At 72.1% G+C, this 57,671-nt stretch carries 47 protein-coding genes, 1 pseudogene and 1 riboswitch (1 of these 49 running past the window's edge); of the genes and pseudogenes, 28 read left to right on the forward strand and 20 right to left on the reverse strand.

Annotated elements, in window-relative coordinates; genetic code table 11:
• Positions 1-29: 29 nt before the first annotated feature.
• The 3 genes from IE274_RS34855 (at position 30) to IE274_RS34865 (ending at position 7,831) form a co-directional block, all read left to right on the forward strand.
• Positions 30-5,588, forward strand: coding sequence for a non-ribosomal peptide synthetase (locus tag IE274_RS34855; protein WP_229910005.1), 5,559 nt, complete (start codon positions 30-32; stop codon positions 5,586-5,588).
• Between the two features lie 274 nt (positions 5,589-5,862).
• Entirely contained in the window at positions 5,863-7,350 is a 1,488-nt protein-coding gene (locus IE274_RS34860; RefSeq protein WP_190119950.1) for an amino acid permease, read from the forward strand.
• A 25-nt stretch (positions 7,351-7,375) separates the two neighbouring features.
• Positions 7,376-7,831 (forward strand): Lrp/AsnC family transcriptional regulator, encoded by a 456-nt coding sequence (locus IE274_RS34865; protein WP_030360443.1) that lies wholly within the window; start codon positions 7,376-7,378, stop codon positions 7,829-7,831.
• Positions 7,832-7,961: 130 nt separating this feature from the next.
• Here the strand turns inward: IE274_RS34865 and IE274_RS34870 are convergent, their stop codons facing one another.
• The gene (locus tag IE274_RS34870; RefSeq protein WP_190119951.1) at positions 7,962-8,612 is read right to left on the reverse strand and encodes a Repetin; all 651 of its coding nucleotides are present in this window, start codon (positions 8,610-8,612) and stop codon (positions 7,962-7,964) included.
• Positions 8,613-8,945: 333 nt separating this feature from the next.
• Here IE274_RS34870 and IE274_RS34875 point away from each other — a divergent pair, with 333 nt between their 5' ends.
• The gene (locus IE274_RS34875; protein ID WP_190120018.1) at positions 8,946-9,740 is read left to right on the forward strand and encodes a carbon-nitrogen hydrolase family protein; all 795 of its coding nucleotides are present in this window, start codon (positions 8,946-8,948) and stop codon (positions 9,738-9,740) included.
• Positions 9,741-9,820: 80 nt separating this feature from the next.
• Positions 9,821-11,515: a flavin monoamine oxidase family protein gene (locus tag IE274_RS34880; protein ID WP_190119952.1), complete on the forward strand. Its 1,695-nt coding sequence runs from the start codon at positions 9,821-9,823 to the stop codon at positions 11,513-11,515.
• Positions 11,516-11,521: 6 nt separating this feature from the next.
• Here IE274_RS34880 and IE274_RS34885 read toward each other — a convergent pair whose 3' ends face one another.
• From IE274_RS34885 to IE274_RS34895, 3 genes are all read right to left on the reverse strand, one after another.
• On the reverse strand, positions 11,522-12,418 hold the full coding sequence (locus IE274_RS34885) for an LLM class F420-dependent oxidoreductase (protein WP_190119953.1): 897 nt from the start codon (positions 12,416-12,418) through the stop codon (positions 11,522-11,524).
• Positions 12,419-12,529: 111 nt separating this feature from the next.
• On the reverse strand, positions 12,530-13,267 hold the full coding sequence (locus IE274_RS34890; RefSeq protein ID WP_268255603.1) for a DUF5995 family protein: 738 nt from the start codon (positions 13,265-13,267) through the stop codon (positions 12,530-12,532).
• 51 nt (positions 13,268-13,318) lie between these two features.
• The gene (locus IE274_RS34895; RefSeq protein WP_190119954.1) at positions 13,319-14,734 is read right to left on the reverse strand and encodes a uracil-xanthine permease family protein; all 1,416 of its coding nucleotides are present in this window, start codon (positions 14,732-14,734) and stop codon (positions 13,319-13,321) included.
• Between the two features lie 183 nt (positions 14,735-14,917).
• Here IE274_RS34895 and IE274_RS34900 point away from each other — a divergent pair, with 183 nt between their 5' ends.
• A complete protein-coding gene (locus IE274_RS34900; protein ID WP_190119955.1) occupies positions 14,918-16,225 on the forward strand; it encodes an alginate lyase family protein in 1,308 nt (435 codons plus the stop codon).
• A 142-nt stretch (positions 16,226-16,367) separates the two neighbouring features.
• On the opposite strand, the gene IE274_RS34905 is transcribed toward IE274_RS34900, so the two are convergent.
• Positions 16,368-17,591, reverse strand: a complete 1,224-nt coding sequence (locus tag IE274_RS34905; RefSeq protein WP_190119956.1) for an MFS transporter — start codon at positions 17,589-17,591, stop codon at positions 16,368-16,370.
• Positions 17,592-17,848: 257 nt separating this feature from the next.
• On the opposite strand from IE274_RS34905, the gene IE274_RS34910 reads away from it, so the two are divergent.
• A complete protein-coding gene (locus tag IE274_RS34910; protein ID WP_190119957.1) occupies positions 17,849-19,021 on the forward strand; it encodes an ROK family transcriptional regulator in 1,173 nt (390 codons plus the stop codon).
• A 169-nt stretch (positions 19,022-19,190) separates the two neighbouring features.
• Here IE274_RS34910 and IE274_RS34915 read toward each other — a convergent pair whose 3' ends face one another.
• Both IE274_RS34915 and IE274_RS34920 read right to left on the reverse strand, forming a co-directional pair.
• Entirely contained in the window at positions 19,191-20,078 is an 888-nt protein-coding gene (locus IE274_RS34915; protein WP_190119958.1) for an RNA polymerase sigma-70 factor, read from the reverse strand.
• A gap of 172 nt (positions 20,079-20,250) precedes the next feature.
• Positions 20,251-22,575 (reverse strand): chitinase C-terminal domain-containing protein, encoded by a 2,325-nt coding sequence (locus IE274_RS34920; protein WP_190119959.1) that lies wholly within the window; start codon positions 22,573-22,575, stop codon positions 20,251-20,253.
• A gap of 332 nt (positions 22,576-22,907) precedes the next feature.
• A riboswitch (FMN riboswitch) is annotated at positions 22,908-23,038 on the forward strand.
• Positions 23,039-23,217: 179 nt separating this feature from the next.
• Here IE274_RS34920 and ribD point away from each other — a divergent pair.
• From ribD to IE274_RS34975, 10 genes are all read left to right on the forward strand, one after another.
• On the forward strand, positions 23,218-24,513 hold the full coding sequence (ribD, locus tag IE274_RS39815; protein ID WP_229910006.1) for a bifunctional diaminohydroxyphosphoribosylaminopyrimidine deaminase/5-amino-6-(5-phosphoribosylamino)uracil reductase RibD: 1,296 nt from the start codon (positions 23,218-23,220) through the stop codon (positions 24,511-24,513).
• Positions 24,514-25,167: a riboflavin synthase gene (locus IE274_RS34935; protein ID WP_190119960.1), complete on the forward strand. Its 654-nt coding sequence runs from the start codon at positions 24,514-24,516 to the stop codon at positions 25,165-25,167.
• Positions 25,164-25,826 carry a nicotinamide mononucleotide transporter family protein gene (locus IE274_RS34940; protein WP_190119961.1) on the forward strand — a complete coding sequence of 221 codons (663 nt, stop codon included), beginning with the start codon at positions 25,164-25,166 and terminating at the stop codon, positions 25,824-25,826. The genes IE274_RS34935 and IE274_RS34940 overlap by 4 nt, the downstream gene beginning before the upstream one ends.
• Positions 25,823-27,148, forward strand: a complete 1,326-nt coding sequence (locus IE274_RS34945) for a bifunctional 3,4-dihydroxy-2-butanone-4-phosphate synthase/GTP cyclohydrolase II (RefSeq protein WP_268255604.1) — start codon at positions 25,823-25,825, stop codon at positions 27,146-27,148. The genes IE274_RS34940 and IE274_RS34945 overlap by 4 nt, the downstream gene beginning before the upstream one ends.
• A gap of 93 nt (positions 27,149-27,241) precedes the next feature.
• Positions 27,242-27,748, forward strand: a complete 507-nt coding sequence (gene ribH / locus IE274_RS34950) for a 6,7-dimethyl-8-ribityllumazine synthase (protein WP_190119962.1) — start codon at positions 27,242-27,244, stop codon at positions 27,746-27,748.
• Between the two features lie 13 nt (positions 27,749-27,761).
• A complete protein-coding gene (locus tag IE274_RS34955) occupies positions 27,762-28,034 on the forward strand; it encodes a phosphoribosyl-ATP diphosphatase (protein WP_030360427.1) in 273 nt (90 codons plus the stop codon).
• A gap of 101 nt (positions 28,035-28,135) precedes the next feature.
• A complete protein-coding gene (gene hisG / locus IE274_RS34960; RefSeq protein WP_190119963.1) occupies positions 28,136-28,984 on the forward strand; it encodes an ATP phosphoribosyltransferase in 849 nt (282 codons plus the stop codon).
• A gap of 38 nt (positions 28,985-29,022) precedes the next feature.
• Positions 29,023-29,484, forward strand: coding sequence for a PH domain-containing protein (locus IE274_RS34965; protein ID WP_190120021.1), 462 nt, complete (start codon positions 29,023-29,025; stop codon positions 29,482-29,484).
• A gap of 283 nt (positions 29,485-29,767) precedes the next feature.
• Positions 29,768-31,153, forward strand: coding sequence for a hemolysin family protein (locus tag IE274_RS34970; RefSeq protein ID WP_190119964.1), 1,386 nt, complete (start codon positions 29,768-29,770; stop codon positions 31,151-31,153).
• Positions 31,150-32,244 (forward strand): hemolysin family protein, encoded by a 1,095-nt coding sequence (locus IE274_RS34975; protein ID WP_190119965.1) that lies wholly within the window; start codon positions 31,150-31,152, stop codon positions 32,242-32,244. Before IE274_RS34970 ends, IE274_RS34975 begins: the two co-directional genes overlap by 4 nt.
• 162 nt (positions 32,245-32,406) lie before the next feature.
• On the opposite strand, the gene IE274_RS34980 is transcribed toward IE274_RS34975, so the two are convergent.
• Both IE274_RS34980 and IE274_RS34985 read right to left on the reverse strand, forming a co-directional pair.
• On the reverse strand, positions 32,407-34,278 hold the full coding sequence (locus tag IE274_RS34980) for an AAA family ATPase (RefSeq protein ID WP_190119966.1): 1,872 nt from the start codon (positions 34,276-34,278) through the stop codon (positions 32,407-32,409).
• Between the two features lie 452 nt (positions 34,279-34,730).
• Positions 34,731-35,399 (reverse strand): uridine kinase family protein, encoded by a 669-nt coding sequence (locus tag IE274_RS34985; protein WP_190119967.1) that lies wholly within the window; start codon positions 35,397-35,399, stop codon positions 34,731-34,733.
• Positions 35,400-35,629: 230 nt separating this feature from the next.
• Here IE274_RS34985 and IE274_RS34990 point away from each other — a divergent pair, with 230 nt between their 5' ends.
• The gene (locus tag IE274_RS34990) at positions 35,630-37,018 is read left to right on the forward strand and encodes a C39 family peptidase (RefSeq protein ID WP_190119968.1); all 1,389 of its coding nucleotides are present in this window, start codon (positions 35,630-35,632) and stop codon (positions 37,016-37,018) included.
• Positions 37,019-37,072: 54 nt separating this feature from the next.
• On the opposite strand, the gene IE274_RS34995 is transcribed toward IE274_RS34990, so the two are convergent.
• Positions 37,073-38,551 carry a M1 family metallopeptidase gene (locus IE274_RS34995; protein WP_190119969.1) on the reverse strand — a complete coding sequence of 493 codons (1,479 nt, stop codon included), beginning with the start codon at positions 38,549-38,551 and terminating at the stop codon, positions 37,073-37,075.
• 205 nt (positions 38,552-38,756) lie between these two features.
• On the opposite strand from IE274_RS34995, the gene IE274_RS35000 reads away from it, so the two are divergent.
• Positions 38,757-38,900 carry an SCO1431 family membrane protein gene (locus tag IE274_RS35000; protein WP_190119970.1) on the forward strand — a complete coding sequence of 48 codons (144 nt, stop codon included), beginning with the start codon at positions 38,757-38,759 and terminating at the stop codon, positions 38,898-38,900.
• Here the strand turns inward: IE274_RS35000 and IE274_RS35005 are convergent.
• Genes IE274_RS35005 through IE274_RS35015 form a run of 3 tightly spaced genes read right to left on the reverse strand, consistent with a single transcriptional unit; the run spans position 38,878 to position 41,472 of the window.
• Positions 38,878-39,861, reverse strand: coding sequence for a hypothetical protein (locus tag IE274_RS35005; protein WP_190119971.1), 984 nt, complete (start codon positions 39,859-39,861; stop codon positions 38,878-38,880). The genes IE274_RS35000 and IE274_RS35005 overlap by 23 nt on opposite strands.
• Positions 39,862-39,904: 43 nt before the next feature.
• Positions 39,905-40,867 (reverse strand): DUF6114 domain-containing protein, encoded by a 963-nt coding sequence (locus IE274_RS35010; protein WP_190119972.1) that lies wholly within the window; start codon positions 40,865-40,867, stop codon positions 39,905-39,907.
• Positions 40,858-41,472 carry a DUF6230 family protein gene (locus IE274_RS35015; RefSeq protein ID WP_190119973.1) on the reverse strand — a complete coding sequence of 205 codons (615 nt, stop codon included), beginning with the start codon at positions 41,470-41,472 and terminating at the stop codon, positions 40,858-40,860. Before IE274_RS35015 ends, IE274_RS35010 begins: the two co-directional genes overlap by 10 nt.
• 138 nt (positions 41,473-41,610) lie before the next feature.
• Between IE274_RS35015 and IE274_RS35020 the strand changes: the two genes are divergently transcribed.
• Positions 41,611-42,279, forward strand: coding sequence for a TetR/AcrR family transcriptional regulator (locus tag IE274_RS35020; protein WP_190119974.1), 669 nt, complete (start codon positions 41,611-41,613; stop codon positions 42,277-42,279).
• A 94-nt stretch (positions 42,280-42,373) separates the two neighbouring features.
• Here IE274_RS35020 and IE274_RS35025 read toward each other — a convergent pair whose 3' ends face one another.
• Complete coding sequence (locus IE274_RS35025) at positions 42,374-43,624, reverse strand: glycoside hydrolase family 18 protein (protein WP_190119975.1); 1,251 nt, start codon at positions 43,622-43,624, stop codon at positions 42,374-42,376.
• Positions 43,625-44,083: 459 nt separating this feature from the next.
• On the opposite strand from IE274_RS35025, the gene IE274_RS35030 reads away from it, so the two are divergent.
• Complete coding sequence (locus IE274_RS35030; protein ID WP_190119976.1) at positions 44,084-45,256, forward strand: acyl-CoA dehydrogenase family protein; 1,173 nt, start codon at positions 44,084-44,086, stop codon at positions 45,254-45,256.
• Here the strand turns inward: IE274_RS35030 and IE274_RS35035 are convergent.
• A complete protein-coding gene (locus IE274_RS35035) occupies positions 45,219-45,875 on the reverse strand; it encodes a hypothetical protein (protein WP_190120030.1) in 657 nt (218 codons plus the stop codon). The two genes, IE274_RS35030 and IE274_RS35035, sit on opposite strands and share 38 nt — an antisense overlap.
• 229 nt (positions 45,876-46,104) lie before the next feature.
• On the opposite strand from IE274_RS35035, the gene IE274_RS35040 reads away from it, so the two are divergent.
• Positions 46,105-47,232 (forward strand): Rv3169 family protein, encoded by a 1,128-nt coding sequence (locus tag IE274_RS35040; protein WP_190119977.1) that lies wholly within the window; start codon positions 46,105-46,107, stop codon positions 47,230-47,232.
• Between the two features lie 31 nt (positions 47,233-47,263).
• On the forward strand, positions 47,264-48,364 hold the full coding sequence (locus IE274_RS35045; RefSeq protein ID WP_190119978.1) for a phosphotransferase family protein: 1,101 nt from the start codon (positions 47,264-47,266) through the stop codon (positions 48,362-48,364).
• 76 nt (positions 48,365-48,440) lie between these two features.
• Here the strand turns inward: IE274_RS35045 and IE274_RS35050 are convergent, their stop codons facing one another.
• Positions 48,441-48,896: a hypothetical protein gene (locus IE274_RS35050; protein ID WP_190119979.1), complete on the reverse strand. Its 456-nt coding sequence runs from the start codon at positions 48,894-48,896 to the stop codon at positions 48,441-48,443.
• Positions 48,897-49,157: 261 nt separating this feature from the next.
• Between IE274_RS35050 and IE274_RS35055 the strand changes: the two genes are divergently transcribed.
• From IE274_RS35055 to fxsA, 4 genes are all read left to right on the forward strand, one after another.
• Positions 49,158-49,598: an Lrp/AsnC family transcriptional regulator gene (locus IE274_RS35055; protein ID WP_190119980.1), complete on the forward strand. Its 441-nt coding sequence runs from the start codon at positions 49,158-49,160 to the stop codon at positions 49,596-49,598.
• Between the two features lie 132 nt (positions 49,599-49,730).
• A complete protein-coding gene (locus IE274_RS35060; protein ID WP_190119981.1) occupies positions 49,731-51,368 on the forward strand; it encodes an amidohydrolase in 1,638 nt (545 codons plus the stop codon).
• Between the two features lie 667 nt (positions 51,369-52,035).
• Positions 52,036-52,830, forward strand: coding sequence for a polyprenol monophosphomannose synthase (locus IE274_RS35065; RefSeq protein WP_190119982.1), 795 nt, complete (start codon positions 52,036-52,038; stop codon positions 52,828-52,830).
• Between the two features lie 130 nt (positions 52,831-52,960).
• Entirely contained in the window at positions 52,961-53,563 is a 603-nt protein-coding gene (gene fxsA, locus IE274_RS35070; RefSeq protein WP_190119983.1) for an FxsA family membrane protein, read from the forward strand.
• 341 nt (positions 53,564-53,904) lie between these two features.
• Here the strand turns inward: fxsA and IE274_RS35075 are convergent, their stop codons facing one another.
• From IE274_RS35075 to yczE, 4 genes and pseudogenes are all read right to left on the reverse strand, one after another.
• Entirely contained in the window at positions 53,905-54,279 is a 375-nt protein-coding gene (locus tag IE274_RS35075; RefSeq protein ID WP_190119984.1) for an RNA polymerase-binding protein RbpA, read from the reverse strand.
• Positions 54,280-54,429: 150 nt separating this feature from the next.
• Positions 54,430-54,732 (reverse strand): annotated as a pseudogene (locus IE274_RS35080) (MFS transporter); the annotation flags it as partial.
• A 76-nt stretch (positions 54,733-54,808) separates the two neighbouring features.
• The gene (locus tag IE274_RS35085) at positions 54,809-55,576 is read right to left on the reverse strand and encodes a glycerophosphodiester phosphodiesterase family protein (RefSeq protein WP_190119985.1); all 768 of its coding nucleotides are present in this window, start codon (positions 55,574-55,576) and stop codon (positions 54,809-54,811) included.
• Positions 55,573-56,313, reverse strand: coding sequence for a membrane protein YczE (gene yczE / locus IE274_RS35090; protein ID WP_443732149.1), 741 nt, complete (start codon positions 56,311-56,313; stop codon positions 55,573-55,575). The genes IE274_RS35085 and yczE overlap by 4 nt, the downstream gene beginning before the upstream one ends.
• Before the next feature lie 97 nt (positions 56,314-56,410).
• Between yczE and IE274_RS35095 the strand changes: the two genes are divergently transcribed.
• Positions 56,411-57,671 carry the 5' portion of an SCO1417 family PLP biosynthesis transcription factor gene (locus tag IE274_RS35095; protein ID WP_190119986.1) on the forward strand. The gene runs 254 nt beyond the window's last position, so the window shows 1,261 of its 1,515 coding nt (coding positions 1-1,261); the start codon lies at positions 56,411-56,413; the stop codon falls past the right edge of the window.

The following is a 57,671-nucleotide window of genomic DNA, read 5'->3' on the forward strand; positions in this document are numbered from 1 at the left end:
AGGTGGTGTCGCGGGCGCGGGTGCTGGGTGTGGAGGTGACGCCGCGGCAGATCTTCGAGTGCCGGACGGTGGCCGAGCTGGCGCAGGTGGCGGTGGCGGACGGCTCGGATGCGGGTGTGGTGTTGGAGGAGTTCGAGGGGGGTGGTGTGGGTCGGCTGCCGGTGTTGCCGGTGAGCCGGTATCTGCGGGAGTTGGGTGGCGGGTTCGGTCGGTTCTCGATGTCGGCGGTGCTGGATTTGCCGGTGGGGATCGATGCGGTGGGCCTGGCGGTGACGTTGGGTGCGGTGTTCGACCGGCATGACATTCTTCGCTCGCGGCTGGTGGCTGGTGATGAGTGGAGTCTGGAGGTTGCAGAGCGGGGTTCGGTGGACGTGGCGGGCCTGGTCCATCGGGTGGCATGTGATGGTGAGTGGGGTGCGCCGGGCTGGCGGGAGCTGGCGGAGGCGGAGCTGGATGAGGCCACCGGGCGGTTGGATCCCGAGGGTGGGGTGATGGGCCGGTTCGTGTGGTTCGATCCGGGTGCGGACGTTCCTGGTCGGCTGCTGGTGGTGTTGCATCACCTGGTGGTGGACGGGGTGTCGTGGCGGATCCTGCTGCCCGATTTCGCCGCAGCCTGGGAGCAGGTGCGCTCCGGCGAGGACCCGGTGCTGACTGACGTGGGTACGTCGGTGCGGCGCTGGACGCACGCCCTTCAGGATGAGGCCGTCAGCGAGGACCGGATCGCCGAACTCCCCCTGTGGCGAGGCATCCTGGAGACAGCGGATCCCGTCATCGGCTCGCGCCCCCTCGACCCCGCCGTGGACGTGGCATCCACAGCGGAGTACCTGTCCGTGCGCCTTCCGGCGCGGGTGACGGAGGCGTTGCTGACGTCGGTGCCGACGGCGTTCCGTGGCCAGGTGAACGACGGTCTGCTGGCCGGGCTCGCCCTCGCGGTGGCCAAGTGGCGGCAGAAGCGCGGCATCTCGGAGTCCTCGGCGCTGATCCGGCTCGAAGGGCACGGGCGTGAGGAAGGTGTCGTGCCGGGTGCGGATCTGTCCCGCACGGTGGGCTGGTTCACCAGCATGTTCCCCGTCCGCCTCGACACCAACGGTGCCGCTCTCGATGAGGCGTTCGCCGGTGGACCCGCGGCAGGGAAGGTGGTGAAGGCGGTCAAGGAGCAGCTCCTCGCCATCCCCGACAAGGGCGTCGGCTACGGCCTGCTGCGCTACCTCAATCCGGAAACGGCCGCTGTTCTACAGGGGCACTCGGCCGGGCAGATCGCCTTCAACTACCTGGGTCGGTTCTCCGCCGCCGACATGCCGGAGAACCTGCGCGGCCTCGGCTGGAGCGAGGCCCCCGGCGTCGACGACCTGGTCGCCGCGCCGGACGCGGACATGCCGCTGATGTCAACGCTGGAGATCAATGCCCACGTCAGTGACACCGAGCAGGGCCCGTGCCTGAACGCCCGCCTGGGCTTCCCCACCGGCGTGCTCTCCCGCGAGGACGTGCAGGAGCTGGCCGATCTCTGGTGCGCGGCGCTGGAAGGCCTCACCCGGCACGTGGCGCGGCCCGGCGCCGGTGGTCTGACGCCGTCGGATGTGCCGCTGGTGTCGGTGGACCAGCGCAAGCTGGAGGTCTGGGAGAAGAAGTACCCCGGCCTGGCCGACGTGTGGCCGCTGACCGCACTGCAGTCCGGGCTGCTCTTCCACGCCCTGTTCGCGGACGCTGCGTACGACGCGTACCACATGCAGTTGGTGTTCCACCTCTCCGGACCGGTGGAACCCGAGCGGATGCGCGTGGCGGGGCAATCCGTCCTGGACCGCTACGCCAATCTGCGGACCGCGTTCGTCAGCGACACCGCCGGTGAACACGTGCAGCTCGTCGTAGACGACGTCCAACTGCCCTGGCACCACACCGACCTGAGCGACCTGTCGGAGGAGGAGCGGGAGGCGGCGTACGAGCGGATCCTCGCCGAGGACGACCGCCTCCACTTCGACCTGGAAAAGCCGCCGTTGGTGCGGATGACGCTGGTGACCATGGGCCCGGACCGGGCCGAACTGGTCTTCACCGCCCACCACGTCCTCCTGGACGGCTGGTCGCTGCCGCTGCTGATGCAGGATCTGCTGCGGCTGTACGGCTCCGACGGTGACGCTTCGGTGCTGCCGCGTACGCGCGGCTACCGGGACTTCCTGACCTGGCTGGCCCAGCAGGACCACGACGCGGCCGCCCGCGCCTGGGCCGAGGAACTCGACGGGCTCGACGAACCCACCCTGCTGTGCCCGGACACCACGGCCGAGCAGGCGGACGGAGAGGAGAGCGAGGGCGCCGAGGGGCTCGGACAGCTCGAAGTGCCGCTGTCCGTGGAGACGTCCCGCGAACTGGAGCGGCAGGCCGCCGAGTTGGGCGTCACCCTGAGCACCGTCGTGCAGGCGGCCTGGGCCGTGCTGCTCGGTCGGCTCACCGGGCGCCGGGACGTGGTGTTCGGCACCACGGTGTCCGGCCGCCCGCCCGCCGTCCCGGACATCGACACCATGGTCGGCCTGTTCATCAACACCCTTCCCGTCCGCGTGACCTGCTCCCCCCAGGACACCTTCGCCCAGATCCTGACGCGGCTCCGGGACCGCCAGGCCGTCCTGCTCGACCACCACCACCACGGCCTCGCGCGGATCCAGCAGGACACCGGCCTGAGCACCCTCTTCGACACCATGGTCGGATTCCAGTCCTATCCGATCGACCGGGTGGGCCTCACCGAGGCGAACACGACCGCCGGGATCGCGTTCACCGGCATCACCTCGCTCAGCGGCACCCACTACCCGCTCGGCGTGATCGGCAGCTCCGAACCCCGGCTGCGCGTGGCCATGCAGTACCAGCGCCACACCTTCGACCACGCCGCCGTGGAGACCATCGCCGACCGGCTCGCGCACATCCTGCGCAGCCTCGCGGCCGACCCGGACGTGGTCGTCGGGACGATCGAGGTGCTCACACCGGGCGAACGCGAGCGGCTCATCGGCGAGTTCAACGACACGGCGGCACCGCTGGCCGAAGCCACCATTCCGGAGCTCTTCGCACAACGGGTGTCGACGGGTCCGGATGCCGTCGCGGTCGTCGACGACGACGAGACGCTGACCTACCGGGAGCTCGACGTCCGGTCGAACCGGCTGGCGCGCGAGCTGTTGCGGCGCGGAGTGGGACCGGAGTCCGTGGTGGCGGCGGCGCTGCCGCGCTCGGCGGCGATGGTGGTGGCATGGCTGGCCGTGCTCAAGGCGGGCGGCGCGCATCTGCCCGTCGACCCGGGCTACCCGGACGAGCGGATCACGTACATGCTCACGGACTCCGGGGCCTGCCTGGTCCTCGCGGACGCGACGACGGCCGAGGGCCTTCCCGAGCCGAACGTCCCCGTGTTCCGCCTGGACGATCCCCAGGTCGCCGAGGCCCTGACCGGCTCCGACGGTACGGCGCTCAAGGACGCGGAGCGAGGCCGGCCGCTGTCGGTCGCGGGAACCGCGTACGTCATCTACACCTCGGGTTCGACGGGACGGCCCAAGGGAGTCGCGGTCACCCACTCCGGGGTGGCCAGCATGGTCGACGCGCACGTCGACGGCCTCGCGATCACCCCGGACAGCCGGGTGCTGCAGCTCGCCTCGCCGAGCTTCGACGTGTCGGTCTGCGAACTGTGCATGTCCCTGCTCTCGGGCGCCGCCGTGGTCCTCACCGACGTCGAACGCCTGGCCCCCGGGATCCCCCTGGCCAAGACGATCGACGAGCGGCGGGTGACCCACGCGATGATCCCGCCGCACGTGCTCGCGGCACTCCCGCCCGGCTCGCTGTCCACCGTGACGTCCCTGGCCACCGGCGGCGAGACGATCCCGCCCGAAACCGTGGCCGAATGGTCGAGCGGGCGGCGGATGGTGACCCTCTACGGGCTGACGGAAACCACCGTGTGCGTCACCATGAGCACGCCGTTGACAGCCGACGGCAAGGTCGCCCCGATCGGGCGGCCGACCACGAACTCCCGGGCGTACGTCCTGGACACGGCGCTGCGGCCGGTGCAGGTGGGGGTGCCCGGAGAGCTGTATGTGGCCGGTCCCGGCCTCGCGCGCGGCTACGTCGGCCGTCCGGACGTGACGGCCGACCGATTCGTGGCCTGCCCCTTCGGCGGCCCCGGCGAACGGATGTACCGGACCGGGGACGTGGTGGTGTGGACGCCGGACGGCGACCTGGTGTTCCAGGGGCGTGCGGACCACCAAGTCAAGATCCGCGGATTCCGGATCGAACTCGGTGAGGTCGAGGCGGCGCTCCTGACGCACCCCGGCGTCGCGCAGGCCGTGGTGGTCACCGACGGTCCGCCGAGCGCCCGGCGCCTGGTGGCGTACGTGGTGCCGACCGAGGACGGAGCCGAGGAATCCGTCGGCGCGCACCCGGGGAACCCCAGTGACGTTCCGGACGGCCGGACGCCCCGGACCCTCGCCGCCGGGCTGCGCGAGCATCTGCGCGAACGGCTGCCGGAACACATGGTGCCGTCCGCGGTGGTGACCATCGACGAGGTGCCCCTGACACCCAACAGCAAACTGGACCGGCGCGCCCTCCCGGCGCCGGACCACACCGGGCAGCTGACCGGACGGGCCCCGCGGAACTCGCGCGAGGAGCTCCTGTGCGGCCTGTTCGCCGAGGTGCTCGGCCTGGACCGGGTCGGAGCCGACGACGACTTCTTCGGCCTCGGCGGACACTCGCTCCTCGCCACCCAACTGGTCAGCCGCATCCGCACGGTGCTCGGCGTCGAGACCTCGATCCGGCGGGTGTTCCAGTCGCCGACCGTCGCCGAACTGGCCGTCGAGCTGGCGGCGGACAGCGGTGCCGCCGAGTCCGGTGACCCGTTCGCGGCCGTACTGCCGATCAAGACGAGCGGGGACAAGGAGCCGCTGTGGTGGATCCACCCCGGCAGCGGGCTCTGCTGGATCTACCTCGGATTCGCCGGACGGCTGCCCGCGGACCGACCCGTCTACGGCATCCAGGCGAAGGGCTTCGACGGGGTGACACAGCCGCCCGAGTCGATCGACGCCATGGTCGCCGACTACGTCGAGGAGATCCTCGCGGTACAGCCCGAGGGCCCCTTCCATCTCCTCGGGCTCTCCATCGGCGGCACCCTCGCGCACGCCATGGCCGCCGAGTTCCAGCGGCGAGGGCACGAGGTGGGGCTCCTCGGCCTCCTCGACAGCGTTCCCAGCACCTTCTTCGAACGCTACGAGCCGCCCCACGCCACCGACATCCGCGCCTACTTCGGCGAGCACCTGATCAGCGCCGGCAACGCCGGTGACCACGAGGCGTTCGTGGACAACGCGGTCTCCGTCATCGTCGGCCACACCAGCATGATGGACGGCTTCACGTCACCGACGTACCGCGGCGACGCGCTGTTCTTCAACGCGACGGCCGAAGGAGACGGCTCGTACGCGGACCTGTGGCGCAGTCACATCACCGGTGCCCTACGGGAGTACGACATCGACAGCACGCACCAGGACATGTACCTGCCCGCACCCGCCGACGAGATCTGCCGAGCGGTCGTCCGCGCGCTCGACAGCGACGCGGAAGGGGGCTTCGGCAGGGAGAGCTGACCCGGCGTAGGCGGCGTGGTGCGGGTCACTCCGCACCACGCCGCACGCAACGGACGAAACGGACGGCGCAACAAACACACGCTCATCCCCGTCGCACGCAACGATCTTGTGCCGATGCGCAACGTTGCTGCATTACGGTTGGGAACCAGCGCCTCGTAGAGTCGGGCGCTGTACGTGGCGTGGCGGGGACTGCCTGCTCGGTGGTTCCCGTTTTTGCGTGTGGACTGCCGCGGCTCCCTGCCACCTCTACCGGCAGCGATGAAGGAGCCAGCGCGTGCTCGACCAGGGCGCACCCCCGCAGACCCGAAGCCCCCAGGGCCCGGTGGGTCTCGGCACTCGACTGATGCGGCGCAAGCCGGTGGAACGCCTGGTCGCGGAGGGCGGCCAGGGCGAGGGTGGCTCGCTGCGGCGCACCCTCGGCATGTGGCAGCTGACGATGATCAGCATCGGTGCGACCCTCGGCACCGGCATCTTCGTGGTGCTGGGCGAGAGCGTCCCCAAGGCCGGTCCCGCCGTGACCGTGTCCTTCGTGATCGCCGGCCTCACCGCCCTCTTCTCGGCGCTCTCCTACGCCGAGCTGGCCGGCACCATCCCGGTCGCCGGATCCTCGTACTCCTACGCATACGCAACCATGGGCGAACTCGTCGCCTGGGTGTGCGGCTGGTGCCTGGTCCTGGAGTACGGCGTGTCGGTCGCGGCCGTCGCCGTCGGCTGGGGCGAGTACCTGAACGAGCTGCTCGACGGCACCATCGGCGTCACCATCCCGGACGCGCTGTCCGCGGCTCCCGGTGAGGTCGACGGGGCCATCATCAACCTGCCCGGCCTGATCGTGGTGCTGCTCGCCATGGTCTTCCTGCTGGGCGGCGCCAAGGAGTCCGCGCGCGCCAACACGATCATGGTCATCGTGAAGATCGCGGCCCTCGTGCTGTTCTGCGCCGTCGGCTTCACCGGCTTCAAGTCCGGCAACTACGCCGACTTCATGCCGCTCGGCGTCGCCGGGGTCAGCGCCGCCGGAGCGAGCCTTTTCTTCTCCTACATCGGCTTCGACGCCGCCTCCACCGCCGGCGAGGAGGCCAAGAACCCGCAGCGCGACCTGCCGCGCGCGATCATGCTCTCGCTGATCATCGTCACCGCGCTGTACGTCCTGGTCGCCGCCGTCGCCGTCGGCGCCTGGAACTGGAAGGACTTCGAGGGCTCCGAGGCGTCGCTCACCGCGATCATGAACGACGTGACCGGCCAGAACGTCTGGGGCACGCTGCTCGCCGCGGGCGCCGTCATCTCCATCGCCAGCGTCGTCCTGACCGTCCTCTACGGCCAGACCCGCGTGCTCTTCGCGATGTCCCGCGACGGCCTCGTGCCCAAGAAGTTCGCCAAGGTCAGCGGCAAGACCGGCACGCCCCGCGTGAACACCGTCATCGTGTCGCTGTTCTGCGGCGCGCTCGCCTCCGTGATCCCGCTCGGCAAGCTCGTCGACGCCACCAGCATCGGCACGCTCTTCGCCTTCGGCCTGGTCAACATCGCCGTGGTCGTGCTTCGCCGCACCCGGCCCGACATGAACCGCACGTTCCGGGTTCCCTTCGGCTGGCTCTTCCCGGTGCTCGGCTTCGGCTTCTGCGCGTACAACATGTTCAACCTCGACTCGGTCACCTGGGTCGTCTTCGGTGTCTGGATGGCCGTCGGCCTCGTGTTCTACTTCCTGTACGGGATGCGCCGCTCCCGTCTGGAGACCGCCGAGACCCCTGAGGTCCCCGCGGTGAAGTGACACGCAGAGAAGTGAACGACCCCCTGTGCGACTGAACGATCTCGACGAACGCATCGTGCACGCCCTCGCCGAGGACGCCCGCCGTTCCTACGCCGACATCGGCCAGCTCGTCGGACTGTCCGCGCCCGCCGTCAAACGGCGCGTGGACCGGCTGCGGGCCACCGGAGCGATCACCGGCTTCACCGTCCGGGTGGACCCGGCCGCGCTCGGCTGGGAGACCGAGGGGTTCATCGAGATCTACTGTCGCCGGAACACCTCGCCGGAGGCGATTCAACGGGGGCTCGAGCGGTACCCGGAGATCGCGTCCGCCTCCACCGTCACCGGGGAGGCGGACGCGATCGTTCAGGTTTTCGCGGCGGACATGCGGCACTTCGAGCGGGTTCTCGAACGGATCGCGGGGGAGCCGTTCGTGGAGCGCACCAAGTCGGTGCTCGTCCTCTCGCCCCTGATGCGCCGCTTCTCCTCGGGCTCGCCCGCCTAGCCAGGGCCCCGCACGGGGCACGGGGCTGAACGAGGCCGACCCCCCGCCCGGTCCGTGGCCGGGCGGGAGGCCGGGGTACACAGCGAGGCACGGACCGCCCGACCCCCGTACGGACGGCCCGCGCCCCTGATCACCGCGGGTCGGGGTACGGAAGCTTCCACGGCTGCACGTGGAAGTCGCCCGTACCCTTCTTGACCTGCTCGAACGGTGCGGCGCTGTTGCACTTCGTCAGCTTCTTCGTGCCGTCGGGGCCGCCCACCGCGGCCCAGCTGTAGCCGAGCCGGTCCTTCTTGCCCTGGTCGTGGACGCTGAAGCCGACGCGGCTGCCGTTCATCTCCTTGATGTTGGTCTTCGTGATGATGCCGGTCGCCGACGCCACCTTCCCGCCGGTCAGCAGGCAGTCGATACGGCCCGTGGCCCAGCCGCCCTTGCCACCTGGCTTCTCCAGGTGCACGAACTTGAACGTGCCGGTCGCCTTGCTCGGGTCGGCGTTGTGCCGGGCGGCCAGATGCGCGTCGAACGTGAAGGTGATGTCCTCCGTGGTCTTGCGGAACAGCTTCGCCGAGCCGGTGAGCGCGGCCGCCTCCCGCGGCTTCGCCTTGGCCGCGGCCGCGTCCTTCGCGGCGGGGGCGGGGTGGGCGGCGTCCTGCGTGCCGATCCGCTTGCCGGGGTGCGTCACGTCCTCGCCGGACGCCACGGCGACGCCCGCCGCGCCCGCGGTGAGCAGGACCGCGGCGCCAAGGACGGCGACACGGGTGGGGGTGAAGGCGATGCGGCTCACGGGGAGCCCTCCGTTCGGTCAGGCCGTTCGCCCGGCGTTTCCGGGTGAGATCACGATCCCGTGGCAGGGGGGTCGGCCGCGTCCGGCCGTGGGCTGCACTGCGCTTCCGCCGCACGGGGGAGGAGCCGCGGCGGGGCATGCGCCCGCAGGCGGACACCTCGCCCGCCCGGCACGCAACGAATCGCCGCCGCCCCCGTCCCACGCGCAACAAATCGCTCAGAGGGGTGCAACGGTCGCACCTTGCCCGGCCACGGCCGCGGAACGTACCGTCTTTGCGAACCCCTGACGCCCGCCCGTCTCCCTACGCACGCCTCGAGGTCAGCCATGTCGCCGCTGCGCACAGCCCTGCTCCAGAGCTCGGGTCGCCCCGGCTCCGTCGCCGCCAACCTCAAGGTGCTCGACGAGGCCGCGGAGCGGGCCGCCGCCGCCGGTGCCCGGCTGCTCGTGACGCCGGAGATGTTCCTGACCGGGTACGCGATCGGCGACGACGTGCCCCGCCTCGCCGAGCCCGCCGACGGCGACGCGGCGGACGCGGTGGCCGACATCGCCGTACGCCACGGCCTCTCCGTCGCCTACGGCTACCCGGAGCGCGCCGACGCCGACGTCTTCAACGCCGTCCAGCTCATCGGCGCGGACGGCACCCGGCTCGCGAACTACCGCAAGACCCACCTCTTCGGCTGCTTCGAGCGCGACCACTTCACGCCCGGCGACCGGGCCGTCGTCCAGGCCGACCTCGACGGCCTCCGCATCGGCCTGATGATCTGCTACGACGTGGAGTTCCCGGAGAACGTCCGCGCGCACGCCCTCGCGGGCACCGACCTCCTGCTCGTCCCGACCGCGCAGATGCACCCGTTCCAGTTCGTCGCCGAGTCCGTCGTGCCGGTGCGCGCCTTCGAGAACCAGATGTACGTCGCGTACGTCAACCGCGTCGGCCCCGAGGGCGAGTTCGAGTTCGTCGGCCTGTCCACGCTCGCCGGTCCCGACGGGATCGCGCGGGCGCGCGCCGGACGCGGCGACGAGCTGGTGTTCGCCGACGCCGACCCCGCCTTCCTCGCCGCGTCCCGCGAGGCCAACCCCTACCTGAGCGACCGCCGCCCCGGCCTGTACGGACCCCTCGTCCAGGCCTGACCGCACCGGCCCCGACCGGCCGCCGAGGGCGACGCCTCGCCCGCACCACCTTTCCGTACCGTGCAAGGAGTCCGTACCCCATGACGTCAACGGTGCCCACCGCTGTCCAGCACACCGACGCGCAGCCGCCCATCACCATGTTCGGGCCGGACTTCCCCTACGCGTACGACGACTTCCTCGCGCACCCCGCGGGCCTCGGCCAGATACCCGCGACCGAGCACGGCACCGAAGTCGCCGTCATCGGCGGCGGCCTGTCCGGCATCGTGGCCGCGTACGAGCTGATGAAGATGGGCCTCAAGCCCGTCGTGTACGAGGCCGACCAGATCGGCGGGCGGCTGCGCACCGTCGGCTTCGAGGGCTGCGACGCCGACCTCACCGCCGAGATGGGCGCGATGCGGTTCCCGCCGTCCTCCACGGCGCTCCAGCACTACATCGACCTGGTGGGCCTGGAGACCAAGGCGTTCCCCAACCCCCTCGCCGAGTCGACCCCCTCCACGGTCGTGGACCTCAAGGGCGAGTCGCACTACGCCACCACCGTCGACGACCTGCCGCAGGTCTACCGCGACGTGATGCACGCCTGGAACGCCTGTCTGGAGGAGGGTGCCGACTTCTCCGACATGAACCGCGCCCTGCGCGAGCGCGACGTGCCGCGCATCCGGGAGATCTGGGCGAAGCTCGTCGAGAAGCTCGACAACCAGACCTTCTACGGCTTCCTCTGCGAGTCCGAGGCCTTCAAGTCCTTCCGGCACCGCGAGATCTTCGGTCAGGTCGGCTTCGGCACCGGCGGCTGGGACACCGACTTCCCGAACTCCATCCTGGAGATCCTGCGCGTCGTCTACACCGAGGCCGACGACCACCACCGCGGCATCGTCGGCGGCAGCCAGCAGCTTCCGCTGCGCCTGTGGGACCGCGAGCCGCAGAAGATCGTGCACTGGGCGCCCGGTACGTCGCTGAGCTCGCTGCACGAGGGCGGCGAGCCGAAGCCCGCCGTGACGCGCCTGCACCGCACCGCCGGAAACCGCGTCACCGTCACGGACGCGTCGGGCGACATCCGCACCTACCAGGCGGCCATCTTCACCGCGCAGTCCTGGCTGCTGCTCTCGAAGATCGAGTGCGACGACTCGCTCTTCCCCATCGACCACTGGACGGCGATGGAGCGCACCCACTACATGGAGTCCTCCAAGCTCTTCGTGCCCGTGGACCGGCCGTTCTGGCTGGACAAGGACGAGACCACCGGTCGTGACGTCATGTCGATGACGCTCACCGACCGCATGACGCGCGGCACGTACCTGCTCGACGACGGGCCGGACAAGCCCGCCGTCATCTGCCTCTCCTACACCTGGTGTGACGACAGCCTGAAGTGGCTGCCGCTCTCGGCGAACGAGCGCATGGAGGTCATGCTCAAGTCGCTCGGCGAGATCTACCCGAAGGTCGACATCAGGAAGCACATCATCGGCAACCCGGTGACCGTGTCCTGGGAGAACGAGCCCTACTTCATGGGCGCCTTCAAGGCCAACCTGCCCGGCCACTACCGCTACCAGCGGCGCCTGTTCACCCACTTCATGCAGGAGCACCTGCCCGCGGACAAGCGCGGCATCTTCCTCGCGGGCGACGACATCTCCTGGACGGCCGGCTGGGCCGAGGGCGCCGTCCAGACCGCGCTCAACGCCGTGTGGGGCGTCATGCACCAGTTCGGCGGTGCCACCGACGCGACCAACCCCGGTCCCGGCGACCTCTACGACGAGATCGCGCCGGTGGAACTGCCGGAGGACTGAGGGCCCTCAGAGACCGGCCGCACGGGCCGCCGCGTGCACCGCGGCGGCCACGTCCGTCAGCTCCCGCGCGTCCCGCACGCCCGACTGGAGGTCGATGAGGATCTCCTCCACGCCGACCTCGGCGTGCGCCACCAGGTCCTCGGCGATCTGCTCGGCGCTGCCCCGGAAGGGGGCGCGGGTGGGGCCGTCGTACGGCTTCGGGGTGTAGCGCGCGTTGGCGCGCAGGACGCTCTGGATCGGAGCCGTGCGGCCGCGCTCGGCCGCCAGGTCCGTGAGCCGCCGCCACTCCTCGGCCAGGCGCGCGGCCCCCGCCGCGCCCGGCATCCAGCCGTCCGCGCGGTCCACGAGCCTGCGGGCGGCGCGCGGGCTGTTGGCGGGCAGCAGGACCGGGATCGGGCGGGCCGGTTTCGGCCCCACCTCGGACGGGGCGATCTTCGTCCACGTCCCCTCGTACGCCACCGGGTCCGGGCCCCACACCGCCCGGCACACGTCGAGCGTCTCGTCGAGGAACCTGCCGCGCTGCTCGTACGGCGCCGACGCCGCCGCCGCGTACTCGTCGAGGGACCAGCCCGTGCCGAGGCCCGCGACCACGCGGCCGCCGCTCGCGGCGTCCAACGAGGCCAGGGCGCGCGCCAGTTGGAACGGTCCGTGCAGCGGGGCGACCAGGACGCTGGTGCCGAGGCGCACCCGCTCGGTGACGGCGGCGGCGAGCGTCAGCGTGATCAGGGGGTCGGCGACCGAGCGGTAGTTCCCCGGCCAGGGCCGACCCGGGATGCCCCACAGGCCCTGGGTCGGAGGATCGGGGAACAGGACGCGTTCGAAGACCCAGAGGCTGTCGAACCCGGTCTCCTCGGCGAAGCGCGCCACGTGCGGGACGTCGCGGCCGACGGTGAAGTGCTTCATCTGCGGGAGGCCTAGGCCGAGTCGGCAAGAGGGCACGACAGCTCCTGTGGGTCCGGCACGGGTCCCGAAGGGCTCCGGGACGGGTCCCGGTCACGCTAGCCCGGTTCGGGATCAGTCCGGCAGAGGCGTGAGCAGCATCCGTCCGACGAGCCCCACCGTGTCGTCCAGGCGGGCCCGCATCTCCTCCGCCACGCCCGGGAAGTCACGCAGCGCCCACAGGGCGCGCGCCGCCGACCACGCGCCGTCGCGGGCGCGGTCCAGGCTCCAGGAGCCCAGGAGGTGGGTGATCGGGTCGGCGACCTGGAAGAGGTCGGGGCCCGGCATCAGGTCCTCGCGGATGCGTTCCTCCAGCGAGACCAGGATGTCGCCGACGCGGTCGAACTCGTCCTCCAGATCGGTCGGCGCGCAGCCGAGGGCGTGGCTGGTGTCCACGACGGCGAGGGCCAGGTCGTGGCCGATGTGGGCGTTGATGCCCGCGAGCGCGAACTGCAGGCCGCGCACGCCGGGATGGCGGCGGAGCTGGAACAGGGGCCGCCAGCACGCGGGCGGGTGCCGGTCGGCCGCCACCGCGTCCACGGCCCGCAGATAGCGCTCGGCGAAGCGGACGTCGAGGGTCACCGCCGCCGTGACGTCCGGGAACCCGCCCGCCGCGACGCTCCGGCTGACCTCCTGAGTGACCGCCAGATACACGCGGTTGAAGACGGCGACGCCGTCGCGGCGCGGCCAGGAGGCGTCGAGGGCGCGCATCCGCGCCACCACGCCGTCGAGGCCGCCACCGGTGCGGCGGCCGTTTCCGCTGTCCTCGCGCACGGGGTGGGCGCGCTCGGCGATCCGCTCGGACTGGGCCATGGGGGCAGGTTCCCAGCCCCGGCGCGGCACGCGGGCACGCCGGGCGCGGGCTTACCCAGAACGAGGGAACGCGTCCGAGTCCTTGTGCGTGTCGTCCCCGTCGTCGTACGTCGACGTGCCCGAATCCAGCAGCGGTTCCTGGGTCTTGAGGTGCGCGGGGGCGAACGCCCGCAGCACGTGGTAGCCGGTGATGACCACGACCGTGCCGAGCGCGATGCCGCTGAGCTGGAAGTTGTCGGTGAACTTCAGCGACACGTTGCCGACGCCGATGATGATGCCCGCGGCGGCCGGGACCAGGTTCAGCGGATTGCGCAGATCCACCTTGGCGTTGATCCAGATCTGCGCGCCGAGCAGCCCGATCATGCCGTACAGGATGACGGTGATGCCGCCGAGCACGCCGCCGGGGATCGCCGCGACGACCGCGCCGAACTTGGGGCACAGGCCGAAGAGCAGGGCGAAGGCGGCCGCCGCCCAGTACGCGGCGGTGGAGTAGACGCGGGTCGCGGCCATCACGCCGATGTTCTCGGAGTACGTCGTGTTGGGCGGGCCGCCGACGGCGGTGGAGAGCATGGACGCGGCGCCGTCCGCGGAGATCGCGGTGCCCAGCTTGTCGTCCAGGTCGTCGCCGGTCATCTCGCCGACGGCCTTGACGTGCCCGGCGTTCTCCGCGACCAGCGCGATCACGACGGGCAGGGCGACGAGGATCGCCGACCACTCGAAGCTCGGCGCGTGGAAGGACGGCAGGCCGATCCAGTCGGCGTGCCCGACCGCCGACAGGTCCAGGCGCCAGTGGTCGGTGATCTGGCCGGAGCCGCTCTGCGAGTGGATCTTGCCGAAGACGGAGTCGAGCACCCACGAGAGCGCGTACCCGAAGATCAGGCCCAGGAAGATCGCCACGCGGGACCAGAACCCGCGCAGGCACACCACGGCGAGCCCGGTGAACAGCATCACGAACAGCGCCGTCCACTGGTCCTGCGGCCAGTAGGTGGAGGCCGTCACCGGCGCCAGGTTGAAGCCGATCAGCATCACCACCGCGCCCGTGACGATCGGCGGCATCGCCGCGTGGATGATCCGCGCGCCGAACTTCTGCACCGCGAGCCCCACCAGGAACAGCGCCGCGCCGACCACGAACACCGCGCCCGTGACCGTCGCGCTCGACCCGCCCTGCGCCCGGATCACCGCGGCCACGCCCACGAACGACAGGGAGCAGCCGAGGTAGCTGGGCACCCGGCCGCGCGTGGCGAGCAGGAAGATGACCGTCGCGACGCCCGACATCATGATCGCGAGGTTCGGGTCCAGGCCCATCAGGACCGGCGCGACGAACGACGCCCCGAACATCGCCACCACGTGCTGGGCGCCGAGCCCGAAGGTCCGGGGCCAGGAGAGCCGTTCATCGGGGCGGACGACGGCTCCGGGCGCGGGGGTGCGCCCGTCGCCGTGCAGTCTCCAGCGCACGCCGAGATCCATGGTGAGTTCGCTTTCTGTGCGCGGGGGACGAGCCGTGTCGTCGCAGGGACGAGCCGTGTCGTCATGTCGACGATCAGCGTCGACATGTTAGTGCGACGTAAGGGTGGCTCCTTTCCGGCGCGCTTCCGCTACGTTGGCATGGCCAAGTCACTGAACAGCGTTCACGTATCTGATGGGAGAGTGATGAGCGCCCGTACCCGCATAGGCGCCCTGTTCACCGCCACGGCCGCCGTCGCCGCCGTACTGGTGACGGCCCTTCCGGCGACCCCGGCCCCGGCTTCGGGACCGCCTCCGGCCGCCGTGCCCGCCGCGAAGCCCGAGATCCCCGACACCGCCGTCCTCGACGGCACGCGCCTGGCCGACGCCAAGCGGCGGCTCGACCGGGGCGACCCCGAACTCCGCCGGGCCCTCGGCCAGTTGACGACCCGCGCGGACAAGTGGCTCGGCAAGGGCCCCTGGACGGTCACCGACAAGCCGAAGCCCGCGCCGAGCGGCGACCCCCACGACTACCTGAGCCAGGCCCCCTACTGGTGGCCGACCAAGCCGAAGACCCCCGACAACCCCTGGGGCTGCCCGTACGAGCAGCGCGACGGCGAACGCAACCCCGAGGTCGACACGGGCACCGACCGCCGCGACGTGGAGAGCGTCTTCGACTCGACCTACGAGCTGTCCCTCGCCTGGTACTACACGGGCGACAGGAAGTACGCCGAGCACGCCGCGAAGATCCTGCGCACCTGGTTCCTCGACCCGGCGACGCGGATGAACCCGCACCTGAACCACGGGCAGTTCATCCCCTGCAAGTACGACGGCCGTGCCATCGGCATCATCGACTTCTCGCAGTCGTACACCTCCGTCGTCGACGCCCTCGCGATACTCGGCACCGGCGCGCCGGGCTGGACGACGGCCGACCGCACGAAGATGCGGTCCTGGACCAAGAGCTTCCAGAAGTGGCTGACGGACAGCGAGTTCGGCAAGCAGGAGGCAGCCGCGAAGAACAACCACGGCACCTTCTACGACATGCAGCTCGCCGCCCTCGCGTACGCCAACGGCGACAAGGCGCTGGCCCGCAAGACCGTCCTGAACGCGCGCGCCCAGCGCATCGACCCCCAGATCGCCGCCGACGGCAGCCAGCCGCAGGAGCTGACCCGCACCCGCAGCTGGCACTACTCGACCTTCGACCTGGTGGCGTACACCCGCCTCGCCGACATCGGCCGGCACGTGGGCGTGGACCTGTGGAAGTACCGCGGGCCCGACGGCCAGAGCCTGTTCAGGGCGGTCGACTACCTCCTGCCCGCCGCGACGGGCGCAGCGAAGTGGCCGCACCCCGAGCTGGAGTTCCTGCGGTACGCGGCGAGCGACGTCGTGCGCGCCGCCGCCGACGCGGGCTCGGCCGCAGCGAAGGCCGCGGTGCCGAAGCTGGAGCGGCCGCCGGGCGGGGATCTGTGGGGGCTGCGTCCGGCGGCCGATCAGCTGGACTCGATCGCGGGCTGAGGTGGGCGGCCCGGACCGCGTTCCCGGGCGGGGGTCGCGACTCCCGCCCGGGGGCTGGCTGTCGAGTGTGCCGGGGGCCGCGGGTCTCGCCGGGTGTGCGGGGCCCGCGGGCCCGCCAGGAGGCGCGGGGCCCGCGCGCCCGTCAGGACTTGCGGTCCGCCGGTGCCGACTCCGCCGAACCGGCCTGCACCGACGCGCGTCCGGCCGTCCGCAGCACCCCCGCGAACGCCACGAGCCCGCACGCCAGTGCCGTGACCAGGCAGAAGGAGGCCACCAGGCTGGTCGCGTCGGCGAGAGCGCCGATCGCCGACGGTGCGACCAGGCTGGAGGTGTACGTGATGGTGGCGACGCCCGCGATGGCCTGGCTCGGGTTGGGGCCGCTGCGCCCGGCCGCGGCGAACGCCAGTGGGACGACGACCGCGATGCCGAGACCCATGAGCGCGAACCCGGTCATGGCCATCGCCGCGTGCTGCGCCGTCACCACGAGCAGTCCGCCGAGCGCGGCGCACACCCCGCCCGCGCGCACCGTGCGGACCGCTCCGAACCGGTCGACCACTTTGTCGCCCGCGAACCGCGCGACGGCCATCGTGAGCGTGAAGCCGGTGGTGCACGCGGCGGCCAGGCCCGCGGAGGAGTCGAGCACGTCCTTGAGGTACACCGCCGACCAGTCCAGGCTCGCGCCCTCCGCGAACACCGCGCAGAAGCCGACCGCGCCGATGAGCAGCGCCGACTTCGGCGGCAGCGCGAAGCGCGGCGGTGCCTCCTCCTCCGGCGCGCTGCGCAGGTCGAGCACGCCCTGACAGGCGATCAGGCCGAGCACGGTGAGCACGGTGGCGGCGAGGAAGTGGTGCACGCGGGCGTCGACGTGCAGATGGGCCGCGATCGTGCCGCCCGCCGAGCCGATCAGGGCGCCCGCGCTCCACATGCCGTGCAGGCCGGACATGATGGACTTGTCCATGCGGTGCTCGATCTCGACGCCGAGCGCGTTCATGGCGACGTCCGCCATGCCCGACGTCGCGCCGTACACGAACAGCGCCGCGCAGAGCGTCACGAGGTTCGGCGCGAGCGACGGCAGCGTGAGCGCGAGCGTCCACAGGGCGAGCAGGCCGCGCAGCGCCGTCCGGGCGCCGAAGCGGTGGCTCACCCAGCCCGCCAGCGGCATCGCCACGGAGGCGCCGATCGCCGGGAAGGCGAGGGCCAGGCCGAGCAGGCCCGCGCTGAGGTCCGCGTGGTCCTGGATCCACGGCACCCGGGTGGCGAACGACCCGGCGACCGCCCCGTGCACGCAGAAGATGACGGCGACGGCCAGCCGTGCCCGGCTCAACTGCCGTTTGTCATAGACCCCGTGGCCCTGCTCCGCACTCATCCGCTCCACCCCTCCACGCTCCCGTTCGGAACCGCCGCAGTAAACTATCAGGAACCCTGCCTGATAGAAGAGGGTCAGGGAACCGAATATCTCGCGCGTCCGGAAAGCGGCCTCTCCTCCGTGGAGGGTGGCTTCTCCGCGGCGGAGGGCGGCCTCAGCGGAGGGCGCCTCTCCTCGGCGGAGGGTGCCCTCGGCGGAGGGGGTGGTCTCTCCTTCGTGGAGGCGGACCGGCGTGAGCGCTGTGGAAGGATCCCGCCATGCCCGCATCACCGAGCACCGCTCGGGCCATCAACGACCGGCTCGCGCTGCGCCTGCTGCAGCACGAGGGGCCCTTGACGGCGGGACAGTTGAAGCAGCTCACCGGCCTGTCCCGGCCCTCCGTCGCCGACCTCGTCGAGCGTCTGCAGGGCTCCGGTCTGATCACGGTCGTGGGCGAGACGGGGGAGCGCCGCCGGGGCCCGAACGCCCGCTTGTACGGCATCGTGGCCGACCGGGCCCACCTGGCCGCCCTGGACGTGCGCACCGAGAGTGTGTCCGTGGTCGTGGCCGACCTGCTCGGCGCGCAGCTCGCCGAGGCCACCGTGCCGATCGGCGGCGGCACCGGGACCGGCGACGCCGTCGAGCGGGCCGTGGCCCTCGTCGAGCGCACGGCCCGTGCGGGCGGCGCGGGCCGGCTGCACACGGTGGGTGTCGGCGCGCCCGGCCTCATCGACCCGGCCACCGGCGACCTGCGCGACTCGGCGGGCCTGCCCACCTGGCACCGCCGCCTGGTCGCGGCCCTCACCGAACGGCTGCCCGCGCGTGTCCTGGTGGAGAACGAGACCAACCTCGCCGCCCGCGCCGAGCAGCGCGACGGCGCCGCCCACGACCGCGACACGTTCGTGCTGCTCTGGCTCGGTGCGGGCACCGGCGCGGCCGTGGTCCTCGACGGCACCCTGCGTCGCGGTGCCTCCGGCGGTACCGGCGAGATCGGCTTCCTGCCCGTCCCCGGCACCGCGGGGCTGCCGTCCGCGACGGCCTGCGACGGCGGCTTCCACTCGCTGGCCGGTTCGGCGGCGGTCGAGGAACTGGCCGCCGACCACGGCCTGAAGGCGACGCCCGAGCCGTCCGAACTCCCCGCCGCCGCACTGGTCCGGCACGCCGTCGAGTCCTGCCATACCCCGTTCCTGGACGCCCTCGCCGACCGCGTGGCCATCGGCGCGGCGTCCGTCACGGCCGTCCTCGACCCCGGGTGCGTGGTGCTCGGGGGCGAGTTGGGGCGCGCGGGCGGCGAGGTGCTCGCGGGGCGGGTGGGGGAGCGGGTGGCCGCCATGTCGCCGCTCCGGACGGAGGTCAGGGCCAGTGTGCTGGGCGGTGCGGCGGTGCTGCGGGGGGCGCTGCTGACGGCGAGGGACGCGGCGCAGGAGGAGTTGTTCGCGCCTGGGGGGTGAGGGGGCGGGGTCGGGTTGGGGGGAGCCGTTCTCGTCGGGTCGGGCCGAGCGTGCCTCGGATGCCGTCGTCCGGCGGGACGTGTCGGGCCGCCGCCCCCACCCGCAGACGGCGCTCCCGCCGGGCCGGACAGTGCCCCCGCCCGCCCGGACGGCGCCCCCGCCCGCCCTGTCAAGCAGCCGACAACTGCCGCTCCACGTACCCCAGCTTGTCCGGATTGACCACGGCTCGTACCCCCGCGACCCGCCCGCCCGCGAACTCGAACGTCGCCACCCCGGTCAGCGCCCCGTCCACCCGCGACACCAGCGCGGGCGCGCCGTTGACCTCGGCGAACGAGAACTCCATCCCGGCGCCGAAGGTCTCGATGCCGCCGATCAGGAACCGTGCCACCTTGTCGCGGCCGACGATCGGCCGCCGGGCCGCGGTGGCCTTGCCGCCGCCGTCGCCCCACCAGGTGACGTCCTCCGAGAGCAGCCGTTCCAGGCCCGCGAGGTCGCCGTCGCGGGCCGCCGCGATGAACGACCCCACGAGCTCCTCGTGCCGCGCGGGCGCCGACTCGAAGCGCGCGCGGTCCTCGGCGACGGCCCGCGCGGCCCGGCGGTGGAGCTGGCGCGAGTAAGCCTCGCTCACGTCGAGGACACCGGCGATCTCCCGGTGGCTGTACGAGAACGCCTCCCGCAGCACGTACACCGCGCGCTCCACCGGCGTGAGCCGCTCCAGGAGCACGAGGAAGGCCATCGACACCGAGTCGCGCTGCTCGGCCGACTCCAGCGGGCCGAGCGCGCCGCCCGAGGTGACGACGGGCTCCGGCAGCCAGGCGCCCACATAGGTCTCGCGGCGGGCGCGCGCCGAGGTGAGGCGGTTGAGGCAGAGGTTGGTGACGACCTTGGCCAGCCAGGCGCCGAGGCGTTCGATGGCGGCGCGGTCCGCGCCGCTGAGGCGCAGGAAGGCGTCCTGCACGGCGTCCTCGGCCTCCTGCGCCGAGCCCAGCAGGCGGTAGGCGAGGCCGAACAGACGCGACCGGTGGGACTCGAACTCGTCGGCGAGCGGCGCGGGCATCACCCCTCCAGGCTGCCAGAACGCCGACCGGCCCGGCCGCTGGGGGTGGACCGGGCCGGACCTGATGGGAGCCCGGCGGCGAGGCAAGGGCACGTCAACCCGCCGCCGGGCGCTTGTGGGGGGAGCCCGCCGGGGCACCGCAGGCCGCAGCCGAGCGGTCGCCGTCCGACGGTCAGCAGGCGCCGAGGTCCTGCCACACGCCCCAGTCACCGGTGGTCCCGGGCTCCTCGCCCTTCGTCCACCACTTGGACTTCCAGTGGTGCGACTTGTGGGACACGGTCGTCCCGGAGCCGTACTCGGACGACGTGCTCCACGTGGGCGCGGTGCACTTGCCGGGCGGGTCGGTCGGGTCGGGCGGGTCGGTGGGCCCGGGGCCGGTGCCGGGCTCGACCACGGTCGTGCCGCGCGCCAGGTCACCGGCGAGCCCGTACGTCGTACCGCCGATGTTCACCGTCCAGTTCGACGGGGTCGACACCGGCAGGTAGTAGTTGAACGACAGGTCCACCGACGCGCCGGGGGCCAGCGTCTGCCAGGCGGGCAGCTTCAGCGAGACGCGGTGGAAGTCGCCCTTGAGTCCGCCGACGTTGTTTCCGGTGTGGCCGGTGCTGATCACCTTCGTGCCGAAGCCGGACTGGTCGGACGCGTTGGCGGGTGCGGAGGTCGAGTAGTCAAACTGGAACTCTGTGCCGCCCGGGAGGGTCGTTTTCGTGTTGTTGGTGATCTTCAGCTTGGGCGTGATCGGGTAGTTGGAGTCGCCGAGCTTGAAGTCGCCGAACTCCACGCCGATGTCGACGGCCTTGGCGGGCAGGTCCTTGCCCGCGACCTTCGCGCCGTACGGGGACGCCGACTTGAACTTGTCGTACATCGCCGTGGTGAGCGTGTCGCCGATCTCGTACTGCCCCTTGGCGGAGTTGTACTTGTAGTCACCGGCGAGCTCCCAGACCATGGTGCCGCCGATGCCCTTGTCGACCACGTAGTCGGCCTTGGCCCGCACCGACTGCTCGTCCTCGGTGGACAGGAAGACCTTCTTCTCGGCGTTCCACAGCCAGGGCGCGACGAGCGTCGAGTCGTACTTGCGCGCGTAGGTCCCGCTGAGCTTGGTGTCGGCGGGGAAGCCGTACTTGGTGACGTAGTCCCCGACGACACCCTTCTCCAGGTTCTTGGCGTGCCACATCGGGTTCGACCCCGCGGGCGACTCCTTGCCCTTGTCGTCCTTGTCGTGCCACAGGTTGTCGATGCCGACGGCGCCGTCACCGCACTTGGTGAGCCCCGACCCGGCCGGACAGTCGGTCGAGGCCGCCTTGCCCCACAGCCCGTCCGTGCCGCCCTGCACGTTCTTGAAGCCGCGGGTGTAGTACGGCAGGCCGATGTTGATGCGGCCCGCGGGCATCGAACCGCGGAAGTAGTGATAGGCCCAGTCGGTGTTCAAATACCCGACGCCGCCGTACTGCTGGCTGCCGTACACGCCGGCCGCCGCGAGTTCGGCGTCCTTCCCGTCGTCGTACAGGGAGGCGTTCGGGCCGACGTATTCGTTCCAGGCGCCATGGAGGTCGTACGACATGATGTTGACGTAGTCCAGGTACTTCTGGACCTGGAAGGTCTCCATGCCGCGCAGGAGATAGCCGGACGACGGCGCGGCCACGGTCAGGAGATAGTGCTTGCCGTCGGCGGCACCGGCCCGGTCCAGCTTCTCGCGCAGCGTCTTCATCAGGACGGCATAGCCCTTGACCAGGCCCGCGCGGCGGCCGTTGGCGAGCTGCCAGTCCAGCGGATTGCCCGCGTCCTTCATCGTCGTCGGGTATTCGTAGTCGATGTCGACGCCGTTGAAGCCGTACTTCTTGATGAACGCGACGGTGGAGTCCGCGAAGGTCTCGATGCCCGCCTGGTTCACCGAACCGTCCGCGTTGGTGGCCATCGAGTAGAACCCGCCGGAATTCACGCGCTTGCCGTCGTCGCCGAAGTATCCGCCGGTCTCGGCCCAACCGCCCACCGAGACCATGGTCTTGACGTTCGGGTGCTTCTTCTTGAACTTATTCAGCAGATTGAAATGACCCTTGTAGGAGTACGCGGGGTCCATCTCCGCGCCCGCGACGCCCGGCCAGGTCATGCCGGTGGCGGCGTTCTTCTCGCCGTCACCGCCCACGGAGATCTTGTTGTCGCTCCCGATGTGCGCGAAGGCGTAGTTGAGGTGAGTGACCTTGTCCCAGGGGATGTCGGACGCCAGATAGGCGGGCTCGCCGTTCTTGCCGGTGCGCCAGCCGGTGAAGTAGCCGATCACGCGGCGCTGGTGGTCGGCGCCCATCTTCTCGCGGCCGTCGGCGTCGTAGACGGAGCAGTAGGGGACGTCGACGCCGGGGGTCTTGTAGAGGCCGTCAGGACGGCAGGACTCGTTGTCGGCGGCGTGCGAGGTGGTCGCGGCGAGGGTGCTCATGAGTAGTCCGGCGACCGCTGCGCCGGCTGCCAGGAGCGTGGCTCTCGCTCGGGTGGGGGTGGGCACGTCGGTTCCTCCTGGGGAGGCTCGGTGTCGCACAACGAACGGGGACGGCGGCCCACGGCGTGCGCACGCCGGGCGGGCCTCTCCTCGGAGTGACGCAGACGTTAAGAGGACTAGACCAGTGCGTCAATAGGTACGGACCAATCCTCTTCGGGGTTCCTGCCAGGTGGGTCGTGGTGTGAAGGGGGGTGGGAGGCGCAGTGGAAGGGGGCGGTGAGGGCGGGGAAGAGGGGGCGGCGGGGCGGGCGGGCCCGCCCGGGCGCCTGTGAGCCAGCCCACAGGATCTCCCCTGCGCGGCCCTGACCAGGCGTGGCACACTGGTCTGGTACCAGAAGCAGCGCACTCCGGGGTCGGTGTAATTCCGAACCGGCGGTTACAGTCCGCGACCCGGCCGCCTCCAGCGGTCGGTTGACCAGGTGAAACTCCTGGACCGACGGTGAAAGTCCGGATGGGAGGCAGTGCGCGGCGAGCGGACACATGTGTCATGTGTGTCGCCTCGTCGTCATGGCTCGGTTCCGTCTTGCGGGACCGGTCCCTTTCGACGTCCGGCGACCCCGGCGACGATCCATGCCGGTTGTTCCGCTCGTTGAGTGTCGTCGTCATCGACAGCCCCGGAGTCCGTGCCCGAAGAGGCAGGAGGACCCGGTGGCCACCGCAGCCGAAGCAGTCGCCATGCGACGCGCCGTCGCGCTCGCCGCGCGCGGACTCGGGTTCACGAGCCCCAACCCCGTCGTCGGCTGCGTCATCCTCGACGCCACCGGCGAGAGCGTCGGCGAGGGCTACCACCAGCGCGCGGGCGGACCCCACGCCGAAGTCCACGCCCTGCGCGCGGCCGCCGACAAGGCCCGCGGCGGCACCGCCGTCGTCACCCTCGAACCCTGCAACCACACCGGCCGCACCGGCCCTTGCGCCCAGGCCCTCCTCGACGCCGGGATCGCCCGCGTCGTGTACGCCGTCGGCGACCCCACCCCCGCCGCGACCGGCGGCGCCACCACCCTCCGCGCGGCGGGCGTCGACGTCGAGTCCGGCCTGCTCGCCGAGGAGGCCGAGACGGTCAACGCCGCCTGGCTCACCTCGGTCCGCACCGGCCGCCCCCACGTCACCTGGAAGTACGCGGCCACGCTCGACGGCCGCATCGCCGCCGCCGACGGCACCAGCCGCTGGATCAGCTCCGCCGCGTCCCGCGCCGACGTGCACCGGCTGCGCGCCGAGTGCGACGCCGTCGTCGTCGGCTCCGGCACCCAGCGCGCCGACGACCCGCACCTCGCGGTGCGCGGCATCGACGGCGTCGTACAGCCGCTGCGGGTCGTCGTCGACACCCACGGCACCGCCGTGCGGCCGGACGCCCGGGTCCTGGACGACGCGGCACCCACGCTGGTGGCCGTCGCGGAGGGCGTGGAGCCGCTGCCCGGCGTGGAGACGGTGCACCTGCCGTACGCGGACGAGCACGCGGACGCCGAGAACCTGCCGTACGTCGAGCGCGCCCCCCTCGCACCGCGCGCGGCCAGCGCGTCATCGCCGTCCGGGCGGCCGGGCGCCGGTGATGACGAGGACCGCCTCGAACACCGCTTTACCGCCAGCGGCGGCGCCTACCGCGCACAGCGCCCGGCCGCCCCCGCCGCGCCGACCGAGCCGTCGACCGCCGCGCGCGGCCTCGACGTCGACGCGCTGCTCGCCGAACTGCACGCCCGCGGCGTGCGGTCCGTACTCCTCGAAGGCGGGCCGACGCTCGCCGGGGCCTTCGTGGCCGCCGGTGCCGTCGACCGCGTCATCGGCTATCTCGCGCCGACGCTGCTCGGCGCGGGCCCCACCGCCCTCACCGGCGGCGGAATCACCACCCTCACCGAGGCGTTGCGCCTCGACGTGCGCGAGTGCGTCGCGCTCGGACCCGATCTGCGTATCACCGCGACCGTCGCGGGCCCCGGAACGAAGGAGCACTGAGTGTTCACCGGAATCGTCGAAGAGCTGGGCGAAGTCACCGCCGTGGAGGACCTGGGCGACGCGTCCCGCTTCCGGCTGCGCGGCCCCGTCGTCACCGACGGCGCGAAGCACGGCGACTCCATCGCCGTCAACGGGGTGTGTCTGACGGTCGTCGAGCACGAGGGCGACGAGTTCACCGCCGACGTGATGGCCGAGACCCTCGACCGCTCCAGCCTCGGCGCCCTCGCCCCCGGCGCGAAGGTCAACCTGGAGCGCCCGACCGCCGTCGGCGCCCGCCTCGGCGGACACATCGTGCAGGGCCACGTCGACGGCACCGGCGCCATCGTCGACCGCAAGCCGTCCGACAACTGGGAGATCGTCAAGATCTCCCTGCCCGACGGGCTCGCCCGCTACGTGGTCGAGAAGGGCTCCATCACCGTCGACGGCGTCAGCCTGACCGTCGTCGACGCCGGGCCCGACTACTTCACCATCAGCCTGATCCCCACGACGCTCGCCCTGACCACGCTCGGCGTCAAGCAGCCCGGCGACCCGGTCAACCTCGAGGTCGACGTCATCGCCAAGTACGTGGAGAGGCTGCTCGGCACCGGCGCCGTGACGCCCGCACAGGCCGCGGCCGGTGCGGCCGGGGCACCCGCCCAGGAGGCAGCGAAGTGAGCACGTTCGACTGGCTGAACTCCGAGGCGTTCACCGCCTTCGACCAGCACATCATGTGGTCCGACATGGTCGGCAACAGCATCGGCCTGATCGCCCTCGCGCTCGGCTGGCGCCGCTCCATCTGGACCTGGCCCGCCCAGTTCCTGTCCGGCGTCGTCCTCGTCGCCGCGTACGCCTCCGCGCAGCTCTCCGGCGGCGTCGGCAAGCAGCTCCTCGTCATCGGCGTCGCCGCGTGGGGCTGGCGGCAGTGGACGCGGGGCAGCCGCAACGCGCAGGACGGCACCATCGCCGTGCGCTTCGCCACCTGGAAGGAGCGCGGCTTCCTGCTCGCGGGCACCGCCGTCGGCACCCTCGCCGTCGGGACGCTCTTCACCGCCCTGCCCGAGCTGTCCTGGAACCCCTGGCCGGACGCCTACATCTTCGTCGGCACGCTCGCCGCGATGGTGGCCCAGGCGCGCGGTCTGGTCGAGTTCTGGTTCGCCTGGCTGCTCGTCGACATCGTCGGCGTCCCCCTCGCCTTCTCCAGCGGACTCGCCTTCTCCGGGTTCGTGTACGTCGTCTACCTCGCCCTCGTCCTGTGGGGCCTGCGCGACTGGTGGCTGCGCTCCCGGCAGCCCGCCGGCCAGCAGCGGCCCGCTCTGGAAGGAGCCCCGGCATGACCGCTCAGCCCACTCCCACCCCCGTGGACCAGGAGCCGTCGCCCGCGGCCCCCGCTCCGGCCGACCGCACCGAGGACCTCTCCCTCGACCCGGTGGAGATGGCCATCCGCGACATCGCCGCGGGCCGCCCCGTCGTGGTCGTCGACGACGAGGACCGCGAGAACGAGGGCGACCTCGTCATCGCCGCCGAGAAGGCCACCCCCGAGATCGTCGCCTTCATGATGAGCGAGTGCCGCGGCCTGATCTGCGCGCCCATGGAGAGCGACGAACTGGAGCGGCTGCACCTGCCGCAGATGGTCGAGAACAACACCGAGTCGATGAGCACGGCCTTCACCGTCTCCGTCGACGCCAGCGGCGCGCACGGCGTCACCACCGGCATCTCCGCCGCCGACCGCGCCACCACCCTCCGGCTCCTGGCCGGCGGCAAGGCCGCCGCGGGCGACTTCGTCCGCCCCGGGCACATCTTCCCGCTGCGCGCCAAGGCGGGCGGCGTCCTCGTGCGCGACGGCCACACCGAGGCCGCCGTCGACCTCGCCCGGCTCGCGGGACTGCGGCCCGCCGGGGCCATCGTCGAGATCGCGGGTGAGGACGGCCGGATGCTGCGGCTGCCCGAACTGGTGCCGTTCGCCCGCAGGCACGGCCTGACGATCATCTCCATCGAGGACCTGATCGCCTACCGCCGCACCGCCGAGCCCACCGTCCGTCGCGAGGCCGAGGTCCGGCTGCCCACGTCCTACGGCGACTTCACCGCGTACGGCTACCGCTCCACCGTCGACGGCGTCGAGCACGTCGCGCTCGTCCACGGCGACGTCGGCACCGGCGAGGACGTCCTCGTCCGCATCCACTCCGAGTGCCTGACCGGCGACGTCTTCCACTCCCTGCGCTGCGACTGCGGGCCCCAGCTGGAGGAGTCCATGCGGCGCATCACCGACACCGGGCGCGGCGTCGTGGTCTACCTGCGCGGCCACGAGGGACGTGGCATCGGACTGCTGTCCAAGCTGCGCGCCTACGAACTCCAGGAGCGCGGCAGCGACACCCTGGACGCCAACCTCGAACTGGGCCTGCCCGCCGACGCCCGCGACTACGGCGCCGGTGCCCAGATCCTGGAGGACCTCGGCGTGCGCAGCCTGCGCCTCCTCACCAACAACCCCGACAAGACCGAGGCCCTCGCCCGGCACGGCCTGAAGGTCACCGCGCGCGAGCCCATGCCGGTCACCGTCGGCGAGCACAATCTGCGCTACCTGCGCACCAAGCGGGACCGCATGGGCCACGACCTGCCCTGGCTGGACACCCCGGAGATGTCCGCCTGCGGCAACCAGTAGCCGACAGCGGGCCGGACGGACCCCCGAAACACCCCTGGTCACACCCCGAGAAACATCCCGAGACAGCCCGAGAGACATTCCGAGGAGAAGCGCGTGAGCGGCAAGGGTGCCCCCGAACTGAGCGTGAAGAACTGTGGCGATCTGCGCGTCGCCGTCGTCGCCGCCCTGTGGCACGAGAAGGTCATGGACGGTCTCGTCGACGGCGCGCTGCGCGCCCTGCACGAGCTCGGCATCGACGAGCCGACGCTCCTGCGCGTGCCCGGCAGCTTCGAGCTGCCGGTCGTCGCCAAGGTCCTCGCGGGCCGCGGCTACGACGCGATCGTCGCGCTCGGCGTCGTCATCCGCGGCGGTACCCCGCACTTCGAGTACGTGTGTCAGGGCGTCGCCCAGGGCCTCACCCAGGTGTCCGTCGACACCGGCGTGCCCATCGGCTTCGGCGTCCTGACGTGCGACACCGAGGAACAGGCCCTGGACCGCGCGGGCATCGAAGGGTCCACCGAGGACAAGGGCCACGAAGCGGTCACCGCCGCGGTGGCCACCGCGGCCACGCTCCGTACGATCGCCGAACCCTGGCGGCAGGGGCGGGGCGCGGGCGCGTAGAGTGAACGGCATCATGTCCAAGAAGACTTTCGAGGAGCTCTTCACCGAGCTCCAACACAAGGCCGCCAACGGCGACCCCGCCACCTCCCGCACCGCGGAACTGGTGGACAAGGGCGTCCATGCCATCGGCAAGAAGGTCGTCGAGGAGGCCGCCGAGGTGTGGATGGCCGCCGAGTACGAGGGCAAGGAAGCCGCCGCCGAGGAGATCTCCCAGCTCCTGTACCACGTACAGGTGATGATGGTCGCCCGCGGCATCTCCCTCAGCGACGTGTACGCCCACCTCTAGAGCGCGCTCTCCGGAGCGTGCGCCTCGCGCGCCGCTCCGGAGCACACGTCCCGCTCACCGACACCCCCGCCTGACTTCCTCACGCAAAGGAATCCGACCTCATGCTGCGCATCGCCGTCCCCAACAAGGGTTCACTGTCCGGACCTGCGTCGGCGATGCTCCATGAGGCCGGCTACCAGCAGCGCAAGGAGTCCAAGGAACTCGTCCTCGTCGACCCCGAGAACGAGGTCGAGTTCTTCTACCTGCGCCCGCGCGACATCGCCATCTACGTCTCGTCCGGCAAGCTCGACATCGGCATCACCGGCCGCGACCTGCTGATCGACTCCGGCGCCAACGCCGAGGAGATCCTGCCGCTCGGCTTCGCCCGCTCCACCTTCCGCTTCGCCGCCAAGCCCGGCACCGCGCAGGGCATCGACGACCTGGCGGGCCGCACCGTCGCCACCTCCTACGAGGGCATCGTCGCCAAGCACCTCGCCGACAGCGGCATCGACGCCTCCGTCATCCACCTCGACGGCGCCGTCGAGACCGCCATCGAGCTGGGTGTCGCCCAGGTCATCGCAGACGTCGTCGAGACCGGCACCAGCCTGCGCAACGCGGGCCTGGAGGTCTTCGGCGAGCCGATCATGAAGTCCGAGGCGGTCGTCATCCGGCGCACCGGAGCCGGCGCCGACGACCCCAAGGTGCAGCAGTTCCTGCGCCGCCTCCAGGGCGTCCTGGTCGCCCGGACGTACGTGATGATGGACTACGACTGCCGCGCCGAGCACCTGGAGCAGGCCGTCGCCCTCACCCCGGGCCTGGAGTCGCCGACCATCTCCCCGCTGCACAACGAAGGCTGGGTCGCGGTGCGTTCCATGGTCCCCACCAAGGACGCGCAGCGGGTCATGGACGACCTGTACGCCATCGGGGCGCGCGCCATCCTGACCACGGCCATCCACGCCTGCCGCCTCTGACCGTGCCGGAACCCACCAACAGGTCCCCCATGACTGCCATGTCCGCCCAGCCCGCCGGGCCCTCGGCACCGGCCCTGCCCGTCACGTTCCGGCCCGCCCGCACCCGGGCGGTGCTGCTCACCGCCGGGGTCGCGGTCTTCGTGGCCCTCGCCGTGATCTCCGTGCTGCTGCCCAACCTCAGCCCCGGGGAGCGGACCAGCTTCGTCTTCACCGGCGCGCTGCTGCTCGGCGTGCTCGTCCTGCTCAGCAGGCCCAAGGTGGTCGCCGACGAGACCGGCGTGACCGTCGTCAATATCGCCACGAGCCGCCGCCTGGAGTGGGCCGAGATCGTCCGGGTCAATCTGCGCCCCGGCGACCCCTGGGTGTTCCTCGACCTCACCGACGGCACCAGCCTGCCCGCGCTCGGCATCCAGCCGGGCATCGCCAAGCAGCGCGCCATCAGCGACGCCCGCGCACTCAGGGCCCTGGTCGAGGCGCGCTCCGGCAGCGACACCGACTGACGGCCCCTAAGGGCACCCCGGCGCGGACCGGGGGATTCCCTCCGGGCCGGAATCCGGGAGGACTCGGGGGATCCCGAACTGACGCGTGGGCGCCTGTCTTGATTAATCTGGATGCGGGGCGGACACCACGTGCCGCCCCGCCCCGGACGGCCGGCGCGGTCGGTACGGGGCTCCTGCTAACCGAGGAGTGACCCTCTCCGGCGATGGACGGATCGTCCTGTAGTACCTGCGCCGCCCCCTCCCGACATACGGGGACCCGAGCACCGGGCGAGGCGGCGGCATCATGAGCATCCCCCTGCTGCTCCTCGGAGCGGCCTTCCTGCTGATCCTCGCCAACGGCTTCTTCGTGGCGGCCGAGTTCGGCCTCGTCACCGTCGAGCGGCCCGACGCCGAGAAGGCCGCCGCCGACGGCGACCGCCGGGCGCGCACGGTCGTCGGCGCCCTCAAGGAGCTGTCCTTCCAACTGTCGGGCACCCAGCTCGGCATCACCATCACCTCACTCGTCATCGGCATGCTCGCCGAGCCCGCCCTCGCGCACCTCCTCGCGGGCCCGCTCACCTCGACGGGCATACCGAAGGGCGCGGTTTCGGGGGTCGCGGTGGCCGTCGGCATGCTCCTGGCCTCCGCGGTGCAGATGGTGATCGGCGAGCTGGTGCCCAAGAACTGGGCAGTGTCCCGGCCGCTGCAGGTCGCGCGGTTCGTCGCGGGCCCGCAGCAGGCCTTCTCGCGGCTGTTCCGGCCGGTGATCGCCGGGCTCAACTCCGTCGCCAACCGCCTGGTGCGGTCCCTCGGGGTCGAGCCCGCCGAGGAGCTGGCCTCCGCCCGCACCCCCGGTGAACTGGTCTCCCTCGCCCGGCACTCGGCCCGCGCCGGCGCCCTGGAGCAGGACACCGCCGACCTGTTCGTGCGCACGCTCTCCCTCGGCGAACTCACCGCGCAGCACGTGATGACGCCCCGCGTGAAGGTCAGCGCCCTGCAGTCCTCCGCCACCGCCGAGGACGTGGTCAACCTGACCCGCGCCACCGGCCTGTCCCGCTTCCCGGTCTACCGGGAGCGGATCGACGAGGTCGTCGGCATGGTCCACCTCAAGGACGCCCTCGCGGTCCCCGCACACGAACGGCTGCGCGCCCCCGTCGGCCGGATCGCCAAGTCCCCGCTGCTCGTCCCGGAGACCCTGCCCGTGCAGCCCCTCCTGGAGCGGCTGCGCAGCGAGCAGCCGATAGCGGTCGTCGTCGACGAGTACGGCGGCACGGCCGGGGTGGTCACCCTGGAGGACATCGTCGAGGAACTGGTCGGCGAGGTCCGCGACGAGCACGACCACCACGACGGCCTGCCCGACCTCGCCGCCGCCCCGCCCGAGGACGGCAACCCCGCCTGGGACGCCGACGGCGGCTGCCGCGTCGACACCCTGCGCCGGATAGGACTCGACGTGCCCGAGGGGCCGTACGAGACCGTGGCCGGGCTGGTCGCCGATCTCCTCGGTCGCATCCCGGCACCCGGCGACCGCGCCGAACTCCCGGGCTGGCGGCTCGCTGTCCGCCAGGTCGGGCACTACCGCGCGGAGCGGGTGCGGCTGGTGCGGACCGGAGGCCCGGCAGGGGCGCACGGCGAGGCGGCCGACGGGGCCGCGGACCGGGTCGGCGCCGGTGTCGCGGAGGCCGCCCGATGAGCGCCCTCCAACTCCTGTTCGCCGTTCTGCTCGTGCTCGCCAACGGCTTCTTCGTGGGGGCCGAGTTCGCGCTCGTGTCCGTGCGCCGCAGCCAGATCGAGCCGCTCGGCTCCAAGCGGGCCCGCCAGGTCCTGTACGGCCTGGAGCATCTGCCGCAGATGATGGCCGCCGCCCAGTTCGGCATCACCGTGTGCTCGCTGACGCTCGGAGCCGTCGCGGAACCGACCGTGGCGCGGCTGCTCGAACCGCTCTTCCACGCGGCGCACCTGCCCGAGGGCGTGATCCACCCCCTCGGCTTCGTGATCGCGCTCGCCGTCGTCGTCTTCCTGCACCTCGTCATCGGCGAGATGCTGCCGAAGAACCTCGCGATGGCGGCGCCCGAGCGGACCGCGCTGTGGCTCAGCCCTGGCCTGGTCGCGTTCGCGCGCCTGTGCCGCCCGGTCACGGTCGCGCTGGGTGCCTGTGCCCGGCTGATCCTGCGGCTCTTCAAGGTCGAGCCCAAGGACGAGGTGGAGGCGGTCTTCACCAGCGTGCAGCTGGGCCGTCTCGTGGAGGACGCGGGGCAGGCGGGCCTCCTCGACCCGCGGGCGCAGGAGCGCCTGGAGGACGCCCTGGAGCTGGGGTCGCGGCCGGTCACGGACGTCCTGCTCGACCGTGCCTCGCTGGTCACGGTGGGGCCTTCGGTCACCCCGGAGCAGGTCGTCGAACTCACCGGCCGCACGGGCTACTCCCGGTTCCCGGTCCGCGCGGAGAACGGCGCCTTCATGGGCTATCTGCACGTGAAGGACGTCCTGGACCTGGAGGACACCGACCGCGCGGTGCCCCAGCACGTCTGGCACCAGATGACAGTCCTGCGCGCCGAACTCCCCCTGGACGACGCCCTGACCGTGATGCGCCACGCCGCGACGCACCTCGCGCAGGTCGCCGACGCGAGCGGCAAGGTGCTCGGCCTCGTCGCCCTGGAGGACGTCCTGGAACTCCTGGTCGGCGAGGTCCGCGACCCGGCGCACCGGGTGGCCGTGCCGCCGGCGACGCGTGCGGTGGGGAACCGTGGCGCGGAGGACGTACGAGGCAAGGAGCTGGTCGGCTGAGGCGGGGGTGACCCCGCCCTGGCGGGTGGGGCTGAGGCGGTGCCGGGGCGGACCCGCGCCGCCTCGGCCTCGGGCCGACCCAGGCACCGGAAGGGCTGCCTCAGGAACCGCGGCAGGCTGTCTCAGGAACCGGCAGGCTGCCTCAGGAACCGAAGGGCTGTCTCAGGCGCCGGACGGGTCGGCCGGACCGCGTCCCGAGAGGACCTCCCCGTACGCCTGCATGAGGTCGGGCAGCCGCAGTGTCGACAGGTCCGCGCGGGTCGGCGCCCCGGGATAGCCGGAGAGCCGCAGGTCGCGGTAGGCGCAGCTCTTCTCGTACAGCGTGCGCAGGAACCGTCCGTTGCCCAGCTCGTCGATCCAGGTCTGGTCGACGACGTGTCCGCTGATGGACCGCAGCTCGTCCAGGGCCTCCTCGTCCCAGACGTCGCCGTTGTCGGCGGCGAGGACCTGCCCGATGGCGGTGAGTTCCAGCGGCCGGTACGAGGGGAAGTCGACGCGCGTCGTGAAGCGTGAGGAGAGCCCGGGGTTGGCGGCGAGCAGCCGGTCCATGCCCTCCGGATAGCCCGCGAGGATCACCACGAGGTGGTCGCGGTTGTCCTCGGCCCGCTTGAGGAGCACCTGCAGCGCCTCGTCGCCGTACGCGTCGCCCTTGCCGTAGCCGGAGTTGGACAAGGAGTACGCCTCGTCTACGAAGAGGACGCCGCCGATCGCCGAGTCGATCAGCTCGTTGGCCTTCACGGCGGTCTGGCCCAGGTACTCGCCGACCAGATCGGCGCGCTGGGCCTCCACCAGGTGGTCGCCGCTGAGCAGCCCGAGGGCGTAGAAGACCCGGCCGAGGATGCGGGCCACGGTGGTCTTGCCGGTGCCGGAGGGGCCGGAGAAGACGAAGTGTCGTTTCGGCGGCTGCACCGGCAGGCCCTGGGCGGCGCGGAAGCGGGCCATGTTGAGCTGCGCGGAGAGCGCCTTGACCTGGCGTTTGACGGGTTCGAGGCCGACCATGCGCTCCAGTTCGGCGAGCGCCTGCTCCAGCAGGACCGGGTCGGTCGGCCCGGGCGGTGGCTGCCGGGGCGCGGGCTTGATGGGGATCACGGCCTTCTCGCGCACCGTGTCGGCGTCGGGCGGGCCGCCGCCGGGCGGCAGTTCGGGCTCGGTCACCTTCAGGTCGCGGCCCTCGGCGCCGAACAGCGCGTCCACGCCGTCGGGTCCGTCGAGGGCGTCCTGGCCGACGCCGGTGAGGGAGATCGCGGCCAGGTCGGCCGCGTCGTCGTAGCCGTCGCCCTCGGCGATGGCGGCGAGCCGCGCGGAGGTGTCCATGAAGGCGGGGTCGACGCGGTGCACCGCGCGGTACAGCGGCAGCGCGGCGGCGGACCGGCCGGTGCCCTCGTGCGCCCGGGCCAGCCAGTAGCGCAGCTCCTTGCGCTGCGGCTGTTCGCTGCGGCAGCGCATCAGCGCGGCCGAGAGCAGGGGCTCCGCCTGCCCGTACATCTCCAGGCGGACCCGCGCCATGCCGCCGAAGAGGCCCGCCTCGATGCCGAGCATGGCGTCGTCGACCAGTGGGTCGGTGTGCCGCACCAACTGCTCCCAGTCCTTGACCAGGTAGGCGCGGCAGGCGTGCAGAAAACGTACCTGCACGTCGGCGTCGACGGGCGGCAGTCCGGCCAGCGCCCGGTCCAGCTCCGGCACATGGCGTCCGTCCAGCCAGTGCGAGGCGTGCGCGAGCAGCAGGTCGCGGGTGGACTCCAGGACGGGCTGCACCCACCAGCCCAGCCAGTACCAGGAGTTGAGGGTGCGCACGTGCCGTGCGCGCTGTTCGCCGAAGCGGTCCCGGTGCTGGAACATCCGAAGCAGCGCGGTCGTCGTGTCGATGCGCAGCGCGTGCAGCCCGAGCCAGCCGTCGGCCATGCCCGGGTCCATGCGCACCGCGGCCCTGAACTCCTCCTCGGCCTGCGGATAGGCGCCCATGGTGTAGGCGTCGACGCCCCGCAGCCAGGCGAGGTCGGCCGGGGCGGTAGAGCCCTGCGTGCCGAAGTCCATCACGTCCCCCACAAACCGTGCCCCCGTTTGTGTACCACCGGGCCGGTGCCCGCCGGCAACTGAACTGAACCGCCGTGCTGCGGACGGGAGTTGACGCCACGCGTGGCAAAGCCGTCCGAAGTCGCACCACGATGCATCGTACCTGCGTGGCAGTGCTCGGCCGTAGAGTGCCGCAGCGTTGGATCTCCGGCGGGGGCTCCTGGGGGCGTCCGGCGAGGAGAGGCCCGATGGTGACCCAGGGTGAGCGAACGGCGGCTCATGGCGCTGGGGATGAGGGCGCGCGGGGCAGAACGAAGCCCCCGATCACGGGGGAACAACCGGGGGCTTCGCGTGTGTGGGCGACCCGAAAGGCCGCACATTGAGAACGTAAGTCCTGTAAGCCCCCTGGGTCAAGCCGAGTTGGGGCACTCTCGGAAACTGGCCACGCGGTCCTGAAGTCGCCTTCGCCAGGTTCAGCGCGCTGCCGACGGACCTTCACCCTGAGTGACAATTTGGGTCAGTGCTGCCGTCTCGTCGGACCCCGGCAGCACCTCGTACCCCACGGGCAACTCGTGTACGAGCAGCTGGGCGAAGGGCCGCGACGGGTCGGCGGCGAAATGACGTCGTTCGGCGGCTTCCCAGCCGTCCCAGAAGCCACTCAGGGCCGGTCCGTCCCGTCGGCGCCCGCGCGCCCAGGACGTGTCGCGGGGCAGATCCATCCACAGCAGGCCCGCCAGGAACGGCCGTAGCACCCGGCGGCCCGCGCCGACACCCTCCATCAGGACGGCGGGGGCGGCGGGCAGCGGGCGGTCGGCAGGACCGAAGCGGCGCGCGTGCCAGTCGTACGCCGCGTAGTGCGCCGTTTCGCCTCGGGACAGTGGCTCGACGACCTGCCGAAGCAGCCGGTCCGTCCAGTCGAAGAGGTCGGCGTGGCTCGCGATGTCGTCGAGCCGGAGCACCGGGGCGCCGCCGAGCGCCTCGGCGAGCCGCGCGGTGAACGTCGACTTGCCGGAGCCCGCGTGCCCGTCGACGGCGACCAGCCGGACCGGCCCGCAGGACGGCAGCAGGTGGCGCACGGCGCGGGCGAGGCGGGGGAGGCCGGGGTGGCCGGGGAGGGGTGCGGGGCGGTGCGTATCGGTCATCGGGGGCCAGCCTACGGGCCGGGGCGCGCGGGGCGCGGATCGTGGGGCGTGTGCGCGGTTCAGCGCGCTGTCGCAGGTCATACCAGTGGTAGAGGCCAATATTGGTGGGCGCTGCGGGCTCGGATGCCTGGCAGAACCCGTCCACGTACAGCCATAGTTGGCGCACTGTCGTGTACCTGACCATCACTCTCCGGCCGCGGCCGGAACCCATCGACTGGGGGTCCCCGTCCATGGACCAAGCTGAAGGCATGTCCCGCAGAAGAATCCTCACCACGGCGGCGGGCGCCGCCGTTCTCGCGGCCGTCGCGGCCTCCGTGGCCCCCGCGGGAGCCGCCCCCGCGTCCCGGCGCCGCCCGCCCCGCGCGGAGCGGCTCGTGGACAACCGTTTCTGGACCTCCCGCAAGGACTGGGGCGCCGGCACGGCGAACGGCACCCGCGTCGTCGCCAAGGGCCGCGCCGGCGTCGAGATAGCCGAGCCGGTCGGGACGACGCGCTACCCCGACCCGCACACCGGCAAGGCCACCACCTGGGAGTACGCCCAGTGGACCGGCCCCGCGCACCGCCCCGCCGCCCCCGCCACGGAGGCCATCGCCTCCTGGAACGCCCGCACCCCCACCGGCACCTGGATCCAGGTCGAGATGGAGGCGACGTACGCGGACGGCACCGCGTCCCCCTGGTACGTCCTCGGTCGCTGGAACTCGGGCGACGACCGCGAGGACGCCGACGCCGCCGTCATCCGGCGCACCTCGGTGGACGACCAGAGCGACGGCAAGACGTCCGTCTGGACGGACACCCTGTCCGTGGACGACACGGCGAGCGGCCTGCGCGTGGTGGCGTACCGGCTGCGGCTGACGCTGTACCGGACGCCGGGCAGCGCGCTCACGCCCACGGTGTGGCGGCTCGGCGCGATGGCCTCCGCGGTGCCCGACCGCTTCACGGTGCCCGCGTCCGCGCCCGGGCTCGCCAAGGAACTGAAGGTGCCGCGCTATTCGCAGGAGATCCACAAGGGCCAGTACCCCGAGTACGACAACGGCGGCGAGGCCTGGTGCAGCCCCACGTCGTCGCAGATGATCCTGGAGTACTGGGGGCGCAGGCCGACGGCCGCCGACCTGGACTGGGTCGACCCCGCCTTCGCCGACCCGCAGGTGTGCCACGCGGCCCGGTTCACGTACGACTACCAGTACGGCGGCTGCGGGAACTGGCCGTTCAACGCGGCCTACGCGGCGACGTACCAGGACATGCAGGGCGTCGTCACCCGGCTGGCCTCGCTCACCGATCTGGAGACGCTGATCCGGGCGGGCATCCCGGCCATCACCTCGCAGTCCTTCCTCAAGGAGGAGCTGACCGGCGCCGGGTACGGCACCGCGGGGCATCTGATGACCGTCATCGGCTTCACCAAGAGCGGCGACGTGATCGCCAACGACCCGGCGTCGCCGAGCAACCCGGCGGTGCGGCGCGTCTACAAGAGGCGCGAGTGGGAGAACATCTGGCTCCGCACCCAGCGCAAGAACTCCCAGGGGACGGTGGTCTCCGGGACCGGCGGGGTCTGTTATCTGTACTTCCCCGCGCGTCCCACCAAGGAGCAGACGCGCGCGCTCGCCGCTGTCGGCGTGCGCTGAGGACAGGGCCCCGTCCGGCGGGACGGGGCCCTGCGCCCGGCTTGCCCGGACCGCTCAGGTGACCGGATCCACCACCCAGTCCGGGTGGCCCGGCATCGGCGGGGTCTTGGAGCCGTACAGCCACGGCTTCAGGAAGCCCTCCAGGTCCTGGCCCGAGACCTTCGACGCGAGGTCGATGTAGTCCTGGGTGCTCGCCGTCCTGCCGGTGTACTTGGTGATCCAGGCGCGCTCGATCTGCTGGAACGTGGCGTCCCCGACCTTCTCGCGCAGCGCGTACAGGACGAGCGCCGAGCCGTCGTAGCGCATGCGCTTGAAGAGGTTCGGCTCGGTGGGCTCCGCGGGCGCGCCGAAGTCGCGGCGCCACTGGTCGTGTGCCTTGTACGCGGCCTTCATCGCGGCCTCGAAGCTGTCGCCGCCGTGCTCCTCGGAGTACATGCGCTCGTAGAAGCGGGCGTGGCCCTCGCTGACCCACAGGTCGGACCAGCCCGCGAGGGCGACGCTGTCGCCGAACCACTGGTGGGCCAGCTCGTGCACCAGGTTCCGCTCGGCGTCGACCTGAGTGCCGAGCAGGTCGGCCTTGGGGACGAGGGAGAGTGTCTGGGTCTCCAGGGCGACGGCGAGGTCGGTGTCGCCGACGAGGATGCCGTACCGGTTGAAGGGGTACTTGCCGAGCTTCTTCTCCAGCCACGTCAGATGGGCCGGGGTGAGCTTGCGGTATTTCGCCGTCGGCTCGACCAGCGCGTCCGGGACGATGTCGCGCAGGGGCAGGCCGCCGGGTCCGGTGCTGTCGACCATCGTGAACTTGCCGACGGCGAGCTGCACGAGCTGCGTGGACAGCGGCTGCTCGGAGTCGTACGTCCAGCGCACCCGGTCGCCGGACACGTTCTTCCTGCTCGTCAGCTTGCCGTTCGCGACGGCTGTGCGGTCCTTCGGCGTGGTGATCCGGAAGGTGATCGGGGCGCGCTGGCTCGGGTGGTCGTTGGCCGGGAAGATCAGGCGGGCGCCGTTGGGCTGGGGGTACACCACCGTGCCGTCGGGCGTGGGGATCCAGCCGTAGTCCTCGATGGCGTCGTCGCGGTGCCGGGTCTGGGTCGGGTCGGCGGTGTAGGTGACCTTGACCGTGAAGGCGCGGCCCTTGGCGATCGGCGACTTCGGCGTGACGGTCAGCTCGTCGCCGTCGCGGGCGGTGCCGGCCGCCTTGCCGTCGACCGTGACCGCGCGCAGCGTGTTGCCGCCGAAGTCCAGGTTGAAGCGGGACAGGGACTGGGTGGCCGTCGCCTTGATGGTGGCCGACGCCTCGAACGGGGTCTTCGGGGCCTGCCAGTCGAAGTCCAGGAGGTAGCGGTCGACGGTGTATCCGCCGTTGCCGTCGAGGGGGAACATCGGGTCGCCGAGCCCCGGGGCGCCGGGCGACGGCTTCTCCGCTGCCGCGGGAGTCGCGTACGAGACCGGTCCGGTGAGGGCGGCCGCCGCCGTCACGGCCGCCGCGACGGCGATCCCCGTTCTGCGGCGGGGCGTCCTGATCGTGCTCATCGGAAACCTTTCGGTCGGATGCTGCGCGGACGTACGCCGTCTTAGACGCACGGCGATCCGCCGCAGTTGTGGTGACGCGTGACCAACGTCTCTCCCACAATTCCGGGCACGGCTGGCAAGGTGGAAGACGCCAGTGGGGGGAATGTCCACTGCCAGCGCGGCCGGGGAGGCCGCCGTCGGCCGGAAAACGTCAGCGAGAAGCCCTATGACCGCGACCTCTGCCACCGCAGTCCGCCCCAAGACCCGCACCGGCGGCCCCAAGGACGGCCCGAACGTCCTGGAGCACCTCGCGGGCTGGACCCTCGTCGTCGTGCTGGCGATGCTCGTCAGCCAGGCCGGCCTTCTGTGAGCTGAGTCTCACCGCCGGGGCCGGGCTCGTCGCCGGAGTCGCGTGGGTTGCCGGGGCCGGGATCGGGTGCGCTGTCCGTGCCGGGCCGCGCGGTCAGGTCCAGGTCCGCCCGCCAGTGCCGACGAGGCACCCCCACCAGTTCGTACAACCGCCGCACCGGCGACCGCCCCGGCAGCAGCACGACCCCCGCGAGCACCGCGAACAGCGGCAGCCCCAGCCAGCCCCCGAGCAGCCGCACCAGCACGCTCGCGGTGACCGCGCCGAGGAACGGCAGGCCGTACACCCCGGCGGCCGCGATGGCGATCGCCAGCACGCGGTGCACCTTGCGGTCCGCGTCGGCGCCGGGCAGCGACCAGCCCTCCAGGAGCCAGCCGATCTCCGTCATGAGCATTGTGCCGATGACGGTCGCGCCGAAGACGAGCAGCGCGAGGAACGTGCCGGACGTGAGGAAGTCCAGGGCGTTGTTGACGACGCTGTCCTGCGGCCAGTCCGCCCAGTCGCGCGCGCCGGGGGACAGGAACCGCTCGTAGCCGCTGCCGTCCCAGCCGTGCACGAGCGTGCCGAAGAGCAGGAAGTAGCCGCCCACGCACTGCAGGTACGCCCAGTAGCCCGCGCCCACGAGCACCAGCATCTGTGCGGCGAGGAACCCGAGGACCGCGGCGACGGGGATGCCGCCCGCGTACCAGAGGACGAAGCCCGCCCATACGCCCTGGTGGCCGTCGGCGACGTGCATGGTCGCCCAGGACGGGTTCTGCCAGAGCAGGAACAGGCCGGTCGGGACCATCAGGACGGCCGCGAAGAGGACCGTCAGGGCCAGATACGGGTTCGCGGCGCGGCTGCGGGTGCGCGGACCCTCGCCCGCGTTGATCCGCTCCCACAACTGGAGCTGGCGGCCCGCGGCGAGCGCGAAGGTCGCGCCCACCGCGTACGCCCAGAACAGCGCGGCCTGGACCTGGATCACGGCGGCGCTCCCTTCCGGGTCAGGGCAGTCCCCGTGGACCGGATCACGCCCGCGCCCCCAGCTTCAGCCCGCCCGCGACGATCGAGTCGGAGGTGACGAGGGCCTGCTCGGCGCTCACCTGCGTCATGAAGACGAACGGCGGGACGAGGGGCGGCACCGGCAGCTTGTCCGGCGTGAAGGTCAGACAGAGGATGCCCTCGATGCAGCCCTTGAACTTGGTCAGATAGAGCGTGACCGCGCCGCTGAGGTCCAACGTGTCGGCGCCGAGGGTGAGTTCGCGGCTGCCGTCGCGGGTCGTGAGGCGGTAGTCGGTGAGCGAGGCCGCGTTCATGCGCAGCACCATCACCTTCAACGGGCCGTCGGCGGTGGGGACTTCGCGTACGCCCGCGACGATGAAGCCCTGCGGCGCGAACAGGGTCGTCGTGATCGTCGGCGGTGTCCGCGCCGCCACGATCGCCTCGTCGCCGGGCGCCGCCCTCGCCGGGACGGCGCCCCACAACACCGTCCCGGCGAGCACCACCGGCAGGAGTACGGCCAGCGTCCGTGTGTCCTGTCCGTCGCGCACCTTCGGCCGCCCGGCCCGCTCCTGGTCGTCGTCCGGGACCGGCGTCCAGCCGAAGCCCATCGCGCTGCCCGCGATGCCCAGCAACATGCCGATCAGGAACCCGCCGAGATTCGTCGCCGCGAACGAGAGCACCGACAGGATCAGGGCGTTGACGGACACGTAGTGGTGCGCGTGCGGCAGCAGCCACAGGAACAACCCGGCGGCCATCAGTGCGATCCCGATGCCGATCGCGGCGATCCCGCCGAGCCCGAGGCTCACCAGGACCGTCAGCGGCGACAGCGGCACGAACAGGAGTTCCGCCCCGCCCAGGAGCAGCAGCAGGCCGCCCCAGAAGGGCCGGGTGCGCCGCCACTTGCGCAAGCCGCGCCGCAGGTCCCGCAGCGGCAGGCGTTCGTCGAGCCAGTCCCCGGCGCGCGGGGCGCCCGGCCCGCTCAGAAGCACTTCTTGCCGCCGAGGCTGACGTCGACCCGCATGCCCTTGAGGCGGAAGTTCCCGCCGGTGGCCGACCAGGCGTGCGAGCGCACCTTGGCCACCTCGATGTCCCCGGCCTGGAGGCCGAACTTGCCCCGCTCGCCCTTGACGCCCGGCACCGCGTCGAGCGTCGAGGCGTCGCGGCCGATCTGCGCCGTGCCGAAGCGGGCGTCGCCCACCAGGTCCTCGCCGTCGATGATCAGGTTGCTCGCGGTGACGTTGCCCGCGTCGCCGCCCGCCGTCAGCTTGAACACCACCGTGCCGACGGGCGTCTTGACCTCCGCCGCCTGGCAGATGTCCGACAGCGTCGCGTCGCCGATGCCGAGCAGCGCCACGGGGTGGCCCTTGCCGTCGACGTCCCGGTCGACCTGGACATAGCTCGACAGGCCCTGGCTGGTCAGCTTGCCCGAGGAGACCTGGAAGCTGGTGCCGCTGACCGCGAAGGACGCGGCCAGCGCGCCCTCGGCCATCACGGACGCCATCGCACCGACCGCGAGGACCGCGGGCAGCGCGACGACAGCCGTCTTCTTCCAGTTGGTTCTGCCCTCGCGTACTGCTCTCTTCGCCGTGCTCACTTGGTCCTCCCGTACGTCGTCCGGTGCGTAAGGGGAGTGCGTGGCAGCGCGCCGTCGGGGGCCGCGCCCGTCCGGGCAGGCGACGTGGGTCTGCCATACTGCGGCTGATCCCGAGGCAGTTGGAGACTAGGGCCGAAATTGAATAATAGTCAACAGCGCGGTACCGATCGTTCCCGTGGCGCGGACCGCCCCCAGGCGCGCGGCACCGACCGATCCCTGGCGCGCCGCGCCGAACTCATCGTCATCGGCCGGAAGTTGTTCGCCGACACGTCCTACGACGCGCTGTCGATGGACGACATCGCCAGACACGCCCGCGTGGCCAAGGGGCTGATCTACTACTACTTCAAGTCCAAGCGCGGCTACTACCTCGCGATCATCGAGGACTCCGTCGCCGACCTGGTCGAACGCGCGGGCAGCGACACCGAACTCCCGCCCACGGAGCGGGTGCACCGCACGATCGACGGCTATCTGCGGTACGCCGAGCACCATCAGGCGGCCTACCGCACGATCGTCAGCGGCGGCGTCGGCTTCGACGCCGAGGTGCACGCCATACGCGACGGCGTGCGCGAGGCGATGATCGGCACCATCGCCGACGGGGCGTACAGGCGGCGCGACGTACCGCCCCTGGTGCGGATGGCGCTGCTCGGCTGGCTGTGCAGCGTCGAGGGCGTCACGCTCGACTGGATCGGCGCCGCCGAGGCCCTGGCGCGTGACACCGTGCGCGACCTCCTGGTGCGCACGCTGCGCGAGACGCTGACCGTCATCGAGGAGTTCGAGCCGTCCTGCCCCGCCCCGCCGCGCCCATGACGGACTCCACGCAGGCATGACGAGGGGGCGGGAGCCCGCCGGCTCCCGCCCCCACGACTTCTCCGCGCTACCGCTGGTGGACCGCCTTGGGCAGCTAGTTGATGGCCTTGATCAGCTCGCCGCCGCTGGTGTCACCGCTCAGCTCCCAGAAGAACGTGCCCCCCAGGCCCTGCTGGTTCTTGTAGTTCATCTTTCCGGCGATGGTGGCCGGGGTGTCGTAGCTCCACCAGTTGTTGCCGCAGTGCGCGTACGCGGTCCCGCCGACCGTGCCGTTGGCGGGGCACTTGGTCTTCAGTTCCTTGTAGTCGTCGATGCCCTGCTCGTACTTGCCCGCGGCGGGGCCGGTCGCGGTGCCGCCCGGCTCCTTCTGCGTGACGCCCGTCCAGCCGCGGCCGTAGAAGCCGATGCCGAGGAGCAGCTTGTCGGAGGGGATCCCGAGCCCCTTGAGCTTGGCGATCGTCGCCTGCGAGTTCCAGTCGGCCTTCGGGATGCCGGTGTAGGAGCTCAGTGGCGAGTGGGGTGCCGTCGGCCCCTTGGCGTCCCAGGCTCCGAAGAAGTCGTACGTCATCGGGTTGTACCAGTCGACGGACTGGGCGGCACCCGCGTAGTCCGCGGCGTCGATCTTGCCGCCGGAGGAGGCGTCGGCCGGGATGGCCGCGGTCACCAGGTTGTTGGAGCCGAACTTCGCCCGCACCGCGGACATCAGGTTCTTGTACGCGGCGCGCCCGCTGGTGTCGCAGGTCAGACCGCAGGCGTTGGGGTACTCCCAGTCGATGTCGATGCCGTCGAAGACATCCGCCCACTTGGAGTTCTCGACCAGGTCGTAGCAGGACTGGGCGAACGCCGCCGGGTTCTGCGCGGCCTGCGTGAAGCCGCCCGACCAGGTCCAGCCGCCGAAGGACCACAGGACCTTCAGGTTCGGGTGCTTCTTCTTCAGCTTGCGCAGCTGGTTGAAGTTGCCGCGCAGGGGCTGGTCCCAGGTGTCGGCGACGCCGTCGACGCTCTGGTCGGCGGTGTACGCCTTGTCCGTCGCGGCGTAGGCGTCGCCCATCGTGCACTTGCCGCCCTGGACGTTGCCGAAGGCGTAGTTGATGTGCGTGAGCTTGTTGGCGGAGCCGGACGTCTCGATGTTCTTGACGTGGTAGTTCCGGTCGTAGACGCCCCATTCGGTGAAGTAGCCGACCACGCGGGAGCCCGCCTTGGCGTCGGCCTTGGCGGGGGCGCCCGTGTTCTGGTCGGCGGCCGCGGTGCCCGCGCCGGCGAGCAGACCCGCGCCGAGGACGGCGCAACAAGCGGTGGCCAGGAGCGCCCGGAAGCGGGCGCGAGGACGGTTCGGTCGTGGCATCGCTGTCTCCTCGTGGGGGGGAGAGGGGAGCATGTGGGGGTGGTGCTGACCTTCTGACCTGCGGACCTTCGCGTCCCCCTGCGAGCAGGGCCACGCGGCCGCGTACGGGACGCGTCAACGCCCCCTACGTAGTCGCGTGTTGAATTGGCATGAACGCGAAGACGTCTTGTGCCGCTGGACTCTAGGAGGACTAGACCATTGCGTCAATGGTTCGGACCAATTCCCGGGCCCCGGACGCCCCGTACTGCCCGATCGGACAGCTACCGACGAAGATCAGCCGCAGGGCCCGTGAACCCGTGACGCCATGCCGCCGATCGGGCATACTCAACCCGCCACAGTCGCTGGTCAGCCGCTTCCGCGACCCGGAAGGGCAGCATCGGCTTGGCAGTGTCCCCGGCGGCGGCGCCACACCCTGTGCGCGAGCCCGTCGAAGCGCCCGAACAGGGAGAGGAGAGCGCCATGCCCGAGGGAGCCGCACCGCCGGTCGAGCGTCAGCTGCCCACCGAAGAGGCCCGGGATCTGTTCGCGCTCGTGCGTGAACTGGTCCAGCGCGAGATCGCGCCACACGCGGCCGCCGAGGAGGAAGCGGGCCACTTCCCGCGCGAACTCTTCACCCTGCTCTCCGAATCGGGCCTTCTCGGCCTCGCCTACGACTCCGAGTTCGGCGGTGGCGACCAGCCGTACGAGGTGTACCTCCAGGTCCTCGAAGAGCTCGCCGCCGCGCGGCTCACCGTCGGCCTCGGTGTCAGCGTGCACTCGCTCGCCTGCCACGGGCTCGCCGGATACGGCACCAAGGAGCAGCAGAGCGAGCATCTGCCCGACATGCTCGGCGGCGGCCTGCTCGGCGCCTACTGCCTGTCCGAGCCGTCCTCCGGCTCCGACGCCGCGTCGCTGCGCACCAAAGCCGTGCGCGATGGCGACGACTGGGTCATCACGGGTACGAAGGCGTGGATCACCCACGGCGGCATCGCCGACTTCTACACCGTCCTGGCCCGCACCGGCGGCGAGGGCGCCCACGGCGTGACGGCCTTCCTGGTGCCGGGTGACGCCGAGGGGCTCACGGCCGCGGTGCCGGAGAAGAAGATGGGCATGAAGGGCTCGCCGACGGCGCAGCTCCACTTCGACGGCGTCCGGGTGCCCGACGCCCGGCGCGTCGGGGACGTGGGCCAGGGCTTCGCGATCGCCCTCTCGGCGCTCGACTCGGGACGGCTCGGCATCGCGGCCTGCGCGATCGGCGTGGCCCAGGCGGCGCTCGACGAGGCGGTGGCGTACGCGACCGAGCGCAAGCAGTTCGGCCGCCCCATCGCCGACTTCCAGGGCCTGCGCTTCATGCTCGCGGACATGGCGACGCAGATCGAGGCGGGCCGGGCGCTGTACCTGGCGGCGGCCCGGCTGCGGGACGCGGGCCGCCCGTTCTCCAAGCAGGCGGCGATGGCCAAGCTGCTGTGCACGGACACCGCGATGAAGGTCACGACGGACGCCGTGCAGGTGCTCGGCGGCTACGGCTACACCCTCGACTTCCCGGTCGAGCGCTTCATGCGCGAGGCCAAGGTGCTGCAGATCGTCGAGGGCACGAATCAGATCCAGCGCATGGTCATCGCCCGCCATCTCGCGGGTCCCGACTCGCGCTGAGCCGCGGGTCGGGGGGAGCGCCGGGGACGGGACCGAACTGATTGCCCCGGTCCGTCCCGAAATGCCCGTCCCGGTCGGCCCCGAAACGGGTGTCCCGGTCCGTGCCGAAGCGGTTGTCCGGGCCCGTGCCGAAGCGGTTGTCCGGACCCGTGCCGAAGCGTGCCTCCGAGCCCGTGCCGAACCGCGTGTCCCGGCCCGAGCCGAACGCCCCCTCCGAGCCGAACCCCCCGCCCGTCCCGAACGGCCCCTCCGTCCCGTACTGCCCGCCGAACTGCCCGCTGCGCACGGTCGGCGCCGCGAGCCGCACCCACTCCGGGTCGTGGCGCCCCGGCAGCGTCCGGCCGCGCTCGGCCCACAGGCGCACCAGGGCACGGTAGATCGGCGGGTCCTGCACCGGGACGGGCTGCGGCGGGGGCGGGACCGTCGGGGTCTGCTGCGGGTACTGGGTCTGCTGCGGATACGGCTGCTGCTGGGGGTACTGGAACGGCTGTGCGTACGGGTTCGGCTGGGGGTAGTGGGCGTACTGGGGCCGGTGAGGAACCGATTCTGCGGTGGTGGCGGGCGCGGTCGCGAGGGGGCGCCTGCGGTGGTCGGCCGGAGCATGGGTGGGGGTGGTCATGCCGGGCCAACGGTCGGCGCGGAGGCCAGGTCACCCCCGGGTCGAATCGTGCGTGCGTTCATGCCCCGTCCGGGCGCGGCGCACGCGGCGCACGGCGCCCGCGCCACCGGGTGAACGCGGCCCGGCACGGATCTGGCCCCGGCACGCCATCTGACGTACCGTCACCTCCACGCCGGGGTCCACCGCACACCGGGCGACGCCAACTCCCCGGCGCCCAGGGAGATGTGCCGTGTCGGACGACCGCCCCGTACCGCTCGACGAGTACCCCGTCCACCAGGTGCCGCTGTCGATGAAGCACGTGGCGACCGGCGACCGGAACGCCTACGACCGCTGCATTTTCCACCTCTTCGACCACCACGGCCGCGCCCTGCTCATCCTCGGCCTCGGCGTCTACCCGAACACCGGTGTCATCGACGCCTACGCGACCCTGCGCACCGGCGACACCCTGCACGCCGTCCGCGCCTCCGACGCCCTCGGCGACGACCGCTCGAACCTGTCCGTCGGCCCGCTCCGCATCACCGTCGAGGAGCCCCTGCGCAGGCTGCGCCTGACCTGCGCGGCGGACCCGGACGACGCGGACTCGCTCGCGTACGACATCGAGTGGAGCGCCGACTTCCCGGCCCTGTGGGAGCCGCACCACACCCAGCGGCGCGGCGGTCGGCTCACCCTCGAAGGGCGGCGCTTCGTGCAGGCGGGCGGCTGTTCCGGGGTGATCCGCGCGGGCGGTGCGGAGATCGCGGTGACGGCGGGGGAGTGGACGGCGACCCGCGACCGGAGCTGGGGGGTGCGGCCCATCCCGGGCGAGGAGGCGGGCCGTCTCGGCGAGGACTTCCCCACCGAGGGCTTCCACTGGATCTGGTGCCCGGTGCGCTTCGACGACCGCTTCCTGATGGTCATCGTCCAGGAGGACGCTGACGGCTACCGCACTCTCAACGACGCCACCCTCGTTCGTCCCGGCCACCCCGACCGCCAACTCGGCTGGCCCCGGGCCGACATCAGCTACCGCTCCGGCACCCGCCACCCCGAACGGGCCGTCGTCCACCTCACCGACCCCGAGACCCGCAAGCCCCTGGAGCTGGGCGTGGAGACGCTCACCTCGCTGCCCCTCGCCGTCGGTGCCGGGTACCCGCCCGCCGACGACTGGCAGCACGGCACCTGGCGCGGCCGCGACTGGGTCGACCGGCGCACCTACGACCTCGCCGACCAGGCCGCGCACCCGCTGGCCGCGTACGGCGTCATCGATCACGCGGCCCGCTTCACCCTGGACGGCCGCGTCGGCCACGGCATCTTCGAGCACGGCACGTTCGGCCGCCACGACCCGAGCGGCTTCGCGGACTTCGGCTCCGTGGCGCCCTGAGCGTCCGGCGCCCCGAGGGAGGAGTACGGACATGGCAACGGAACCCGACCGGCCCCGGCTTCGCACCACGACCCGTGAACCCGACGCACTGGCCCGCCGCCTCACGGCCTGGCTCGGCGGGCACCTGCCGGGCGCCAGGGCCGCCAACGTGTCCGTGCCGGAATCCAACGGCATGTCCAGCGAGACGCTCCTCTTCGACATCGAGCACCCCGAACCACCGCTCGCCCAGTGCGCGTTGCGGCTCGCGGCGGACCCGGCCGCGTACACGATCTTCCCCGTGTACGACATGGAGCGCCAGCACCGCACCATGCGCCTGGTCGCCGAGCGCACCGACGTACCCGTGCCGCGCGTGCTGTGGCTGGAGCCGGACCCGGGGCCGCTCGGCGCGCCGTTCTTCGTCATGGAGCGGGTCGCGGGGCGGGTGCCGCCCGACGTCATGCCCTATACGTACGAGGGGAACTGGCTGCACGCCGCGAGCGACGCGGAGCGCGCGCGGCTGGAGGACGCGACGGTCTCCGTCGTCGCGCGGCTGCACGACCAAGTCCCGGCCGCCGAGGCCGCGTTCCTCGCACTGCCGGGCGAGGGCGGCGCGCTGCGGCGCCACGTCGCCTCCCAACGCGCCTACTACGACTGGGTGGTGGCCGGCCTGCCGCGCTCCCCGCTCATCGAAAGCGCTTTCGCGAAACTGGCGGAGCTGTGGCCCGGCGTGGAGGGCGCGCCGGTGCTCAACTGGGGCGACGCGCGCATCGGCAACATCATCTACGACGGCTTCGAACCCGCCGCCGTGCTCGACTGGGAAATGGCCTGCCTGGTGCCCCGCGAGGTCGACCTGGGCTGGACCGTCTATCTGCACCGGTTCTTCCAGGACCTCACGGAGACCTTCGACCAGCCCGGCCTGCCCGGCTTCCTGCGCCGCGACCGGATCGAGGAGCGCTACGCCGAACTCACCGGCCACCGGCCCCGCGACATGGACTTCTACACGCTGTACGCGGCGCTGCGGCACGCCATCGTCATGCTGCGGGTCGGCTACCGGCAGGTGCACTTCGGGGAGGCGACGGTGCCTGCGGACCCGGACACGCTGATCCTGCACCACGCCAGCCTCGCGGCGATGGTGCAGGGCAGCTATTGGTGACGGTGGGCCGGGGCTCGCCCCGGCGGATGCGGCGTCGCCGGGAGCCCGGGGACCTCCGGCGGTGTCTGCCGGGGCCTCAGGCGGCCGCGCGGTGGCTGGCCTGGCGGGGCACCCGGATCGGGCGCGAGCCGGGGCCGCCCACGTGCGAGAACGGCTGCGTGCGCCAGTCCAGGCCCTGAGGGAGCGTCAGGAGCAGGGCGGTGTCCTGCTCCTGGGCCTCCAGGGTCTCGTCGGCGGCACCGGCCTCGGTGGCGGCACGGCCCGTGCCCGCGCAGACGGTGAGGCCGAACGGGTTCCACGGAGTGGGGCACAGCGCGTGCTCGGGCAGGGCGTCCTCGTCCGCGAGCAGCGCGATGGGCTGCCGGCAGTCCGGGCAGATCACGCGGTACATCTCGAAGGTGTCGTACGCGTCCAGCTCATCCGCCGTGCCGTCGTCGGTGACGGTCTGTTCGACGCCCTCCGGAGCGGGCTCGAGCTCGACGGGCTGCTGCTTGCGGCGCGTGGAACGACCGGGGCGCTTCAGGTTCTGCATGGGAATCTCCCCCTTGGGTGGGCCGACAAGGCGCTGCGGCCTCGACCACAGCAAGCACTTCCCGTCCGGTCGTGGGGGTAATCGCGCCTGCCCGAAGGACACGGCCATATGTCTGTGGTGTTCGTCACATGCCAGAGGGAGATGCCGCTTCGCGCGGGGTGGCCGCCGGGGCACTGGGGCGGGGTGCGCCGTCCCGGTCCCGCCTCATCCCTTGTGCCGGTCAGGTATCCGTGAGGATCAAGAGGCCTGTAGGTTCGGCGCATGGAGGAGCTGGACCGACAAATCGTGCAGCTGCTCGTCAAGGACGGGCGGATGAGCTACACCGACCTGGGCAAGGCCACGGGCCTGTCCACGTCAGCGGTGCACCAGCGGGTGCGCAGGCTGGAGCAGCGAGGAGTGATCCGCGGGTATGCCGCGGTGGTGGACCCCGAAGCGGTCGGCCTGCCGCTCACGGCCTTCATCGCGGTGAAGCCGTTCGACCCCAGCGCCCCCGACGACATCGCCGAGCGGCTCGCCGGAGTGCCCGAGATCGAGGCCTGCCACAGTGTCGCCGGCGCCGAGAACTACCTGCTCAAGGTGCGCGTGTCGACCCCGCACGAGCTGGAGAACCTGCTGGCCCGGCTGCGCACGCTCGCCGGGGTCTCGACGCACACCACGGTGGTCCTCTCGACGCCGTACGAGTCGCGGCCGCCCCGGATCTGACGGCCGTCCCGGCGCCGGCACGGAACGGCGGGGACGGGCGCGGGGGCGGGGGCGAGGAGCGCGGGCCGGGCCCCGAGTGCGGTGGCGACCCCGCGAACCGGAGTCCCGCGCGCAGGCGCGAGACTGTTCCCCATGAGCGAGCGCATCACCCCCGAAACCGGGCATCGCACCGTCCTGCTGCGCGGCGGCGAAGTCCACAGCCCCGCCGACCCCTTCGCGACCGCGATGGTCGTCGAACGCGGGCATATCGCCTGGGTCGGCTCCGAGGGCGCCGCCGACGGCTTCGCCGACGGTGTCGACGAGATCGTCGACCTCGAAGGCGACCTGGTCACCCCGGCGTTCACCGACGCCCATGTGCACACCACGTCCACCGGGCTCGCGCTCACGGGACTCGATCTGTCCGGCGCCCGGAGCCTCGACGACGCGCTCGTTCTCGTACGCGAACACGCTGCCGGGCGCCCGCACGACCGCGTGCTGCTCGGCCACGGCTGGGACGCCGCCCGCTGGCCCGGCGGCCGTCCGCCCACCCGCGCGGAGCTCGACGAGGCCACCGGGGGCCGCCCGCTCTACCTCTCGCGCATCGACGTGCACTCCGCCGTCGCCAGCACCGCGCTCCTCGACCTCGTCCCCGGGGTCACCGACGCCGCCGGGTTCCACGCCGACGCGCCGCTGACCGCCGACGCCCACCACGCCGTGCGCACCGCCGCCCACGCCGCCGTGACGCCCCAGCAGCGGGCCGACGCCCAGCGCGCCGCGCTCCGGCACGCCGCGTCGCTCGGCATCGGCTCGGTCCACGAGTGCGCGGGCCCCGTGATCTCCGGAGAGGACGACTTCACCTCGCTCCTGCGCCTGGCCGAGGCGGAGGCCGGGCCCCGGGTCGTCGGGTACTGGGCCGAGCAGGGCGCCGAAGGGGTCGCCCGCGCGCGCGAGTTGGGCGCGGCCGGTGCTGCCGGGGACCACTTCGTGGACGGCGCGCTCGGCTCGCACACGGCGTGGCTGTGCGAGCCGTACGCCGACGAGGCCCCCGCCACCGGCAACTCCTACCTGACCGCCGCCGACGTCGCCGCGCACGTGGTGGCCTGCGCCGAGGCGGGCATGCAGGCCGGGTTCCACGCCATCGGGGACGCCGCCGTCGGAGCCGTCGTGGACGGCGTGCGCGCCGCCGCCGATAAGGTCGGCCTGGCCCGGGTGCGCGCCGCGCGGCACCGCGTCGAGCACGTCGAGATGCTCACCCCCGAGACGGTCGCCGCGTTCGCCGAGTTCGGCCTCACCGCGTCCGTGCAGCCCGCCTTCGATGCCCTTTGGGGCGGCGAGAACGGCATGTACGCGCAGCGCCTGGGCGCCGAACGGGCCCGCACCCTCAACCCGTACGCGGCCCTCCTGCGCGCCGGTGTCCCGCTGGCCTTCGGCTCCGACAGCCCCGTGACCCCCCTCGATCCCTGGGGCACCGTCCGGGCCGCCGCCTTCCACCGCACCCCCGAGCACCGGGTGTCCGTCCGCGCCGCCTTCACCGCCCACACCCGCGGCGGCTGGCGGGCCATCGGCCGCGACGACGCGGGCGTCCTGGTGCCGGGCGCCCCCGCCGACTACGCCGTGTGGCGGGCCGACGAGCTCGTCGTCCAGGCCCCCGACGACCGGGTCGCCCGCTGGTCCACCGACCCGCGCTCCGGCACCCCCGGCCTGCCCGACCTCAGTCCCGGCGCCGAGCTGCCCCGCTGCCTGCGGACCGTCGTGGGCGGCGAGTCCGTATTCGTACGGCCTAACGAGTGATGTCACCGGTGCGGCGCGGCTCCGAACGGGGCCACACGGCGCGTCGCGCGACCTGCGGCGCCTCGCCACTGACCTGCTGATCTGCATAAACATCGCAGGTCAGAGGGCTATTGACAGACGGCGGCCGTCGGCGGGTAGTTTCGGCGCGTCCACCACAGGACGTCCGACCGGCGAACCCGCACGCAGCCGTCGACCGCCGCTGGATCATGGTCGGTGCGCCACCCCGGCGCACCGCCACCGGGAGCCAGGTCCAGCGCCCACGACGCTCAGGCGCGGGAACGCATCCGCCGGAAGGGGGCCGTCCCTCCAGCTCCCCGGAGCTCGGGGGAGGTGCGACCCGGGTAGGGCCCGGCCGCTCAGTAGACAACGGCTCTCGGTCGATCCGCAGCCAGCGGGTCCCAGGCCGGCCCGAAGGGCGCCGGGCCCGATCCGCAGGATCGCTCCTGCGCGATGCGGTGGCATCGCTCCGGTGCGGCGGGGACGCCTGCTCGCGCGCTCCTCGCGACAAGGGCCGCCCGTTCGCGCCGTCCTCAGGGGGACGAAAGCCGCGCGCCGGACACAGTCGGCGCGCCCGGCGTGTCCCTGCCGGGCCGAGGGTCCGTGGCGTCGCAACACCCCAGGCCCGGGCCACTATGGTGGTTCCCTGCGTACGAACGAAGGGGCAGTAGTGAGCAACGGCGGCGGGATCAGCGAAGCAGCGGACGCGGAGCGGCAGTTCGGTCCGCTCGGCGAGGCCTTGGTGATCATCCCGACCTACAACGAGGCGGAGAACATCCAGGCGATCGTCGGCCGGGTGCGCGCCGCCGTGCCGCAGGCGCACGTCCTCGTCGCCGACGACAACAGCCCCGACGGCACCGGGAAGATCGCCGACGAACTCGCGGCCGAGGACGACCACGTCCACGTACTGCACCGCAAGGGCAAGGAAGGCCTCGGCGCCGCCTACCTCGCGGGCTTCTCCTGGGGGCTGGAGCACGACTACGGAGTCCTCGTCGAGATGGACGCCGACGGCTCCCACCAGCCCGAGGAACTGCCGCGCCTGCTCACCGCCCTCAAGGGCGCCGACCTCGTGCTCGGCTCCCGCTGGGTGCCCGGCGGGCGCGTCGTCAACTGGCCCCGCTCCCGCGAGTTCCTCTCCCGCGGCGGCAGCACGTACTCGCGGCTGCTCCTCGACGTGCCCATCCGCGACGTCACCGGCGGCTTCCGCGCCTTCCGCAGCGAGACCCTCCAAGGCCTCGGCCTCAGCGATGTCGCCTCCCAGGGCTACTGCTTCCAGGTCGACCTGGCCCGCCGCGCCATCAAGGCCGGATACCACGTGGTGGAGGTGCCCATCACCTTCGTCGAGCGGGAGCTGGGCGACAGCAAGATGAGCCGCGACATCGTGGCTGAGGCGCTGTGGCGGGTCACGGCCTGGGGCGTGGGCGAGCGGGTCGGCAAGGTCATCGGCCGCAAGCCTTCTTCCTGACCTCGGCGGTCGACTGACCGGCCCCGGGGTGACCCTCTGCTCCGTCGGGGACGGCCCGGAGGCCGAGTGCCGGGTCGTTGTTGATCACCCCCTTATGCCGGTCTGAGCCGTGCCCAGGCACACTGGGAGCATGACGACTGGCGCACCGCCTCCCACCCAGCCCGCCCGGCCCCGGCGCTCGCGCGTCCTCAGGTTCCTGCCGCTCGCACTCGTGGCCTGGCTGGTCCTGGAGATCTGGCTGCTGACCGTCGTGGCGGGGGCCACCAGTGGGCTGACCGTCTTCCTGCTCCTCGTGGGCGGGCTTGTGCTCGGATCCTTCGTCATCAAGCGGGCTGGGCGACGCGCCTTCAAGAACCTCAGCGAAGCCGTGCAACAGCAGCAGCGAGGGGTTGCGCCCGCGCCGGACTCCGGGGGCGGGAGCGCCCTCACGATGCTCGGCGGTCTGTTCCTGATCCTGCCCGGGCTGATCTCCGACGTCGTCGGCCTGCTGCTGCTGGTGCCGCCGCTGCAGAAGGCCCTCAGCCGGCGGGCCGAGCGGGCCTTCGAGCGGAAGGTCCGTGAGGCTGCCGCGGCTGCGCCCGGGGGGCTGGGGGACGCTTTCCAGCAGGCTCGGATGCAGCACCCTGGCGGGAAGGTGGTCCAGGGCGAGGTGATCCGTGAGGACGGGCCGTCGGGGGCGCCGGGAGCGCCGGGGGCGGCGCGGGGGCCGGAGGGGCCGGAGCTTCCGCGCTGAGGTGGGGCCTTCGCGAGGGCGCCCCGGTCCCGCCCCTTCTCCGAAGCCGGGGGCCGCCGCCCCCTGGGCCCCCGCTGTCGGCGCTTCGCGCCTCGTCCTCAATCTCCCCCAAGCTCTTAAGGAGCAGGGGGACCCCCACGAGGGGCTGAGAATGTGCGGGTGAGTTTCAGCCCCTCCGGCGTTTGAGGAGCGGGGTCTGGGGCCGGAGCCCCAGTTCCGGGAAAGGGGCGGGTCTGGGGCGCCCCAGCGCAGGCCCCGTCCACGCACGCACCACGAGGGCGGGCCCGCTGCCGAAGCAGCGGGCCCGCCCTCGTGGTTACTCCGCTCCGCGGTCCGCGCGCTTACGCGGACTTGCGGCTGTCACGCGGATGCACCGCAATATTCATCGCACCGGACCTGAGAACCGCCAGGCGCTCCTCAAGAACCTCCTCGAGTTCTTCTCGAGTACGGCGCTCCATGAGCATGTCCCAGTGCGTACGCGCGGGCTTGCCCTTCTTCTCCTCAGGTCCGTCGCCGTCCACGAGGAGTGCCTGGGTCCCGCAGACCTTGCACTCCCACTCGGGCGGGATCTCCGCCTCCACCGAGAACGGCATCTCGAAACGATGTCCGTTCTGGCATGCGTACTCCACGGCCTGGCGCGGAGCCAGGTCGATGCCGCGGTCGGTCTCGTAGCTGGTCACCACGAGGCGCGTGCCGCGAAGAGCTCGCTCACTCATGAATCGTGCCTCCCGGGCTTGTCGCCCACAGGGCAGGTGTCGCTGTCGTCGTCATCCGGTCAACGTCCGGTCGGCGGTAAAGATTCCCGTTCAGGGTCATGCGTCGCCGTCGTATGCCGCCCCTTGTTGTACCCACCAGCGCCCGGTTTGTCACATCTGGCAGCAGATGTCACCCAGCGCTTCTGAATCCTCAGCGCGCAGTAACGGTCCGCCTGGCAGGCCAAACGCGTACACTACCGGCCTTCGCCGCTGGTTGCTAAATCCACGCCGTACCGGAACCCGTGCGTGCAGCCCGCAACTGGGCACGTGGAGCGCCACGAGCGACAGGATCGCGTCCCGGCGCGACCCTGTGAGCTGGTACGTCAGGCCGAAGAGCGGTGGCCCGAGCCGGGCCGGGCCGCGGTCGCCGATCTCGTAAGCGGAAAAGTGCTCGGCGTACGAGCCCGCGCGGACACGGAGGCCGGGCGGGTGGACGCAGTCGTCCGGATGGGCTGCGGACTCGGTGATCTCCGACGCGCGGCCCGGTCCGTCAGACCCAGGTGCCCCGGTCCTCGAGCACGTCGCGGAGCGTCTCGATGTGGTCCGTCATGATGCCGTCGACGCCCAGGTCGAGGAGGGCGTGCATGCGGTCGGCGTCGTTGATCGTCCACACGTGGACCTGGAGCCCGCGCGCGTGGGCGGTGCGTACGAAACGGTGGTCGACCACGCGGACGCCGGACTGCGACTCCGGCACCTGGGCGCACACCGCCGACACCCGCGGCGTCGTCGGCACCCCCAGGGAGCGCAGCCGCAGCCCCAGCACGCCGCGCGTGCCGAACGACGTGGCCAGGCGGGGCCCCGCCAGGCGCTGGGCCCGCGAGACCCGGCCCTCCGAGAAGGAGCCGACGCACACCCGGTCCCAGGTGCGGGTGCGCTCGATCAGCTCCAGGAGCGGCAGGAGGGCGGACTCCGCCTTCACGTCCACGTTCCAGCGGACGGCAGGGAAGGCGGCCAGCATCTCTTCGAAGAGGGGGACCGGTTCGCTGCCTGCCACGCGCGCGTGGCTCACCTCGCTCCAGGGAAGGTCCGCGATCCGGCCCGTCGCGTCCGTGACCCGGTCCAGCGTCGCGTCGTGGAACGCGGCGAGCTTGCCGTCCGACGTGGCGTGCACATCGGTCTCGATGTAGCGGTAGCCCGCGTCCACGGCCCGCCGGAACGCGGCCGCCGTGTTCTCCAGGCCGTCGGCCGCCCCGCCGCGGTGGGCGAAGGCGAGAGGGCCGGGGTGGTCGAGGTAGGGGTGGCGTACGCGCGTGGTCACCGTTGCAGTATCGCCTGCTCCGATGGCTCTCCGGAGGCCACGACGCGGCCTGCGGTGGACGCGGGAACGGCGAAGAAGCGGAGGAAGAACTGGGCGAGCGGCCCGATGCACAGGGCGTACAGGACCGTTCCGACGCCCACGGTGCCGCCGAGGGCGAAGCCGGTGACGACGACCGCCACCTCCACCAGGGTCCGCATCAGCCGGATCGAGCGGCCGGTGCGGATGTTCAGGCCCGTCATCAGGCCGTCGCGCGGTCCCGGGCCGAACTTGGCCGCGATGTAGAGGCCCGTCGCCACGCCGTTGAGGACGATGCCCGCGACCAGAAGGGGAATGCGTATGCCGAGCGCGTGCGCATCCGGTACGAGGGCGAGGGTGCCGTCCATCGCGAGGCCGACGACGAAGACGTTCGACACCGTGCCGAGGCCCGGGCGCTGGCGCAGCGGGATCCACAGGAGCAGTACGGCGGCGCCCACGAAGATCGACACGACGCCGATCGAGAGGCCGGTGCGCTCGGCCAGGCCCTGGTGCAGCACGTTCCACGGCTCCAGGCCGAGGCCCGAGCGCACCAGGAGCGCGGAGCTGGCGCCGTACAGGGCCAGGCCTACGTAGAGCTGGCAGAGGCGGCGCGTGAGGTGACGCTCGCCGCGCGGGTCCCCGGTGGGCCCGTCGTGCGCCTCCGTAGTGGGCCGGTCGTCGCGTGATCCCGTAGTGGGCCGACCTGATTTCGCCCTGAACAAGAGAAGCCCCCGTGGTGGTAGTGGCCTGACCCATGACACTCTGTGGCTTGGTGACGGATGCCAACCATGGCCAATTCGACGAAGGTGGACTGGGATCATGCCTCAGTGGACATCAGCGGTGGGCTCGACCCAGCTCGCCCGGCTGCTCACCTCCCAGCAGGCACGCCCCGCGGGCGCGGGCACCCGCCGCCCGCCCGCCTACCGCGCTCTCGCCGACGGTATCCGCCTGCTCGTCCTGGAGGGGCGCATTCCCGTGGCCGCCCGCCTGCCCGCCGAACGCGAACTGGCCGTCGCGCTCGCCGTGAGCCGTACGACGGTCGCCGCCGCCTACGAGGCGCTGCGCACCGAGGGGTTCCTGGAGTCCCGCAGGGGAGCGGGCAGTTGGACGGCGGTCCCGGCCGGGAACCCGCTGCCCGCGCGCGGACTCGAACCGCTGCCCCCCGAAGCGCTCGGCTCCATGATCGACCTCGGCTGCGCAGCCCTGCCCGCACCCGAGCCCTGGCTCACCCGCTCCGTACAGGGCGCCCTCGAAGAACTCCCGCCCTACGCCCACACCCACGGCGACTACCCGGCCGGACTGCCCGCCCTGCGCGCCATGCTCGCCGAGCGCTACACCGCGCGCGGCATACCGACCATGCCGGAACAGATCATGGTCACCACCGGCGCCATGGGCGCCATCGACGCGATCTGTCACCTCTTCGCGGGCCGCGGTGAGCGCATCGCCGTGGAGTCCCCCTCGTACGCCAACATTCTTCAGCTCATGCGCGAGGCGGGCGCCCGCCTGGTGCCTGTGGCGATGGCCGAGGGCCTCGGCGGCTGGGACATGGACCGCTGGCGCCAGGTCCTGCGCGACGCCGCGCCCCGGCTCGCGTACGTCGTCGCCGACTTCCACAACCCGACCGGCGCCCTCGCCGACGAGGACCAGCGCCGCCGCCTCGTCGACGCCGCCCGGCACGCGGGCACCGTCCTCGTCGTCGACGAGACCATGAGCGAACTCCGCCTCGACGATGTCGACGGACAGGACGCCATGCCGCGCCCCGTGTGCGGATTCGACCCCTCGGGCTCCACCGTCATCACCGTCGGCTCCGCGAGCAAGGCCTTCTGGGCGGGCATGCGCATCGGCTGGGTGCGGGCCGCGCCCGATGTGATCCGCAGCCTGGTCGCCGCGCGCGCGTACGCCGACCTCGGCACCCCCGTCCTGGAGCAGCTCGCCCTGAACTGGCTGCTCAGCACCGGTGGCTGGCAGCAGGCCGTGGACGTGCGCAGGGACCAGGCCCGCGACAACCGCGACGCGCTGGTCACCGCCGTGCGCCGCGAGTTGCCCGGCTGGGAGTTCGAAGTGCCGCACGGCGGGCTGA

This window comes from Streptomyces flavofungini (genome assembly GCF_014650815.1).
GTDB classification, from domain to species: Bacteria; Actinomycetota; Actinomycetes; order Streptomycetales; family Streptomycetaceae; genus Streptomyces; species Streptomyces flavofungini.

Coding starts and splice junctions, on each gene's coding strand:
- IE274_RS34880 (WP_190119952.1), top strand. CDS start 9,821: ATGACGTCAACGGTGCCCACCGCTGTCCAGCACACCGACGCGCAGCCG.
- IE274_RS34885 (WP_190119953.1), bottom strand. CDS start 12,418: ATGAAGCACTTCACCGTCGGCCGCGACGTCCCGCACGTGGCGCGCTTC.
- IE274_RS34890 (WP_268255603.1), bottom strand. CDS start 13,267: ATGGCCCAGTCCGAGCGGATCGCCGAGCGCGCCCACCCCGTGCGCGAG.
- IE274_RS34895 (WP_190119954.1), bottom strand. CDS start 14,734: ATGGATCTCGGCGTGCGCTGGAGACTGCACGGCGACGGGCGCACCCCC.
- IE274_RS34900 (WP_190119955.1), top strand. CDS start 14,918: ATGAGCGCCCGTACCCGCATAGGCGCCCTGTTCACCGCCACGGCCGCC.
- IE274_RS34905 (WP_190119956.1), bottom strand. CDS start 17,591: ATGAGTGCGGAGCAGGGCCACGGGGTCTATGACAAACGGCAGTTGAGC.
- IE274_RS34910 (WP_190119957.1), top strand. CDS start 17,849: ATGCCCGCATCACCGAGCACCGCTCGGGCCATCAACGACCGGCTCGCG.
- IE274_RS34915 (WP_190119958.1), bottom strand. CDS start 20,078: ATGCCCGCGCCGCTCGCCGACGAGTTCGAGTCCCACCGGTCGCGTCTG.
- IE274_RS34945 (WP_268255604.1), top strand. CDS start 25,823: ATGACCGCTCAGCCCACTCCCACCCCCGTGGACCAGGAGCCGTCGCCC.
- IE274_RS34955 (WP_030360427.1), top strand. CDS start 27,762: ATGTCCAAGAAGACTTTCGAGGAGCTCTTCACCGAGCTCCAACACAAG.
- hisG (WP_190119963.1), top strand. CDS start 28,136: ATGCTGCGCATCGCCGTCCCCAACAAGGGTTCACTGTCCGGACCTGCG.
- IE274_RS34965 (WP_190120021.1), top strand. CDS start 29,023: ATGTCCGCCCAGCCCGCCGGGCCCTCGGCACCGGCCCTGCCCGTCACG.
- IE274_RS34970 (WP_190119964.1), top strand. CDS start 29,768: ATGAGCATCCCCCTGCTGCTCCTCGGAGCGGCCTTCCTGCTGATCCTC.
- IE274_RS34975 (WP_190119965.1), top strand. CDS start 31,150: ATGAGCGCCCTCCAACTCCTGTTCGCCGTTCTGCTCGTGCTCGCCAAC.
- IE274_RS34980 (WP_190119966.1), bottom strand. CDS start 34,278: ATGGACTTCGGCACGCAGGGCTCTACCGCCCCGGCCGACCTCGCCTGG.
- IE274_RS34985 (WP_190119967.1), bottom strand. CDS start 35,399: ATGACCGATACGCACCGCCCCGCACCCCTCCCCGGCCACCCCGGCCTC.
- IE274_RS34990 (WP_190119968.1), top strand. CDS start 35,630: ATGGACCAAGCTGAAGGCATGTCCCGCAGAAGAATCCTCACCACGGCG.
- IE274_RS34995 (WP_190119969.1), bottom strand. CDS start 38,551: ATGAGCACGATCAGGACGCCCCGCCGCAGAACGGGGATCGCCGTCGCG.
- IE274_RS35000 (WP_190119970.1), top strand. CDS start 38,757: ATGACCGCGACCTCTGCCACCGCAGTCCGCCCCAAGACCCGCACCGGC.
- IE274_RS35025 (WP_190119975.1), bottom strand. CDS start 43,624: ATGCCACGACCGAACCGTCCTCGCGCCCGCTTCCGGGCGCTCCTGGCC.
- IE274_RS35030 (WP_190119976.1), top strand. CDS start 44,084: ATGCCCGAGGGAGCCGCACCGCCGGTCGAGCGTCAGCTGCCCACCGAA.
- IE274_RS35035 (WP_190120030.1), bottom strand. CDS start 45,875: ATGACCACCCCCACCCATGCTCCGGCCGACCACCGCAGGCGCCCCCTC.
- IE274_RS35045 (WP_190119978.1), top strand. CDS start 47,264: ATGGCAACGGAACCCGACCGGCCCCGGCTTCGCACCACGACCCGTGAA.
- IE274_RS35050 (WP_190119979.1), bottom strand. CDS start 48,896: ATGCAGAACCTGAAGCGCCCCGGTCGTTCCACGCGCCGCAAGCAGCAG.
- IE274_RS35055 (WP_190119980.1), top strand. CDS start 49,158: ATGGAGGAGCTGGACCGACAAATCGTGCAGCTGCTCGTCAAGGACGGG.
- IE274_RS35060 (WP_190119981.1), top strand. CDS start 49,731: ATGAGCGAGCGCATCACCCCCGAAACCGGGCATCGCACCGTCCTGCTG.
- fxsA (WP_190119983.1), top strand. CDS start 52,961: ATGACGACTGGCGCACCGCCTCCCACCCAGCCCGCCCGGCCCCGGCGC.
- IE274_RS35075 (WP_190119984.1), bottom strand. CDS start 54,279: ATGAGTGAGCGAGCTCTTCGCGGCACGCGCCTCGTGGTGACCAGCTAC.